Raw genomic sequence first — 57,671 nt, forward strand, 5'->3', positions numbered from 1 at the left:
CGAGTCCGGCCCCGGCCATCGCGGTGAACCGGGTGGCGGGCAGGCCGTCGCCCTCGACGGCGGCGAGGTCGAGCGGGTGCGGACCGCCGGTCAGCGCGGCTTCGAGCGCGTCCACGGGGGAGAGCGGCAGACCGAGGTTGCGGGCCAGCAGATTGCCGGTGCCGCAGGGGACGACGGCCAGGGGGACGCCGCTGTCGGCCAGGGCGTCGGCGACCGCGCGGACCGTTCCGTCACCGCCGCAGACCACCACGAGGGTCGCGCCCTCGCGGACCGCGCGGGCCGTCTGTCCCGCCCCGGGATCGTCCGCGGTGGTCTCCAGGAACACGGGGTCGCGGTGGCCGTGCCGTTCGAGGGTTTGCCGCAGTTCGTCGCGCTGGGCCTCGTCGGTCACCGTGGGATTGAGGATCACGGCGGTCGTGCCGGGCGCACGCTCCTCGACGGCCGGTGCGGCCGGAGTGCCGCCGGTGGAGGGCGCCGCGGTCACGGACGGGTCGACCAGCAGGGCGCGCCCCACGATCAGCAGGGACAGCCCGCCGTTGGTGAGGCCGCCCAGGACGTCGGTGGGGTGGTGCATGCCCCGGTAGAGCCGGGCGGCAGCCACGAGCAGCGGCAGGAGCAGCAGCAGAGCGGCCACGATCCTGCGCCACGGCCCGCGGACGCGGGAGAGCACGAGAACCGCCAGACCCGCGTAGAGCGCGGTCGCCGCGCCGGTGTGCCCGGAGGTGTAACTCGACGTGGGCGGCGACGCGTCGAGGCGGTCCACCTCCGGCCGGTGGCGGTCCACCGACTCGGTGATGGCCAGGAACACCAGCGACTGCAGCGAGACGGCGACGGCGAGGAAGACCGCCTGGCGCCACATCGGGAGGCGGGGTATCAGGAGCAGCCCCAGACAGACCGCGAGCGTGATGGTCACGACCGTGAGGGTGTTGCCGGCCTCGGAGGCGATGGACGACAGCGTGGTGAGGGTGCCGGTGCGGGCCTGTTCGAGCCGCTCGTTCACGGTGTCCTCGGCCGTCAGCGGCCACAGCCCGTGGGCGGGTCCGGTGATCAGCAGTCCGAGGCCCACCATCGTGGCCGCCTGGCACGCCGTCAGCGCGGCGATGCGGGCGGCGGTGCGGCCGGTGCCCCGGGGCAGTGCGAACGACCGGGGGGAGCCGGAGGCTTCGGTGCGGCTGCCGGCTGGTCCGGCGGCTCTGTCCGGTAGGGCGGTCGGCATCGGTTCTCCCAGGGGCAGCGCGGTGGGCCGTTGTCCGCCCGGGACGCGCTTCCTCCCGGGTCCACGGCCGTCTGCCCCGGATCGCCTCGGACAGACCTGCTACGACGTGCGCCCGGACGGAAACAGGTCCGCCCCGGGGACGCGACCTTGAGGTCGCGTCCCCGGGGCGGACGTGTGTCGGCTCTGTGTCGGCTCAGCCGTGGTAGGTGATGTAGCCGTTGCCGTCACGGTCGTTGGCGGACTTGGTGTACGAGTGGACGTCGGCACGGGCGCCGGACGACTTGTACAGGTAGATGCTGTCCTTGTCGTTGTTCCAGATGAAGTTGCAGTTCTGGCGGTAGACGACGTTGCCGGCGTCCGAGTCGGTGCCGTGGCCGCCGCGCAGCTTCACCGAGTCCCCGGGCTCCAGGTAGTGGTTCGCCGGGAAGGTGAACTTGTTGCCCGTCGCGTCCTTGACGACGTACCCCTTGAGGTTCACGGTCGTACCGGACGAGTAGTTCTTGATGACCAGGTACTCGCTCTTGGTGTTGCCGCTGGAGCAACTGTTGGAGTCACGGCCGGGCGCGTCGTACTGGACGCCCTTGATCTTCAGCGCGGACGAATACTCCGTGGCCTGGGCCGGAGCCGTGGCGATGGCGGCGAGCGTGCCGGCAGCGGCGGCGGTGACGGCCAGGGCAGTGCGGATACGCATGAGGAATCCCCCCTCAGTGGTGCGGATGAAGCCCCGTGAGCATACCGATGATGTGATCAATAAATGACGGAGTTGTGTGGGACTCGTAAGACTCTCCGGTCAGGGGCCCGCTGTGACTTCGCTTACCTTCTCTTGTCCGACAAGAAAGGCATACCTAAGTTCTCTCCCATGGCTCCACGAATTCCCCCGCTCCCCAGCGGCCCCGACCCCGAGCTGGTCGAGTTCTCCGTCGACCTCACCGCCCAGGAGGTCCAGCGACAGGCCCAGGTCCTGTCCGTCCTCGGCCCCGACTGGGACCCGATGGAGGTCATGCGCCAGGAGGAGGCCGCGTACGCCCTCCTGTACTCCGGGCTCGACGAGGAGCAGCGGCGCGTGTACGACGACCTCGTCGCGGCCGGCGTACTTCCCCGTCGCGGAGACGGCCGTGCTGCCGCTTGACCCGCAGGCGGACGTCGGCCGGCGGGCGTGGGTGACCTGCCCGAACTGCGCGGACAGTCACGGATGCGCCTCCTGCGCACAGCGGCGGTCGTGCTCCGACCACTGGCGCTACCTGCTCTCCACCACCGGAAGCCTGCTCCACCTGCAGTGCCCGTCGTGCACCCACGTCTGGGTCCACGAGACCGGATTCGGCGCCACCCGATCCGTGTGGAGCCGCATCACGGGCCGCCGCCCGGGACGCTGACCCGGTGGGTCGGCGGCGCGGGCACAGGATCCGCGCACCCCTGATGACCAGCAGGTCATGCCGGGGTTATCCTCAGGGCCCTAGGCGGGTCGAACTCGTCCGACGCGCCCCTGTGGGAAGATCACAGCCCCGCACGACAGCAGTCCGGGCCCGCGCACGCCATCGCTCGTAGATTCGAAGACGCTCGCGGCCCACCGGTGGATGACGGACCGGCCCGCGCGGGTAAAGAAACTGCATGCGCATCTGCGCGAACATCCCACTGCCGAAGGACTGCCGGTCTTGGACCTCCCACACTCAGAATCCCCTGCCGCGCGGCGTCCTGGGCGCACCTGGACCGTCCGCATCTCCGGCCACAGCGACCGCACCGCGTCGGTCACGTGCTCCTCTCCCTGCGCGATGCCGCCGCGGTCCCGTGACCTCGCCGCGCTGCGCCGCTTCGCCGAGGCCCACATCGGCGCGCACGCCCGCGCGGCCACCGTGCACGCGGACGCCGCCTGCGCCTGCCGGCAGGCGCAGTGCGCCGCGCACGAGGGCACCCAGGTGCACTGCATGGGCAGCGTGCTGCTGGTGCTGCGCCATGATCCGGCCATTGCCCAGGTGTGGAACCTGATGGAAGTGTGCGCCGCCTGCGCCCCGTTGATGACGCACACCCGCGTCCTGGGCCGCGCCCTGCCGCGCACCCGCACGCCGTCCGCGCCCTCCGCTCCGGCGGCCACCGCCGCCGCCCCCGCGGTCGCTCCCGCGGTTCCCGGCGGCTTCAGCGCCCCGAGCGGACCCGGCTTCAACAGCGCGGACGCGCCCCCGGCACCGTCGCGCCGCCGCTCCGGCGGACCCGGCCGCCCCCAGTCGCGGCAGGGCCGGCGCGACCAGGGCAGATCGCGCGGCTGACCGCGATCCCGCCCGCTCCCGGCCGGTCGCGGTCCGGCCCGCACCGGGCCGGCCCCGCGGACATGGCGCGCCGGAGGCGGGCGCGAGGCCCGGATCGGGGCATTTCGTGAACGGCACCTGTTCGGTTGAGGGTTCACCATCGACTGAAAGGTGTTGCATGACTTTGCGCAATTCTTGCAGGCGTTGCAAGGTGGCTCGCGCCGCGGCTCCACGGCCGCCGCATCCGCCGACCTGAAGGACGCCTCCATGCTCACCATCAGCCGCTTCGTACCTCCGCGCGGGCTCAGGGCGGCTCTGGGCCTGTCCGTCGCCGTGCTGGGCCTGCTGGGTGCCGCCGGCGCGCCCGCCATCGCGCGCGACGCCGGACCGGACGTCCTCATGGGAGAGGCCGTCGACACGACCCCCGTCCCGGACTGCGTCCACTACTACAGCGACTGGCGCTACACGACCGTCGTCAACGACTGCGACACCACCGTGGACGTCACCGTCCGGTACACCGAGTACCAGGACGCGCCGTGCCGCACCCTGCTGCCCCGGGCGATCGCCACCTTCGCCGGCTACGGCCCCCAGCTCAACTACGTCACCGGGCTGAGCGGCTGCACACCGCCCGGCGTGTGACGGCGCCGCGCGTCGCGCCGGCCCGGGCGGGGGTCTCCCCGCGCCCGGGCCTCCGGCCGGCGCCGGCCGTACGCCGTCGCGCCGTCACGCTGCCGGGCTGTCCAGGGGCCTCAGTTCGTCGGCGTACGAGACGGAGACACGGCGCATCAGACCGTCCTCGGTGATGTCGTACTGCCCGAGGCGCCACAGCGGCGGCGAGTAGGCGTGCAGGGAGACCGCGTCGTCGGTGGCGCCGGTGAGACGGTGGATGTGGTCGGGGCCGAAGCAGAACGAGTGGCCCGCACCGACACCGACGGACAGATGGCGGCCGCCGATACGGGGGTTGGACTCGGTCAGCACGCCCTGCACCACCCGCACCGCGCCCGAGGAGATGTCGTGGTCGTGCCAGCCGGTGTCGTTCCGCCGGGTCCAGCACAGCAGCCAGACGTCGACGTACGCGTCGCGGTGCAGCGAGACGTAGTGCCGTTCGTCGTGGGAGAAGGCGATCAGGTCCAGCCACAGCCCGGGTCGGGCGGCGAGGTCGTCGACGAGTTCCCGCAGCTCGTGCTTGTCGAGCGTGCGGTCCGGCAGGGACGAGTACGTCACGGCGGGACTCCCTTCCAGAGGTGGTCCGCGGGGCGGCTCAGGTGTGGCCGTGCAGCAGACGGGCGGGGTTGACGGTGCGCAGGGCGTGGACGGCGGCGTCCGCTCCCAGGTCGGGGACGACGGGCGACGCGTAGGGGCGGTCGCTTCCGCTGACGACGCCGTCGACACCGACGGCCCGGACGAGGGCGTCCACGGCTCGGGTGCCGTACGAGGACGTGTCGTAGAAGACGTCGAAGTCGACCTCGCCCCGGCCGCCGCCCCGCGCCGCGAGCCGTTCGCCGTGCAAGGGGGCCAGGCCGGCGAGTGCGGCGAAGCAGACGCGCAGTCCCGGATGGCGGGCGCGGCCGAAGGCCCGGAACGCGAACCACGCCGCGTGGAGCTGTGCTTGGTAGGGGACGAGGGCCGCCCACCAGGGCGGGGCCGCGGGAGCGGGTGGCGCCTTGCCGGGGTGGACGAACAAGGGCTTGCCCAGGCGGTTGAGGACGTCGAGCAACGGAGCGCAGGTGTGCCAGCCCGCCGCGTCCAGGAGCGCGGTGGCCGGGAGGTGGAGTCCCACGCAGCCCCGGCGCAGTTCGCGCTCCACCGCCTCGGGGTCCGGTTCGCTCAGACAGGCGGAGGCCCACACGCCGAACGGCGCGGGCAGGGCGAGCGCCCCGTCGTGGAAGGCGCTCAGCAGCGGCACGGCTTCCGCCGCGGGCAGATGCTCGATGCCCAGGGGTCCGGAGAGGGAGACCAGGGCGAGGTCCAGACCGTCGGCGAGGGCCAGACGTGTCCGGGTGCCGAGGTCGTGGTCGGCCGGGTCCACCTCGTAGGGCGGCTCGCCCTCCAGGCGCAGCGTCCAGCCGTCGAGGTGCGGCGGCGCGGTGCGCGCACGCAGCAGTTCGACGAGATCCGGCGGCCAGAGGTGCTGGTGGACGTCGACGGGCATCCTGAAGTCCTCGATGGGTCCGAAGTCCTTGATGAATCCGTGCCGTTGTCGCTGAGGAGCGAAGGTTAACCGCTTCAGTGATGCGCTTAACTTAAGCGGTTAACAACGCGCCCTGTCAATCACTCGCCCCTGCACTCGTTCCTGCTCTCGCCCGCGCCGAGGGCACGGCCCGGTAGGCTTTCCGGCATGGTCAGGCCTCAGAAGCGCACCACCCTCAGGGAGGTGGCCGAGGCCACCGGCCTCTCCACCGCCGCCGTCTCCTACGCCCTGCGCGGCAAGCATGTCTCCAAGGAGACCGAGGAACGGGTGCGCAAGGCCGCGGCCGAACTCGGCTACGAGGCCCACCCCATCGCCCGTGCCCTCGCGAGCGGCCGCACCAGCATGGTCGGCGTGCTCGCCGGCGACCTCCAGGACCTGTGGCAGCAGCAGCTCATGGCGGCGATCGGCCGGGAGCTCCTGGCGGGCGACCGCTACGCCCTGATCCTGGACGCGGGCGGCGACCCCGACCGCGAGCTCGTCCTCGCCAAGCAACTGCGCGACCAGCGGGTCGACGCCCTCGTGGTGTCCCCGGTGAACCCCGCGGCGAAGCAGTGGTCGGCGATCGCCGACGCGCTGCCGGTCGTCGCCGTCGGCGACTCGCTGAGCCGGGCGCGCACGGCCGGACAGGTCATCTTCGACAACCGGGCCGGCATCGACGCCGTCCTGGAGTATCTCCACGGTCTCGGCCACCGCCGGGTGACCGTCCTGACCCCGACCCGGCCGAGTACGCCCGACCGGCCCGCCGACGTCTATGTGCGCGAGGCGGCGGACCGCATCGGCCTGCGGGCCGAACTCGTGCCCTGCCCGCAGGAGTTGGGTGCGGCGACCGTCGTCGCGCGGCGGGTCCTGGACGGGGAGCGGCGCGCCACGGCCGTCTTCTGCTTCTCCGACTCCCTGGCCTACGGGGTGTACGCGGCCGCGGCCGAGGCGTCACTCGTCGTGGGGCGCGACGTCTCCGTGGTCGGCTTCGACGACCACCCCGTCTCCCGGGTCCTCGCGCCGCCGCTGACCACGGTCGGCTGGGGACTGACGCAGATCGCCGCGGAGGCCGCCCGGTTGACCGCGTCCGCGATCGAGGGGAAGCGGGCGCGCCGAAAGGCGATCCTGTGCGCCCCCTCCATGTGCGTGCGCGGCTCGGCCGTGGCCGTCTGACGGCCGCACCGGCACCGTCGGGCGGTGCCCGGCCCGGTCAGGGGCAGTGGTACGCGAGCTTCGTCGACACGGTGCGACGCACGGGGGAGAGCAGGTGCAGCTCGGCACGTGCCGCGTACCGGCCGTCGCCCTGGAAGGTCCACAACAGGTGCATGCGGGCCTGCTTCTGATCACGCGTCAGGTCCTCGCGCAGGACGCCCGAGGAGGTGCCGTCGCTGCGGACCCAGCGGTACGTCAGCTCACCGGCCCTGCCGTTGGTGCTCACCGTGGCCGTGATGTCGGTGGTCTCGCCGCAGCCGGGGGAGGGTGACGCGGCGGAGACCGTGACGTCGTGCACCCCGAGGGACGGGGTGGCGCGGTGCCACAGGAGGAAGGCGACGACGGCCAGCAGCACCACGCCGGGCAGCGCGTGCCGGCGCCAGGTCCGGCGTCGTACCGGCGCGGCCGGAGCGACGTGGCCCATCCGGCGCATGGTGTCGGCGGTCACGCCGGGGCCGAAGCGCAGCAGCGTGCCCTCGACCCGGTCGGGCCGGACCTCCCCGGCCCCGCCGCCGGACAGCTCGACCGTCGCCGGACTCCCGGTGAGGGCAAGGGTGTCGGAGGAGTCCGGCCGCTGGATCCAATGGCTGGCCAGTGCGGTCGCGCTGTAGTCGTCGTCGGGGGAGGAGGCGCCCGAGGCGCTCTGGTTCTGGTTCATCCGATCGAGCACCGCCGGGTGAGAAGCTGCTGCCATCCGCCGCCGTCGGCGGAGGCGGGCTGGGTCCTGCCCTGCACACCCCAGTAGCAGCCCGTTCCCTGGAACGTGTGGTCGAGGGCGATGGTGTACTGGGTCGAACCGCTGCGCCGGTACGTCTCCGCCGCCCCGTCCTGCGTTCCGGCCTGGCCGCTGACCTCACCGGTGAACCAGGCGACCGTGAGTGTGACCGGCCCGGTGCCGTCGGTCGTGACGGTGACCGTCGCCGCCGCCGTCGAGGTTCCCGTCTGCCGGAAACCGCTGAACACGACGGACTTGACGCCGACGCTGGGGGACGGCGACGGGGAGGCGGTGGTGGGCGAGGCCGTCGGCGTGGCGGGTGTCGTCGGCGGCGCGAGCGTGGCCGACGCGGAGGCGTCGGGGGTCGCGGACGCCGACGCGGTCGGCCCGGCGGTGGCGTCCGTGGCCGAGCCGGACGGAGTGGGCGAGGCCGACGTGGACGACGAGGACGACGGCGACGGGGAGCCGGAGTCCGCGGTCGCGGTGGGGCCGCCGTCACCGGTCGGCTGCGCGCTGGTGGTGGCCAGTGCCTCGGCGGCCCTGCGGGGTGTGCCGAAGTCCGGGGCGTGCCGGTCGATGCCGTACGTCAGCAGCAGGGCCGCGACGAGCGCGGCGACGGACACCAGCAGGGAGCGGAGGCTCGGCCGCCAGGCCCGGAGCCGGTCCGAAGTCCTGGCGAGGATCGTGCGCGCGGTGTCCGTGGCGTGACGCGGCACGGAGGGGGCGGAGGGAAGCAGCAGGAGGAACAGGGCCACGAGCGCCGCGAGTTGCCGGCGGCCGCGCTCCTCCCAGTCCGGGCCGTACGCTCCGCCAGCCGTCGCCTCCAGCTCCGCGACGAAGTCCTCGGCGTGGGCGGGCCGTTGCTCGGGTGCCTTGGCGAGCCCCCGCTGGACCAGCGAGCGGACCGGTTCGGGGACCTCGTCGGCGGGGATGGCCCCGTCCACGTGCTGAAGGGCGAGTTCGGCGAGGTTCTCGCCCGTGTAGGGCTTGCGGCCGGTCAGACACTCGAAGAACGTCGCGGTCGCCGCGTAGACGTCGGCGGCGGGCGAGGCGGGCGCGCCGGTCCACTGCTCGGGAGCCATGTACGACGGTGTGCCCGCGATGCCGGCCGTCGTGCCGTCGGTGGCGGCGATCCCGAAGTCGACGAGCTTCGACGTGCCGTCCGGGCGGACGAGCACGTTCTCCGGCTTGTAGTCACGGTGGACGACGCCGACGCGGTGGGCATCGGCGAGGCCGAGCAGCGAGCCCTTGAGGAGGACGAGGGCGGCCTCGGGATCGAGGGGCGCCTGCTGGGCGAGCAGGACCCGCAGGCACACGCCGTCCACCAGCTCCATGACGATGGCCGCGCCCTCGGGTCCCTCCACGTACTCGTAGAGGCCGGCCACGTGGTCGCTGCGCAGCCCGCCGAGCAGCCGCGCCTCCGCCCGGAACTCCTGGACGAAGCCCGGACGGGTGCGCAGCGACTCGCTGAGGTACTTCACCGCGACCGGATGACCGGTCTCCTCGTGCACGGCCAGCGCGACCCGACCGCTCGCCCCCGAACCGAGCTCGCGGGACTCGCTGTAGCCCGGTACCGCCCATGTGCTCATGACTCATGCCTCCCCGAGACGTGGGGCCCGTGCGGCAGTCCGGTCCCCACGCGCTCCAGTCCTGTGCTGAGACACGATCGGGGCCGCTTCGGTTGCAGGGCGGCGGTCACGGGATCGCCGGGTGTCCGTCAGCCCAGTTCGGCGAGGTCCTCGGCGGTCAGTTCGAGTGCTCCCGCGGCGATGTTCTCCTCCAGATGCGCCAGGGAGCCGGTGCCGGGGATGAGCAGGATGCTCGGAGATCGGGCCAGCAGCCAGGCCAGGGCCACCTGGGGCGTGGTCGCCCGGTGGCGTGCCGCCACGGCCTCCAGGTGCTCGGCGGTGACCGGCTGGAAGCCGCCGACCGGGAAGAAGGGCACGTAGGCGACACCGGCCTCGGCGCAGGCGTCGACGAGGGGATCGTCATCGCGCTGCGACAGGTTGTAGAGGTTCTGGACGCAGGCGATCGGTGCGATCTTGCGGGCCTCGGCGAACTGATCGGCGGAGACGTTGGAGATGCCCAGGTGCCGGATCAGCCCCTCGTCGCGCAGCGCCAGCAGCGCTTCCAGCGGCTCGGCCAGGGAGGTCGCGTCCGCCTCGCCGACATCACCCATCCGGAGGTTCACCACGTCCATCCGGTCCAGGCCGAGCGAGCGGAGGTTCGCCTCGACGCCCCGGCGCAGATTGTCGGCCGTCAGGCCCGTCTTCTGCTCCGCGGGCAGCGCGATGTCGGCCCCCTCGACCAGGGCGCCCACCTTGGTCACGATCACCAGGTCGTCCGGGTAGGGGTGCAGCGCCTCCCGGATCAGCTCGTTCGCCGACACCCCGTCCCGCGCGTAGTAGTACGAGGTGTCGATGTGGTTCACCCCGAGCTCCACGGCGCGCCGCAGAATGGCCAGCGAGGTTTCCCGGTCCGGCCGCTCGCCCCGGGGCCAGCCGGTCAGTTTCATCGCGCCGTAGCCGATGCGCGCGACACCCAAGTCGCCGCCGATTTGCCATCGTTCAGTGGTCACGGCCACCACCCTAGGTCCTGCCGAGCCGGGCCGGTATCGGAGACGAGGGACGGGTCCGGGGCGGAGGCGGCCCGGAAAGCGGCTGGGGTGTATCGCCGAGTCGTTCGAAGACAAACCGGGACACACGCGAGACGCTGCTCCCGGGCAACCAGTCGGACCCGGTCTCCGGGTCACCCCGTTCCCGGCCCTCGCCGCCGCGGCCCCGTACGAAGGAGTCATCCGTGACCGAGTCACCGTCCACCCCGGCGACCGACGACGCGTACCGCTTCGAAGACCTGCGCGCGCTGTTCATCAACTGCACCCTCAAGCCCGCACCCGCCCTGAGCCACACCGAGGGGCTGGTCGACAAGAGCAGCGCGATCATGGAGGCGCAGGGAGTCACGACCGAGGTCGTGCGCGCCGTCGACCACGACATCGCCCCGGGCGTCTACCCGGACATGACCGAACACGGCTTCGCCACGGACGACTGGCCCGCGATCCAGGAGCGGGTGATGGCCGCCGACATCCTCGTCCTCGCGGGGCCGATCTGGCTCGGGGACAACAGCTCGGTCACCAAGCAGGTGGTCGAGCGGCTCTACAGCTGCTCGGGGCTGCTCAACTCCGCGGGCCAGTACGCGTACTACGGCCGCGTCGGCGGCTGTCTGATCACCGGCAACGAGGACGGCGTGAAGCACTGCGCGATGAACCTCCTCTACAGCCTCCAGCACCTCGGCTACACCATCCCGCCACAGGCCGACGCCGGCTGGATCGGGCCGGCGGGACCCGGCCCGTCCTATCTCGACCCGGGGTCGGGCGGTCCCGAGAACGACTTCACCAATCGCAACACCACGTTCATGACCTGGAACCTGATGCACATGGCGGCCCTGCTGAAGCGGTCCGGCGGCATCCCCGCCCACGGCAACCAGCGTTCGCTGTGGGACGCGGGCTGCCGTGCGGACGCACCCAACCCCGACTACCGCTGAGTCACGGACCGCGTGCGGGCCGGTCGAGCAACCGGGCGCCGATGGCGGCGCCCGGTGACGGTCTATTGACGCTGTCCGGCACCCAGAGCGTGGGCAACACTGCCGGGAACCGGCAATGCGCATGTCACGCACCGCGTCACATGATGTCGGCACGGGGCACGGGGGCACGGGGGACGGTTCCGTGCCGGACATCGGCAGAGTCGACGGTGTCCGGCACAGGCCGACTAGGGGTGCGGTGGCCTGAGGGCGTGGCTGAGGCGGCCGACCTAGGGCGCGGGCCAGTTGCTCAGGAGGGCGTCGAGGGCGTCCAGGATGCGGGCCCAGCTCTCGGAGGAGTCGGGGGCGCTGTGGCTGAAGCCTCCACTCGACTCCAGGCTCACATAGCCGTGGAACACACTGCCCAGCAGACGGACCGCATGGGTCTCGTCCGGTTCCGTGAGGTCGTAGCCCCGCAGGATCGCCCGCATCATCCGCGCGTGCTTGACGCCCGCGCTCGCCGCCGCGGTCTCGGGGTCGAGCCTCAGCCGCGCGGCGTCGTAGCGTCCGGGGTGTTCTCGGGCGTAGTCGCGGTAGACGTTCGCGAAGGCGGTCAGGGCGTCCCGGCCGGCCCGTCCGGCCAGCGCGGCGGCGCCCCGCTCCGCGAGTTCGTCCAGGGCGAGCAGGGCGATACGGGTCTTGAGGTCCTGCGAGCTCTTCACGTGCGAGTACAGACTCGCGACCTTGACGTCGAACCGCCTGGCCAGGGCCGAGACGGTCACCTGATCGAAGCCGACCTCGTCGGCCAGCTCCGCTCCCGCCCGTGTCAGGCGCTCGGTGTTCAGTCCCGCTCGGCCCATGTCCTCCCTCTCCCTCGCGCTCGCCCTCGGCGTAACCGATTATGCATTTGCCTAAAGCTTTTAGGCAAATTACCGTGAGTCTTATGAAGCCGTTGACCGAGCAAGAGATCCGTACCGCGTTCGTGAACTGCACCAAGGGTGAGGCGAAGCGTCTGTCCGTCCCGCGCGACCTGGCCGAGCGGCCCTGGGACGACCTGGACTACCTCGGCTGGCGGGACCCTCAGGCGCCCGATCGCGCCTACGTCGTGGCCGAACTGGGCGACGGACTGAAGGGCCTCATGCTGCGCTGTCCCAGCGCGACGGTGGGGCAGCTACGGCGCAGCATGTGCTCGATGTGTGTGACCACCCACACCGGTGGCGTCTCCCTGATGGTCGCGCCCAAGGCGGGGAAGGCCGGGCAGCAGGGCAACTCGGTCGGCGCCTACATCTGCAGCGACCTCGCCTGTTCGCTGTATGTGCGGGGGAAGAGGGACGCGGGCGTCGGAGGGCGGCTGCACGAGTCGCTGACGCTGGAGGAGAAGATCCAGCGGACCGTGGCGAACCTCGCGGCGTTCATCGCCAAGGTGACGGCCTGACCGGTGCGGTGCGGTTCGGTGCGGTTCGGTGCGGTTCGGTGTGGCGTGGTGGGGTGAGGTACGGCTGGGTGGTGCGGCACGGTGCGGTGCGGCCGGGTTCCGCACAGCGCGGTAGGGGTGTGGCGCGGTCGGGTACAGCGCGGTGCGGCGGCGGGCCGCGGCGCGAACGCCGCGGCCGTGACACCGGACTTCACCGACGCCCCTGGGCCCCGCGAGGCCGCATGGCTGCGCAAGCCCCGTACGGCGAACGGGTCCGACCGCTTCAGTCGCTGTCCGTCTTCGCCTCCGCCTTGACCTTGGCCTCCGCCTTAACGGGCTGTTCCGAGACCGTCGCCGGCGCCGGGGCCTCTTCGCCCTCGACGGCCGTGTAGAACACGGACGTGCCCTGCTTGGCGCGGTGGGCATGGCTCTTGGCCACGAGGTTCTCGAGGGTGGTCCGGACGACGTTGGTCTGGATGCGACGCTCGGGATGCGTCTGGCCCAGTGCCGTCGACACCTCCGCGGCGGAGCGGGGTTCCCGCTGCTCCGTGAGGTACCGGCGGATGAGTTCGATGAGGGTGGGCTGCGTCGAGGCGTCCTTGGCCGCGGCCTTCTTGGCCGCCGCCGTCCGCACCGCCGTGGCCTTCCCGCTGTCGGCCTTCTTGACCTCGGCCTTCTTGCTCTCGGCCCTCTTGCTCTCGGTCTTCCTGACCCGGACGCGCTTGCCCTCGGCTGCCTTGGCCGGGGTCTTCTGGCGGGGGACCGAGGCGGCCGCCGTCGGCTCGGGGGCGGGCACGACGGGAGCGGGCGCGACGGGCGCGGCCGCGGCCTCCAGCGCCTGCTGAAGGTTGGTGAGCACGGTGTGGTCGTGCCGCAGGGCGTTCAACTGCTCCTGCAGCGCCTCCATTTCCGCACCGATGCGCTCCTGGTCCTTGGCGTTGCGCTCCAGGTCGGCGACCACCTGGGCCTTGTACTGCGATGTCAGTTCGGTGGGAGTCTTGGTGTCGGGCACGATGGGACCTCTCTTCGGAGCGCGGTCGCCACATGAGCACCCCGGGAAGATGCCGTGGGGCAAGGCATGTTGGTGTCGGACCGGGCTGCATGGCTGGGCGACCGCGCTTGGCGCGTATGCCCCGGCTTACAGATAGTACGGACAGTGTTGGCCCGTTGTTCCCTTCGCGTGCGGGTTCGCCCCAAAGGGGAGTTCGGGTCGTACCACGGAATTGACTCCCCCTCGGTCCCGCGCGGGCACCGGGGCGGGCACATGAACCCCGGCCCCAACTCGTCCGTGGGGCAGGTGCGGAGGGCGGTGACGCCGTGTCGGGGGCATCGGCCGTGTGCCGACTGTACCGGCGCCGCGCGGGTACACGAACCGTACGACGAGGCACGGACGGAACGAACGGAAGCGAGGTCGGGCCATGGCGGTCAAGGCGATGGGCTGGGCACACTCGTTCCCGGTCTCCGGAGGGGTGAGTGCCGGGCGACGCTGGACCCGTCGGCACCTGGAGTCCCTGCCGTGGACGGCCGAGGAACCCGACACGGTGGACGCCGTCGTGCTGTCGGTCTCCGAGTTGCTCACCAACGCCCACATCCACGCCCACAGCGACGCGCATCTCGTCCTCACGTGGGACGGCGACTGCCTGCACGTGAGTGTCCACGACGAGGACTCCACCCTGCCGCTCCAGCGTGACCCGGAGCCGGGAGCGGTGTCGGGCCGCGGGGTGGGCATCGTGCGGATGCTCGCCGACGAGTGGGGCATGAAGTGCCAGCGCCACGGAAAGACGGTCACGGCGTGCTTCCGCCCGGCCGGCGCCCGGCAGGGCGGAGACGGCACCGGGCACGGTGAGGATGGCACCTGACACGGCGAAGCCGGCACCTGACAGGGTTACGGCACTTGACACTGGGGTGACGGCACGCGCCTGACAAGGCGGTGTCGGAGCCCGGCAGGTCCGACACCGTGCGGGGAACGCCGAAGCCCCGTTTCATCTACGGACCGGCGCCCCCCGGTCCGGCACCCCCGGACGGCCCACCCGCCGGGCGTGGCCCTGCCCCGCCGCCTACCGTGAACGGGTGAGCGGCTCCAGCGTTCCGACCGAGGGCGAGGACGGCGCAGACCGGTCGGGCGGCCACCGAACCGACTACGCGGGCGCCATCTACGGCTCGATCCTGGCCGCCTCCGTCGTGGCCACGGCCGGAACGACGGGGGAGTTCCCGCGTCTCCAGGCCGTCGTGCTGCTGGTGGTCACCGGGCTGGTCTTCTGGGCGACCCATGTGTACGCGCAGATCGCCGGCGAACGCATCGTCGGCCAGCGGTGGTCCCTGCGCCAGGTCCGCCGGATCGGCACGCACGAGTGGTCCATCGTCGAGGCGGCCACCCTGCCCGCCGTCGCGGTGGCCGGCAGCGCGCTCCTCGACATGAGTGTGAACACCGGCCTGTGGATCGCTCTGGGCATCGCGGTGGGCCAGCAGGTCATGTGGGCGTGCCTCGGAGCCGTCCGCGCCGGCGCCTCCCGGGGGCTCGTCGTGGCCGAGGGCTTCGTGAACCTGGCCCTCGGACTGATCATCGTCGCCGCCAAGGTCGTCCTGAAGCACTGAGGACCCACGACCGCCCCGGACCTCGGACGACTGGTTAGCCTGGAGCGGAGGGGGAGGCTCGGGTGACGGCCCAGAGGAGGCCGGTATGGCCGGTACGGCAGACACGAATTCCGGGGTCGGCGCCGACGCCGAGACACGGGGCGAACCCACCGCCTCGTGCGGCACGGACGGCGCTGCAAGGAGCGCGTCCGGCGCCTCGCACAGCGGGGACGGGCCGCACGACGTAACCGGTGCCTCGGCGGGCGATGACAGCGGGCCCCACGGCGCGTCCGGTGCCTCGGCGGGCGATGACAGCGGGCCGCACGACGCATCCGGCGCCTCGCACGGCGATGACAGCGGCCCACACGACGCATCCGGCACCCCATACGGCGCGGACGGCGCGCCGGATGACGCGTCCGGCGCCGGGATCGGCACGGCTGGCGCTGCGCAGGGCGCGTCCGGCGCCTCGTACGGCGCGGGAAGCGCGGACGGGGGGAGACCTGGCGCCCCCGGTCCCGGGTACGGCGCGGGCACCCCCCGCTACCTGTCGATCGCCGACCACGGCCTGATCGGCGACCTGCGCAGCGCGGCCCTGGTCGGCACCGACGGCACCATCGACTGGTACTGCTGCCCCCGCTTCGACGCGCCCAGCGTCTTCGCCTCGATCCTGGACGCCGACAAGGGCGGCTGCTTCGAACTCGCCGCGGACGTCCCCGCGCGCACGAAGCAGTTCTACTTCCCCGACACGAACGTGCTGATCACCCGGTTCTTCGCGGACGACGGGGTCGGGGAGATCCAGGACTTCATGCCGGTCGTCGACGACTCGCGCGAGACCGACCGGCACCGCCTGATCCGCCGTGTGGTGTGCGTCCGGGGAACCCTGCCCTTCCGCGCGCGGGTCGCCCCCCGCTTCGACTACGGGACGACCCCGCACACCGTGCACATCGACTCCGGCCAGGCCGTCTTCACCACACCCGCGCTGAGGCTGGCCCTGACGGCCACGGTGCCCATCGAGGCGGCGGGGAACGACGTGTGGTCGCTGTTCAAACTGCGCGAAGGGGAGACCGCGGTCTTCGCGCTCGACCAGGTGACCGACGAGGTGGCTCCCCGGTTCTGCGCCGTGACGGAGGCCGAGCGGCAGTTCGAGGCCACCGTGCGCTACTGGCGGCGCTGGCTGTCGCAGTCGCGCTACCGGGGCCGCTGGCGGGAGATGGTGCACCGCTCCGCCCTCACCCTGAAGCTGCTCACGTACGCCCCGACCGGCGCCATCATCGCCGCGCCGACCACCAGCCTGCCCGAACGGATCGGCGGCGAGCGCAACTGGGACTACCGCTACGTGTGGGTCCGCGACGCCGCGTTCTGCCTGTACGCGCTGCTGCGTCTCGGCTTCAAGGACGAGGCCGAGGCGTTCATGTGCTTCGTGTGCGAGCACGTCCAGTGCGAGGTGCCCGCGGACGTCGGCCCGGACGGCCCCCTGCAGATCATGTACGGCATCGACGGGCGTCGTGACCTGCCCGAACGCGAGCTGACCCACCTGGAGGGCCATCGCGGGTCGTCCCCCGTACGCGTCGGCAACGGTGCCGTCGGCCAGCTCCAGCTCGACATCTACGGCGCCCTGATCGACTCGCTCTACCTCTACGACAAGTGGGGACAGCCCCTCTCCAGCGCGCACTGGGACAGCGTCAGCGGGATCGTCGACTGGGTGTGCGACAACTGGGACCAGCCGGACGAGGGGGTGTGGGAGACCCGCGGCGGCCGCAAGGACTTCCTGTACTCCCGCGTCATGTGCTGGGTGGCGATCGAACGTGCCATGCGACTGGCCCGGCACCGCGGCCTGCCGGCCGACCTGAACCGCTGGGGCGCGGCCCGCGACGCGATCTACCGGCGGATCATGAGCCGCGGCTGGTCCCCGGCACGCAACGCCTTCACCCAGACGGAGGACAGCGACATCCTCGACGCGTCGCTGCTGATGATGCCGCTGGGGAAGTTCATCTCCCCGACCGACCCGAAGTGGCTCGCCACCCTCGACGCCCTGGGCGAGGAACTGGTCTCCGACTCGCTGGTCTACCGCTACGACCCGCTGGCCAGTCCCGACGGCCTCAGCGGGGAGGAGGGCACCTTCTCGATCTGCTCGTTCTGGTACGTCGAGGCGCTCACCAGGGCGGGCCGCCTGGACGAGGCCCGGCTCGCCTTCGAGAAGATGCTCACCTACGCCAACCACCTCGGCCTCTACGCGGAGGAGATCGGCCACACCGGAGAACAGTGCGGCAACTTCCCCCAGGCCTTCACTCACCTCGCCCTGATCAGCGCCGCCTTCAACCTCGACCGCAGGCTCGGCTGACCCTCGCGGCCGGCCCCCGGCGGGGCCGCGTGCTCAGGGGGCGGTGAAGAGGCCCGGGAAGCGGGGCGCGAGCCAGGGCTTGCGGCCCCGGACGAGGATGCGGCCGCGCAGGATGGGGCTCACCTGTCCCAGTCGGCCGAGGCCCATCAGCAGGAAGGTGACCGGTTCGATGGAGATGGTGCAGTCCGGTCCGGCGGGCGGCTGCGCGTCGACGGTCAGCACACCGTCGGTCAGGGTCACCCCGAACTCGCCGCCGCCCCACAGGCGTATGGCGTAGCGGGCGTTCATCCCGGCGGTGCGCCGCGGGTCGGTGACCCGTGGCATGGCCGTGAGCATGAACGGCAGGGTCAGCCGGACCCGGGCCCGGTCGAGCATGTGCGGCCGTCCCAGCGCGCGGGCGAGGTCGTAGCCGTGGCCGAGCATGTGCGTGAGCAGATACGACCCCAGCTCCGGCGGGCTCATCGAGCCGAGCGGGCTGACCACGGGCCCCTCGAAGGTCTCGTCCTCCAGCGCCTTCACGCAGGCGTCGGCGTGCTCGACGATCATCGCGGCCAGGGGCTCGGCGTCCCGCTCCCCGAACTCCTCCAGCGACCGCTCGTTGGCTCCGGCGAGACTCTGCGGTGTGCCGTCCCCGTAGGGGCGCGCGTGTCCCGCCGCGAGCCCGGCCATCAGCTCGTTCGCCAGCGCCAGATGCGCGGCCGCCTCGCCGACGCTCCACTCGGCCCCGGGGATCCGGCGTGCCATGTCGGCGTCGGCCCGCAGCAGTGCGGCGATCTCCTCGGCGGTCTCGCGTATCGCCGTGGCCAGCCCTTCGGGCAGCCCCCTTCGCACGTCCTGCCCAGCCACTGCGTCCACGCCGTCGCCCATCCTGTCTCCTGCCGCTGCCGCCTCCTCCGGGCCGCGGGCGGACCGGGGGAGGCGACGGGATTACCGGTCACCGGGCGTACAGAAGACCAGGCAACCGGAGCGGCGACAAGACCCTGAGCAGCGAGAACGCGCCGCCGGGGCGGACTTCGGGGGCAATACGGGCATTCGCGTCAGGAATGCGCCGACGTCGGGTGACCGTTGTACGCCTCCACCTCCAGCGAGGGGCGGCCGGAGGGCAGCGCGGCGGCCGGCCAGGACAGCGTGACCTTCCGGGACTCGCCGGGCAGCAGCCACAGATAGTTGTCGCTGTACAGCGTCGGCAGGACGCGGTCCCCGGTGGCGCGGTCCACGAGGGAGAGCCTGGTCATCGCGGCGACGGCCTTGCCCCGGTTGCGTACGGTCGCCGTCATCTCGTGGCGCGCCCCGGTCCGGGTGAGGCGGGTGACCGAGGCGGACAGCCGGACCCGTTCGGCCTCCGTGAGCGCCTTCATGGCCGCCGGGGTGCGGTAGCGCCAGTAGGTGTTGTGCGACAGCGGGCGGCCCGCGGCGTCCTCCAGCGTCAGCCGGAGCAGGTGCAGGTCGGGCAGACCGTCGGTCCACGCGAGGGTGAACGCCCGGGTGGTGGCCGCGGCCGGGACGTCGACGTCGGTCGTCCGCGCGGCGCCGAGCTGCCGGCCGGAGAGGTCGTGGAGGCGGGCGGTGACCCTCGCCCCCTTCACCGCGGCGCGGGTGTGATTGACGGCGATGACCTGTCCCGTCCTCGGGTCCGCCTGCACATGCAGGGGCTCGCAGGCCGAACGGGCCCCGTAGTAGGTGCCGTTGACGTCAAAGTCGTAGTCGTAGGTCTGCCAGACCGTGCTGTGCCAGGCGGGGTGGGACATCCACAGCATGAGGCCACTGGCGTCGTCCCACAGGTTCGCGTTCCAGGCCTCGAACATGGCCCGGGTGTTCTCGTAGTTGACGAACTGGGCCTTGCGGGCGAAGTCGTCGAGGTCCGTCGCGGTGCCGAGGCGCGCCTCGATGGCCGCCTTGTAGTTCTGCGGCGCCTGATTGCCGCGCTCGCTCCAGTCGTGGTAGTACCACGCACCCCGGATCGGCCACTCGGGCTCGTCGCCGGTCATGTTCCGCAGGCTCGCCGCGGTGGAGACGACCGGCATACCGATTTCCGTGTGGAATCCGAAGCTGTCACTGCCGTACGTCGACGCCTCGTAGTACTTCTCCGGCTCCACCCAGCCGTAGGGGCCGCCGCCGGTGATGATCCCGCCCGCCGAGTTGTTCTGGTAGAGGATGCCGGGCGCCTGCTGTTTGACCGCCTCGCGCATGCCCTTGTCGATCGCCGCCGGTGGATTGCCCTCGTTGGCGCCGCACCAGACGACCACGCACGGGTGGATGCGGTAGCGCAGCACGGTGTCCCGCGCGGTGGAGTTGAACGCGTCGTGGTCCGGCGGGTCCATGCCCCAGGCATTGGGGAAGTCGTTCCACACCAGGATTCCGTGCTCGTCGCAACGGGCGTAGAACTCCTCCCGGTTGATGCTGCCGACCCAGTTGCGGATCATGGTGAAGTTCATGTCGCGGTGCATGCGTACCGCCGTGTCCATGCGGGCGGCGGGCATCCGGCGCAGCAGTTCGTCCCAGCCCCAGTTGCCGCCGCGGGCCAGCACCCGTACGCCGTTCACGCTGATCTTCAGCGGTTCGGGGGTGTTGGTCACCGACTTGACGTCGGTCCACGCGTCACCGTCGTCGGACACCTGGATCGTGTACGTCTTCGGGTAGGCCGCCTCCCAGACGATGGCGACCCGGTCGAAGCGTCGCGCGGCGCCGAGGTCGACCCGGAGCCACTGGTCGTCCGCGTACTGCGAGGACCAGCGAGTGCCGGCGTCGCCGTCGGTGGCGGCGGACGCCGGGTGGCCGTCGTCCTCGGTGGAGGCGGTGACCGACGTGCGTAGCGCGAGGTCGGTACCGGGCTCGGCGCTGTCGAGCACCGAGAGGGACCACAGCGAGTTGCCCCAACTGGTGTTCCGCTTGCCGCATTTGATGCGCACATAGCGAGCGGTGCGCGGCTCGAAGTCCTCCACCTGGAGGCTCGCGTCGCCGTCGTTGAAGGGCAGCGGGACCGCGGTGTTGTCGACGGCTCGCGCGTCCTGCCAGTCGGAACCGTCGGCGGAGACCTGCACGACGAAGGTCCGGGCGTACGCCTTCTCCCAGACCAGGTCGACCCGGTCGAACGACTGGGCGGAGCCCAGGTCCACCTGGATCCACTGGTCGTCCCGGTAGGCCGACGACCAACGGGTGGCCGGGTCGCCGTCCGTGACGTTGCCGGCTCCGTGGCCGTCCTCGTCCACCGACGAGGCGGTGGCGTCGGCGTGCAGGGCGAGGTCCGTGCCGGGCCGTGCACCGTCGAGGACCGAGAGGGTCCACAGCGAGCTGCCCCAATCGGTGGCCCGGGTCAGGCACTTGATCCTGACGTGCCGGGCCCGCTGGGCTCCGAGGTCCAGGGACTGCGTGCAGGCGTCGCCGGTGGCGACGAAGGGGAGCGGTACGTCGTACTCGTAGCCGAACTGGCGTATGCCGAAGCGGGTGGTGCGCCGGTCGCTCTCGGTGCCGTCCACCCGGGCGGACAGAGTGAGGTCGTGCAGTCGGGGCTCTCCGAGCCCGTTGGGCCACCAGAGTTCGGGATCGCGCAGCCGCAGCCGGCTGAAGGCGTCGGGGGCGAACACGACGTCGACGCTCCGGCCGGCGGGGACGGTGACGGTCTTCGAGACCCGCACGTCGCCGAACGCGGCGGTGACGGTGGCCTCGTGGTCGGTGCTGTCGGCGTTGCGCACCGGGACGAGGACGGTCAGTTCGGCGGTCGAGGTGTCGGGCAGGTCCGGCAGCACGGTGTCCACCCGCGGGTCGCCGATGACGACGTGCCCGGTCGATCTCAGGCGAACGTGGTTCCAGATCCCGGCCACCCGGTCACGTACGGCGGGCATCCAGTCCCAGCCCGAAGAGGCCAGGTACGTCGGGGAGTTGAGGTTCATCTGGCCTGCTCCGGCGTCGACCCAGGCCTCACCGGCCGGGCCCTTGTCCCCGGGGCTGCCGGGGACGGGCATCGGCGTGATCCGCACGGCCAGCGCGTTCTCGTCCTTCACCTTCAGGAGGTCCGTGACGTCGTGAGCCGAGCGGGCGAAGGGATACAGCAGGCCGCCCACGTCGTGCCCGTTGAGCCAGATGTCGGCCTTGTGGTTGATGCCGTCGAACTCGAGCCAGACCCGGCGACCGGCGCCGGTCCGCAGGCCGCGCGGCACCGTGAAGTCCCGCTTGTACCACCAGGCGTGTCGGGAGAGCGCCTCCGGGACGCGCAGATTGTTCAGGCCGGCGACAGGGTCGGGCAGCTTGCCCTGGTCGACGAGGGACGCGAGGACTGTTCCGGGCACGGTGGCGGGCAGCCAGCCCCGGGTGTCCACGTCGGTCCGCGACAGCGCGGCGCCGTCGCCCCCGACCCAGTCGTCCATGGTCAGGGTCCAGCCGGACTCCAGCGGTACGGTGCCGTCCTCGGCCACCTTCAGAGCGGGGGCGTGGCCGTCGTGCGTGCCCCAGTCGGTCCAGCCGGTGGCTGTGGGCCGGTGCCCCGGGGCCGTGCCGAAGACCTCGAACCCGTTCAGCCCGAGCGGGTTGGCACTGGAGCGCTTGCGGGAGGTCAGGCGTACCCAGCGGGCCGTGGTCGCCTTGGGGAGCTGGATCTCCACGACACCACCGGTTCCGGCGGTCGTTCGGTAGACGCTCGACCAGGACGTGTGGTCGCGCGAGGTCTCGACCACGAAGTCGACCGCGTAGCTCGACAGGATCTCCCTGCCCGTGGTGCCGTCGGCCCAGTTCCCGCTCGCCGGAGGGGTGAACACCGGGTCGCCCGCGTCGGCCTCGAAGGTGAGCCGGATCCAGGTGACCTGGCAGTCCGCCTGAAGATCCACCGAGATCCACTGCGGGTCGCCGCCCGCGGCACGCCATCCGGTGCCGCGCACGCCGGGGGAGTGGACGCGGTCCACCACGAACTCGCCCGGCGTGGGGGCGTAGTCGGTGGAGGAGACGGTCACCGGCCGGTACACGGCCAGTTCTTCGGCGGACGCCGGCGTGCCGTCAGGGCCCGGCCGCTCGGACGCCGAGGCGGTGCCCGGGAGTGTCGTACCCAGGCCGAATCCGGCCAGCAGGGTCGAGCCGGTGAAGACGACCGATCGTCGGGAAGGGGAGTGCGCAGGATTCGGCTGAGCCATCAGCGGGTTGTCCAATCACACGGTGGTGCTTGCCGAGCACGGGGTATGGCAACGTTGTCAGGGCGATTGACAACGTTGCCAAAGATCTGACGCGCGATCGATCCTGTCAAGGGTTCCGTCGTCGATCGCGCTCCGGCCGAAGAGCGGGAACCGGACGAAGTCGACTCCCGGCGACCGCTGTTCCGGATCCGTCGTGACACCGGTTCAGGGAGCTCGGCGGGGATCCGAGCAGGCGCGGGGCCCTTACCTCCTGGGTAATCGACTCCCCTGGGCGCGGCGGGCAGGGTGGTCCGTGTACGGAGCCCCGACGGCCGGAGGATGACATGACCGCGTACGCCATCGCCCACCTGCGGGAGGCCGCGCCGCACCCGGAGATCGCCGACTACATCGAGCGGATCGGCGCCACCTTCGCGCCCTACGGCGGCCGGTTCCTCGTGCACGCCGCGCAGCACGAGGTGGTGGAGGGCGACTGGCCGGGCCATGTCGTGGTGATCGGTTTCCCGGCGATCGCGGAGGCGCGGGCCTGGTGGGACTCGCCCGCCTACCGGGAGATCGCCCCGCTCCGCTCGCGGCACATCGAGGGGGACATCGTCCTGGTCCCGGGTGTCCCCGAGGCCTACGACCCGACGGCGACGGCGCGGCTGATGCGGGAGGCGCTCGCGGCCGACGCGCCCGTGCCGGGTGCGGGCGGCTGACGGGAGGGGCGGTCGTGGCTGAAGCTGTAGAACTTCGCCCATCCCTCGGGCGCGAACGGTCGGCTGACGTGCCGAGGGGGATCGTGGCACCCGGTGCCGGGTGCCGCGATCCCCCTCAGCGGTGCGGCTCGGCGGGGAGGCCTTGAGCCGAAGGCCCCGGACGGCACGCCTCTCGGGGGCGCGCCGTCCGGAGCCGAGCGGGCGTCAGCAGGCGCCCTCGTCCTGCCACGGACCCCAGTCGGCGCCGGTCGGCGTCTCGTTCTGGGTCCACCACTTGGCCTTCCAGTTGTGGTGGTTGTACGAGGCCTCGTTGCCGGCGGTGTAGACCGTCGCCGCGTTCCAGGCCGGCTTGCAGCCGCCTCCCGGCGTGGGAGTCGGCGTCGGGGTGGGGGTGCCGGTGGGCGGGGTGGCGCCGGCGAACTTCACCGAGTACTTCGCGAAGTCCCAGGAGTTCTGGGTCACGCTGGAGCAAGTGCCCGACGTACGGCCGCCGTTGTCGGCGGGGGAGCACTGGCGGTCGCGGTTCAGGGACCAGAAGGTGAAGCGGTCCATGTTGTGGCCGGTGGCGAAGTCCAGCACCGTCTGGAAGTCGGCCTGGGAGAAGTACTCGCCGGTGTCACTGCGGCCGTTCATGCCCGAGAAGCCCTCGTGGGCGTACGCGGTCGCCTGGTCCCAGCCGAAGGTCGACTGGAGGATCGTGTTGAAGTTGGCGAGCGCGCTGGTCTGGGACGCGGCGCCGTTGAAGCCGCCGTCGAAGGGCATGATGGAGAAGTTGTTCGGGGTGAACCCCTGCGACTTCGCCTCCAGTAGCATCTGCTTGCCGAACCAGCCGGTTCCGTCGGCCGTTCCGGCCGTGGTGACGGACACGTACAGGCCCGGGTTGTTCTGCTGGAGGATCTTGGCGGCGCCGATCTCGTTCCTGACGGCCGCCGTGTTCTCGTACTCCGGCTCCTCGAGGTCGAAGTCGATCGCGTGCAGTCCGTACTTGGTGACGACCTGCTGGTACGCGGCGGCGGTGGCGGCCGGGTCCGAGCAGGCCTGGCCGAGCTTGGTGCCGCCGTAACCGCCGATCGAGACGGAGACGTCGCCGCCCTTGGCGCGGATGGTGTTGATGACCGACTGCACGGCGGTGTCCGAGGAGACCGCCGCCGTTCCGTCCCACGTGGGCGTGCAGCCACCACCGTTGGGGGCGAGGATGAACGCGAGCTGGAAGGCCTTGAGGCCGGTCGCGTCCATGATGGCGCCCGCGTCCGGCGGGTCGTTGTCCAGCGGCATCAGATAGGGGGCGGCGGCGTACCACCGGTTGCTGAGCGCGGTGGTCGCGCCCGAGGCGCTGCCCGCGACGAGAGCGGTCGTGCCGACCGCGGCCAGGCTCACGGCGGCCGCCGCGCCCAGACATGCGCGAAGACGTCTCACTGTGCCTCCAGAGGGGTGGGGGAGGCTTCAGCTTCCGGGCTGTGTCGCGATCACGTCAATATGTTGGACTAGACCAAATGAGGCTTTGGACTAGACCAGGTGAATTCTTTACCCGGGCGCCGCACCCACGCCGCGCACCCTCGGCCTCCCTCTCCAACTGACCTGTCCCGAAGCGCCGTTGTCGGCGTCAGTACGGCAGGCCCTCCGAGGCCGCGTGGAGGGCGGCGTGCAGGCACGCGGCGAGGTCCTCCTCCGAGGCGTGCGCCGCGTCGGCGAAACGTACGGCGAAGTCCTCCGCGGCCGCGCGCAGGGCGCCGTTGACGGTGGCCGCGTGCACCTTCACCCGCAGATCGTCCGCGCTCCTGCCGGAACGCCGGGCGAGGGCTTCGGTGAGGACGGGCAGCGCGTCGTCGTGGGCCTGGAGCCAGACGGCGCGCAGTGCGGGCTCGGTGGGGGTCATCCGGATCAGGTCGAGCACCGCGGGGTCGGCGGACGGCAGCGTCCCGCGGCGGCAGGAGCGGGTGAGGAAGTCCAGCAGGCCCGTCTCGGGCGGCCAGTGCCGCAGTTGGTCCGTGGCGGCGTCGAGGCCCGCCGTGAGCAGCGGGCGTACGCAGCTCTCCTTGGTGGGGAAATGGCGCCACAGCGTGCGGGTCGAGACGCCCACCGCCTCCGCGATCTGGTCCCCCGTGGTGCTCGTGACGCCCTGTGAGACGAACAGGCGCACGGCCTCACGGGCTATGTCCAGCCGGAGAGCCTCCTTGCGTCGCTCGCCCAGTGACGGCCGCGCGGCCGTCGTGGTCCGGTCTGCGGGTGCCGCTTCGCGCACCGTCGCCCCACCACCCCTGTCTCATCGACCGGAGCAGCATAGCGAGCCGCGCAGAACTGACGCGCGCAGACATCTTGTCACTGAGTGACATCCGCTCCTACTCTCCTGATGTGACTCGGGAGTAACTAGCGGGCACCGAACGGGACTTCGGTGTCCGTCCCTTCCGTGAGCAGCGACAGGAGCGTTGCCGCACCACGCGCCGCCCGGCCGACGGCGCGCGGGCGGCCCGTTCGTCCTGTCCACCTCCGCGACGCGGCTGGGCGTGGTCCCGTCCTGCCCAAGTCCACGTCCGGGCGCCGCCTTTCCCCCCTCACCGACCCGTCACCGCCACCGCCGGTCCAGCGGTGGCGGCCGGTCGGCACCCCCAGCCCGAACCGGCGTCACGCCATTGACGCCGTCGGCCGCCCGCACGACCCCCACGTCTTGACGAAGCAGGGAGTGAGCCGCATGCAACGACCCCACAGCACCCCTCGGCCGCAACTGGTGGCCGGCCGACGCCCGCGCGCGGAGCGGGCCCTGCCCTCCGGCCGCCCCGGACCCGCCGCGCGCAACCGCGGACGCCTCCTCGCCACCGCCCTCGCGGTCCTCGCCTGCCTGAGCGTCCAGGCGCTCCCCGCGGCGGCCGCCGACGGGGACACGGTGGTGTCCCGGGGCGTGACCATCCCCGCGTTCTACACCCCGCCCGCGAACCTTCCCGCGGCCGACGGCGCGCTGATCCGCAGCGAACCCCTTCCCCTCGCGCTCAGCCTGCCCGGTCTCGACGGTCCGCTCCCCGGCACCGCGACCCGCCTGATGTACAAGTCGACCGACTCCAACGGGCAGCCCGTCGCCGTGACCGGCGCCTACATCGAGCCCTCGGCCGCCTGGAAGGGCGGCGGCGCCCGCCCCCTGGTGGCCGTGGCACCCGGCACCATGGGGCAGGGCGACCAGTGCGCGGCCTCCATGGGCCTCGAACACCCCATCACCTTCAACGGTGAGACGGTCTCGGTCGGTTACGAGGACCTCGCGATCTACCGGCTCCTGGCCAAGGGCGTCGCGGTGGTCGTCACCGACTACGTCGGGCTCGGCGCGACCGACCGGCTCCACACCTACGTCGACCGGCTCGACGGCGGACACGCCCTGCTCGACGCCGTCCGCGCCGCCCGCGGGCTCACCGGCGCCTCGGTCGCCGCCGCCTCGCCCGTCGGCCTCTTCGGCTACAGCCAGGGCGGCGGCGCCAGCGCGTCGGCGGCCGAACTCCAGCCCACCTACGCCCCGGACATCACCCTGGCCGGCACCTACTCCGGCGCACCGCCCGCCGACCTCACCGAGGTGATCAAGGGCATCGACGGCAGCGCCCTCGCCGGCGCACTGGGCTGGTCCCTCAACGGCTTCCTGCAGTCCGACCCCGCACTCAAGGACTTCGCCGACGCCCACATCAACGCCGCGGGGAAGGCCGCGCTCAAGGACCTCTCCACGATGTGCGTCGGAGACGCCATCCTCGGCTACGCGTTCAAGAAGAGCACCTCCTGGACGACCGACGGCAAGTCCGTCAGCCAACTCGTGGCGAGCACACCGGCCCTGCAGGCCACCCTCGCCGACCAGCGCATCGGCAACCTGAAGCCGACCAGTCCGGTACGCCTGGTCACCGGAGTCCAGGACGACATCGTGCCGCACGCCCAGGCACGTCAACTCGCCGTCGACTGGTGCCGCAAGGGCGCCGACGTCACCTACGACGCCATCGTCCTGCCGAACCTCGGCGACGGGCTGCTCCTCAACCACGTCGCACCCCTCATCACCGACCAGGGCGACGCCATCTCCTGGCTGACCGACCGTCTCTCCGGCAGGCGCGCCTCCTCCAACTGCTGGACGATGCCCCTCCAGCCCTGACCCCCGGCACGGGCTCCGACGTCCCCCCACGGCGCCGGAGCCCGCGCGTGTCCCATCCGAAAGACAAGCGGTCGTCATCGTTCAAGGAGTGCCTTTTCGCGGCAAAGCGTCCTGAAACCCTCCGAACGTTCCTAGGCTCGCCTCCTCTTGCCCAGCATCCGGGAGGACCCGCGTGCCGCAGCCCCATCGGACGAACGAGAACGATCTCGTCCTCCCCAGCGGTTTCGACGACATCGTCCGAGTGATCGACCGGTACGTGGTCGACCGCCGCAACGGTGTCCCGCACCGGCGGCAGAGTCCGGGACACCGGCTGCCCGCCCTGCTGTTCACCCGCGAGCCCGCGCACGACGCGAGCACCGAGGGCACCACCCCGGCCGGCGCCGCGACGGCGGACACGGGACAGGGCGAGCCCGATCCCGCGCTGTCGGCCCTGGTGCACGCCTACCACCACCGCCTCGTACGCCTGAGCACCGGCGAGACGGGCCACCTGGCCAGCCTCGCGCCCCACGCGCTCGTCGACGAGGAACTGCTGGCCTGCGAGCACCCCGGCGAGGACACCGACCGGCCCGAAGGCCCCCACGTACGACTCCTCGACCGGGTGGCCCGGCAGTTGCGCGTCACCATGCCGGACGGCTCCGGCACCTTGCGGCTGACCGAGTTCGACGCCTGTCTGTCGGTGCTGCGCGCCGACATCCCCGACGGGGACGTGAGGGACGAACGGCGGGCGGTGCGCGACCGGATCTACGACAAGTACGCCTGGAAGTTCGGCTTCGCGGCCGAGGTCGGCGCCCTCGGCGAGGAACTCGGCGCGCGGCACTGGTCGGCGATCACGAGACTGGTGACCACACCACTGGCCTGGCTGTGGCGCTGGTCGTACGGCGTACGGATCGACCGCGGCGCACGCTTCCGGTGGGTCGGCGGGATGCTGGACGAGCCCGGCCGCAGCTTCCTCAACGCCGCCCTGTCCCTGCGCGACGCCCATCTGCGGTCCCGGGCCCAGGACCGGGCCGACCGGGAGGCGCGGGCCGACGCCGGGGATCCCGCCGCCGCGGCCGCCAGGTCCGCCGCGTCCGCCGTGTCGGCCCGCGACGAGGCCGTGGTCCGGCAGATCCTGCTGACCGCGCTCCTCCACGACCTCGCCCGGGCGGCCCGTCCGCCGGTGTGGAGCGCGCGCAGACCACGGCGGCGATGGCCCTTCGTCCTGCTGCTGCCGACGGTCGGCGGCGACGGCTCCCCGAGCCGCAAACTCCTGAACTCCTTCTCCGCCGTGTCCGAGGAGACCGGGACCTGCCCGCTGCTCGTCCTGGGCGCCGCCACGGCGGACATCCCGCCCTACGCCGCCGCCCTGCCCCGGCCCGGCGTGCCGGGCCAGAACGCCCGGCCCGGCACCTACGGCGCGACGGCACGGGCCGTGGCCTCGGTGCTCGCCGCGGGCGCCGCCGGCCAGTCGGCCGAAGCGGTCCGTGCGGTGCCGCTGTCCCGCGTGCCCGACAACGGGACGAGCGCCGAACGGCCCGCGGTGCAGCGGACCGTGCGCTCCCGCGAGCGGCGTCGGAGCGACTGGCTGCGCCCCGCGGTGGCCGGCGTGGCCGTCCTCGCGGTCATGGCGGTGGTCGCCGCCGGACTCGCGCGGGTGCCGGGATTCGGCGGGACACGACACCGTGCAGAGACCCCGCCCGTGTCCCGTGCCACCGACACCTGGTGTCCTCGGGTGGGCACGGGCGAGCGCGTGGGGCTCACCGACGGCAGCGACGGATGCGAGCTCGCCCACGGCCTGTACGCGCCCGAACTGCGCTCCCTCGAAGACCGGTTGGGCCGCCAGAACGCGGAGGTCGACCGGTCGGAGCCCTATCGCACCCTGGTCTTCTTCGCTCCGCTGAGCGTCGGCTCCACATCACGCCGCACGGTGCCCACGGGCTTCCAGATGCTGCGGGGAGCACTGCTCGCCCAGGACCGGATGAACCACCTGAACCTCAAGTCCCAGATGCCGATCCGGCTACTCGTCGCCAACGCGGGGGAGTACTTCACCTTCGGCTCGCACGGCGGACTCAACACACGGAACGACAGCCGGGTCGATGTGGCCCACATGATCGTGCGGCGCATTCACCGGGATCACATCGCCGGTGTCATCGGCCTCACCCAGAGCCGTCCGGAGTCCCTCCAGGCCGCGATCGAACTCGACGCCCAGGGCGTCACGGTCCTCGGCACCGGAGTCTCGGGCCAGCCCATGGTCGAGGGCGACTCCCCGGTGTCGTACTTCCAGCTCTCGGCCCCGGACGAGCGGGTCGCGCGCGTCATGGCCTCCTTCGCCCGGCGCTCGCCCCGGCTTCAGGCCCTGACCCGGGCCGCGCCGGGCCACACCGCGCCCGCCGCCGTCCTGGTCTTCGACCCGCACGACGCCTACTTCAGCGTGGACCTCAAGAAGCGGTTCACCCGGGCCTACGGTTCGGCCGGGCCGGTCTACCCGGTGCCGTACGGCGAATCGAGCAAGGACAGCCGGACGGCCGCCGTGGCGGCCAGCGTGTGTGCGCTGATCCGCAGGACCAACGGCTTCGTCGTCTACGCGGGCCGGTCCAGCGTCATGTACGACCTCTTCTACTACCTGCAGAGCGACAAGCAGTGCCGTACGCGCCAGGGCCGCGTCGCCGTGCTGGCCGAGAGCCCCGCCCCCGGACTCGTGCAGCATCCGGAGACGATGCCCAGGGAGTTCGGCTCGCTGCGCCTCTTCTACAACCAGTTCAGCCTGCCCGACGCCAAGGGCCCCTTCGCCACGGGCTTCAAGGAGTCCTACGACGTCTCCGCCGACAGCGACGCCGCCGCGGGCTACGACGCGGTGCGTGTCTTCTTCCGCGTGATGAACGACATGCTGGACACCGACCCGCAGTTCACCCCCAGTGCCGTCGTCACGTATCTCCAGTCGACGGGGGTCACCGACTTCGTCGGCGAGTCGGGGATCATGACCTTCGGGAAGGGCCGCAAGTACCCGGTGGACAAAGAGGTCGACATCCGGGAGATCACCGCGGACGGCGCCGTCGTCGACGACCTGACGTGCGGTGCGGTGGACGTGAAGGCGGCTCCGGTGACGCGCTGGGGACCCTCCGGCACCTTCATCTGTCCCGAGGACGACTGAGCACCTTCCTCCGGCACGTGTCCGGGCACGGCTGCGGGGCCACCGGCCCCGCACCGGCCACCCTCCTCACCGGACCGCCCGACTCCGCTTTCCTGTGCCGGAGTTGAGGCCGCGAAAGGCCGACGGCACGAGGCAACCCTCCGCCTCCCTCCTCCGTCCTCGTGGGACGGGGGAGCGCTTCGGGACCAACGGGGCGACGGGGGCGAATGCCGACCAGGAGGAGAAGAACCTTGTTCCGTGTCCGGCGCACAGGGGTCGTGGCCGCGGTGTTACTCGCGGCGCTCGCGGGCTCGCCAGGATCGATCCAGGCACACCAGAACACAGCGGGTTCCGCACGGTCCGCGGGGCTCGCTGCCACCGCGGCCGACGACCCCGGCGGTCTTCCCGCCGGATGGCGTCTCACCGGTGAGGGAGCGGCACGGCAACTGGTCTGGCGCTCGGACGAGCCGGTGCCCATCAGTGACGCGGGGGTCACCTTCCACTCCGGGGACCGCTTCCTCGGCCGCCCCGTCGGCTCGCCCGACGGCCGCACCTTCCGGCTCGCACTGGGCCCGGCACCCCTCGGGAAACCCTCCGGCCTCCAGGCGCGGACCGGCCAACGGCGCCTGGACGCCACGGGCGCCGGAAGCGACCGGCCCGCCGCGCCGGACGGACCCGCGGCACCTCCCGGACTGTCGGCCCGGCCTTCGACCCGCCTTCCGGTGAACGCCGTCGACCCGGGGAAGCCGGGTCCCTACCGGACGGCCACCGGCGACTACGAGCTCCCCTCGGTCCGTCTGCCCGGCCTGCCCGCGCGCGTGGAGATGCGCGCCGTCGTGGTCGCGCCCGCGAACGCCCCGGGACACCGGCCGCTGGCCCTGTTCCTGCACGGCCGTCACGCCACTTGCTACACCGGCCACGGCGACGACACCGGCGGTGAATGGCCCTGCCCCGCGGGCAGCAGACCCATCCCGAGCCACCGGGGATACCTGGCCGACCAGAAGCTGCTGGCCTCGCAGGGATACGTGACCGTGTCCATCGCCGCCAACGGCATCAACGGTCAGGACTACGCGGCCGAGGACGGCGGCGCCCAGGCCCGGTCCTCCCTGGTGCGGCAGCACCTGGCCCGCTGGGCGGCCTGGTCCGCCCACCCGGACTCCGCGCCGCCGATCGTACGGCGGTCGGCCCCCGCAGACCTGTCGCGCGTCCTGCTCGTCGGCCACTCGCGCGGCGGCGAGGGCGTGAACCGGGCCGCCATGGACAGCCTCTACCCCGCCCCGGCCGACCAGGACGGCTACCGCGGTCCGGTGCGCTGGCACATCCGCGGCACCGTCCTCATAGGCCCCACCGTCTTCGGGCAGAACCCGGCGCCCGACGTGCCCTCCGCGACGATCCTGCCCGGCTGCGACGGCGATGTGTCCGACCTCCAGGGTCAGATGTACGTGGACGCCACCCGCGGGGTCAGCCGCGGCGCCGCCCTGCACAGCGCCGTCTACATGGTCGGAGCCGACCACAACTTCTTCAACAGCGAATGGACCCCGGGCCAGGCCCAGGCCCCCGCGGAGGACGACTTCTGGAGCGGCGACACCCCCGACCGGGTGTGCTCGCCGGGAACCGCCACGCGCTTGACGGCGCGTCAGCAGCAGACCGCGGGCGCGACCTACATAGCCGCCGCCGCACGGCTGTTCGTCGCCGGTGACGACCGTGTGCGGCCCCTGCTCGACGGTTCGGGGCGGCGCGCGCCCTCCGCCGGTCCCGCGCGGGTCCTCACCCACGCGGTCGGCGGACACCGCAGTCCGGCGTTCCTGCCCGACGGGCAGGTCTCGGTCGAGGGCGGAACCCTGTGCGACCAGGTCACCGAGGTCGTGTCCGCGGCCTGCCTCGGCTCCGGCAGGAGCGGTGTCTCGCCGCACTTCGCCCCGTGGGCGCCGTCGAAGGAACCGGGCCGGCGTGCCGTGGCCCTGCGATGGACGGCGGCCGGCTCCACGGTCCGGGTCCGCTCGGCGCGGCCCGTCTCGATCGTGGGCTCCCGGGCTCTGGCGATGCGACTGATCGTGCCGCCGAACACCGGAACCACCACGTTCGACATCCGGCTGGCCGACGCCGCCGGCCACCGGGCGACGCTGGGGAGCGCCCGCGTCGACGGCCTGCCCGGCACCGACCGCACCGCCTCCTACTGGGGACAGGAGGTCCGGCTGCCGCTGACCGCGGCGATCCGCGCGGGAGTCGACCTGCACCGGCTGACGTCCCTGGAGATCGTCCCGCGCACCCGCTCCGGGCGGGCATGGCTGCTCGACTCGTGGGGATGGCGCCCCGGCACCCCCGCGGTGCGGGCCGCGGACCTCGCCCGCGTCGACGTCGGCCGGCTGACCGTCGAGGAGGGCGACACGGGCGTGCGGACCTACCACGTGCCGGTGAGCGTCACCGGGCACGGGAACGGCACGGTCCGGCTGTTCGTCGCCGATCCGGGCACGGGCCGGACCACCTCGCGTGAGGTGACCGTACGGCCCGGTGCCCCGGCCCCCGACGTGGACGTCGAGGTCCGCGGCGACAAGCGCTACGGCTACGACGTGTCCCACGACGTCTACGTGAAGGCCGTCCACGGCGCGGTGATCGGCGCCTACCGGGGCGGCGTCACCGCGCGCAACGACGATCCGATGCCCACCCTCAAGGTGACCCCGCCCTCCGCCCGCGCGGCCGAGGGCCGGAAGCTGACCTGGCGGATCGACCTCTCCGCGCCGGCCGACGTGGACGTGCAGTCCGACATCTCCGTCCTCCGCGTCACCGGCGGACACGAACTGTCCACCACCGACGTGGATCCGCAGTGGCTGCGGAACATGTCCGGCAAGGAACCGCTGCCGTCACGGCCGCTCTCCCAGGTGAGCGGATTCTTCCTGTTCGCCGGCATACCCGCGGGCCGGACGAGCACCGAGTTCTCCGTCCCCACGGTCGGGGACCGGCTCGCCGAGCCGGAGGAGACGGTACGGCTGCGTCTGACCGTCCACGACGAGACGGGCCGGCCGCACGACGGACCGGAGTTCACCGGCACGGTGCACGACCCGGCGTAGTGCGCACCGGCCCGCGTGCCGGCCGGCCCCGGACCTCGGGACCGGGCTTCGGCCGGCACGCGGGGCCCGCGCACCGGCCGGAGCCCGTGGACGCCTACTTCTCGTCGAAGACGAGGTCCTCCGGAGGGAGGTCGAGCCGCACGGTGTCGCCGTTCGTGACGTCCACGATCGTGTCGAAGCCGGTCCACTGGCCGGTGGACAGGACGAGCAGCCGGTCCTCGCGCTGCTCCAGATACGGACGGAAGCCCTCCAGGGACGGGTCGCCGTCGTTGAGCTGCAGATAGTCCGCCAGCCGCCGGAAGAGCTTGGGCAGCAGCACCGCGGAATCGGTGAGCGACGCCGGGCCCTCCACCTTCGCCCCGCTCAGCGTCTGGTCGGACGGCCACAGTCCGAGCCCGTCCTCGCGGGCCCGCCGCGCCGCCCGGGACAGCTCCCGCCGCAGGTCCACGTAGAGGTTGCGGTAGAAGGTGGGGTAGGCCAGGCCCGCGGCGAGCTGATGGTGGTTGGCGGTCAGGCGAAGGTGTTCGGCGGTGACGGTGACGAGCGTCCCACTGGCACCCGGAGCCTCGGTTCCGCGGCCCGCGAGCGCCACACAGCGCCCGTGGACGTCCGCGCTGCGCGTCAGGATGTAGCCGGGGACGGACTCGGGCGTACTGCTCCTGACGATTCCGTTCGCACCCCGCTCCACCGCCTCGAAACCCAGCCAGTCGAGCAGGGCCTCCGCGGCCTGGCCGGCGTACGGCGCGGGCTGATGGAGTTCGGGCCCGTGCGGCGGCCGGTAGTGGGTCTCCAGGGTGTCGATGCCGTCCAGCCGGAGCTGGGCCCCGCCGGCCAGATTGCGGCGCACCTTCCGCCCGCGCAGCAGGTCCCACTCCGCGGGATCGTCCGGGACGAAACGAACCGAGTCGCCGTCGGGACTGGCCCCGACGATTCTGTACGACCCCTTGATCAGCAGCATCGGCATGCCGGTTCCCCCATCAGTCGCAAGACCCCTCCACGATGACCCGCACGGCGTCGCACGGCACCTCCGCGGAGCGCGATGGGTACCCGAAGTCATGCAATGAGCGGACGGCGGCACCGCGTCCGGCAGCACGCGGCGTACGCCGCACGCCGCCCTACCCGGCGCCGCCGGCCGCCCCGCTCGCCGGGACCGGCGGCGCCAGACCGGAGAGGTCGCGGACGGTGACGCTGTTGCGGTCGCGGACGGACCGCCCGAAGGCGTACTGGGGCCACAGCCCGGCCGCGAGCCGTCTGCCCCGCTCGCTCCACTCCCGGGCCGGTTCGCTGTTGCTCCTGTAGTAGTTGAGCGCGTAGCCGCCGGTGTGGACGCGTAGGAGGACGAAGCCGCCGGGGAAGTCCTTGGCCGCGCCCACCTCCTGCAGGGTGACATGCCCGGCCTGCGGAAGAACGGTGCGCTTGTTGCGGTGGGTGTGCCCCGAGTGATGCAGGAAGACGCCGGGGGCGGCGGCGTAGGCGTCGAGAATGCTCCGGGCCTGGCGACGGTCGAGCCGCTGCCCGCTCGTCACCGGGAACAGCGAGTGGCGCACGGTCAGCGGATGATGCCCGAAGACCACGGTGGGCCGCTCGCGATCCTCCCTCAACCGCGCGCGGAACCAGCGCAGTTGGTCGCGGGAGAGTTCTCCCGCGTCGCCGCCGTGGCCGCGCTTGTCGTAGGTGTCGAGGCCGATGATCCGCAGCCCGCCGAGCTGACGGGCGAAGTAGGAGGGACCGTCGCTCCCGAGGAAGCCGTCGCGGAAACCGTCGTCCGGCACCCCGGGGCCGTGGGACCGGGGCCGGTCGTGGTTTCCCCGTACGACGAAGTAGTCCCGTCCGTGCCTGCCGAAGCCGTCCAGGATCCGTCTGGCCGTCAGCAGATCCCGCGGCGCGCCCCCGGCGGAGATGTCGCCCGCGGCCAGCAGGCGGTCGGCGCCGCGCCGGCGCGCCTCGTCGACCAGGGCCCGGGCCATGATCTCCGGGTACGGGGCGAGGCCGCGCTCCTGCGAGACGCCGCGCAGCAGCGGGACGCCCGCCACCAGACCCGCGGTGGTCTCACCGAGGTGCAGGTCGTTGCACAGCGCGATCGACATCACATGACGGCCCGGTGGCGCCTCCGGTGTCGTGAAGCAGTACGGGCCGCCGGACGAGCCGAGCCCGTGCGGGGAGGTTCCGACCGCGTTGCCCCGCACGAGATGCAGCGGAGCGGGGACGGCGGCCGAACCCCGGGAGTGCGCCCGGTAGTAGTAGGTCTGGCCGGGTTCGAGATCGCTCAGCTCCACGGTGTGGTGGGCGGTGCGACGGCCTTCGGAGGCCGAGCGGTTGAGCCGCGCCGGGTGGGTCCCGTAGACGACCTCGCCCTCGGTGACGGCCGGGAGCAGCGGGCCTCGCCCGTTCCCGGTGGCGGGTGTTCCGGTGAACCAGGTGATGACGGCGCGGTCCTCGCGGAGGGTGACCAGTTCCAGACGCACGGCGGACACGGTGCCGGGTGCGCGCGGAGTGCGGGCGGGGGCCGTACGGCGTGGGGCGACGGCGGGAAAGCGTCGGCGTTCCATGCCGGTTGGGTGCCCGCGCGCGATGAACGGCGACGGTTCCGGCGGGGGCGGGAACCTGAAGTGAGGCCGTGGGAAGGATGTCGCGTCCCGGTGCCGGGCGACCGGGAGAGTCCGTCGCCGCGGAGCCCCGCCGTGCGGAACCGGCACGAGCGGGGCTCCGGGGCTCCGGCGCTCAGAACTCCTCGTGCGTCGTGGGATCCCCGCCGAGGCGCCGTCGCGGGTGGTCGCCGACGGCCGCCATCTCGGCGGGCGACAGCTCGAACCCGAAGAGGTCGAGGTTCTCCCGCTGGCGCCCGGCGTCGGCGGACTTGGGGATGGGCACCGCGCCGAGCTGCGTGTGCCAGCGCAGCACGACCTGACCGGGCGTCACTCCGTGGACCTCGGCGATCTTTCCGATCCCGGGGTCGTCGAGGAGCCGGGAGCCGCGGCCCAGGGGGCTCCAGCTCTCCGTGACGATGCCCTTGTCGGCGTGGAAGGCGCGCAACTCGTCCTGGGGGAGCAGGGGATGGAGTTCGATCTGGTTCACCGAGGGGAGCACTCCGGTCTCGGCCTCCAGGCGGCCGAGGTGTTCGGCAGTGAAGTTCGAGACGCCGATCGCACGGACCAGGCCCGCCTCGCGCAGCTCGATCATCGCCCTCCACGAGTCCACGTACTTGTCCACGCGGGGCAGGGGCCAGTGGATCAGGTAGAGATCGACGTACGAGAGTCCGAGACGGCCGCGCGACTCCTCGAACGAGGCGAGCGTCTCCTCGTAACCGTGGTGCCTGCCCGGCAGTTTGGTGGTGACGACGATCTCCTCGCGCGGGACGCCGGAGCGGGTGACGCCCCGTCCGGTGCCGGTCTCGTTGCGGTAGTTGGTCGCCGTGTCGACGAGCCGGTACCCCATGCCGAGCGCTCGGCTCACGGCCTCCTCTGCCTGTGCGTCGTCCATCGGCCAGGTGCCGAGGCCGACGGCCGGGATCTTCGTACCGTCATGGGCCGTGCGGTCCGGGATGCTGATCACGAGGAACCCTTCCGAAGCTGCGAGAGAGGTACCCGCCCATCGTGCACGGCGACCGCCTCGACGGCGACGCGGGCACGCCGACCCGCTCGGCGAGCGAGCGGGTCGGCGCGGTCGGTTCAGGCGGTGTGCAGGGTGAGCCCGTAGCGGTTGAGGATCTCGTTCACGGGCTGGTACCAGGTCTCGCCTCCGCTGGTGCAGTTGCCCCAGCCGCCGGAGGTGACGCCCTGTGCCTGGTCGCCGCTGATGAACGAGCCGCCCGAGTCGCCGGGTTCGGCGCAGACACTCGTCTTGGTCATCTGGTGCACGGCGCCCTGGCTGTAGTTGACGGTCTCGTTCTTGGCGAGGACGGTGCCGCAGTGCCAGTGGGAGGTCGAGCCGGAGCGGCAGATCGACGCTCCGACGGGTGCCTCGCCCGAGCCCCGGACGAGCTGGTCGGAGACGGTGCCCCAGCCGAGGACGACGGGGACGGTCCACCAGCCGCTGCCGACGTTGACCCAGGCGTAGTCGTTGTCCGGGAACGAGGAGCCCTGGAAGGTGCCGATGTAGCTGTGGTCCCAGCCGCTGACGCCCGCGCCCGGCTGGGCACAGTGCCCGGCGGTGACGAAGCCGCCGTACACCGAGAAGCCGATGGAGCAGCGGACGTTGCCGGTGTAGTACGGGTCTCCGCCCACCGTGCCGGCCGCGTACGTCCTCGGGGTCCGTCCGGTCTGCCGCACGACCACGGGACCGGACGCGCGGGCGCGGGCGACGAAGGCCCGGACATCGTTGTCATTCTTGTGTGCGGAGACCACGTCGACGACGACGGAGCCGGCCCGCGGGTCGACGTGCCAACCGCTCACGCCGGCCGGTGCGTCGAGCGCGTCGAGGCGTGCCATCGTGCTGTCGAGCCGGCGCTCGCTGTACTTGGCCAGGGTGACCCGCGCGCCGGTCGCCTCCACGGCACCGCGTGACGCGGCCTTGGTGACGGCGACGACGAGTCTGCCGCTCCCGGCGTCGAACCAGGAGCCCCCGTAGGAGGCGCCGGCCGCACGCCGGGCGTCCCGCTCGACGGCGCGTGCGGCGGTCTCCTGGGCGAGCCGGGTGGTCGCCTGCTGCCGGGTGAGGCCGAGGTCGTGCTGCATGGCCGAGAGGACGGCCGAGGAGGCCGGCGCCCGGGTCGCCGTGGCGGTGAGGGGGGCTTCACCGGCTGCGGCCTGGGTGAGTCCGAGGGTGGCGGTTGCGGCGAGTAAGCCGGTGGTCAGCGCGATGCGCAGAACTGTGGTGCGTCTCACGGTGGTTGCCTTTCGTCGATCCGAAGGTCGGTGAGTGGGGCGAAGGGCAGGAGAGAGCGCTCTCAGAGTTGCGTGGACGAGGATAGTGCGAGGTTCTTGTCAGGTCCATACCAATGCGTGGGCCTGTTCGCCCGCGCTGCCCGCGCGCACACCTCGTGCGGTCCGTTCGCACACGCCTCGTGCGGTCCGTTCCCTCGCGCGATTCCCCCGGTCCGTTCCCCTGATCCGTTCCCCGCGCCGTTCCCCCGGTCCGTTCGCTCGGGCCGCCCGGAGTGCGCCGGCTTCGGGTGTTCCAGGCCGCTGTGACCGCTACCTCGCGTTGTGGTCCATGTGGCCCTGAGGTGCTTTCGGAGTCACTTTCCGTCAGGGTCCGACGGCACATCGAACGGTTCTTCGCGATCTTGAGGCCGAGGGTGAACAGCGTCTGATCACCCTCGTGTTGGCAGTAGGCTCAACCTGCTGCGGCGCCCCGATGATCACTCATGCTCGGGAGGGAATCGACCCGTGGCGATCGACGAGATCCCAACGGCGTGAGGATGAAGCACAAGTGCTGATAGCGGGACGGTATCGGCTGCAGACGGCCCTCGGGCGGGGCGCGATGGGGGAGGTGTGGCGGGCCTACGACGAGATGATCGGCAGGTCCGTGGCCGTGAAGCTGCTCCTCTCCCAGGACGCCGACCCGACGGCCGCGGCCCGGTTCCGTCTGGAGGCCCAGACCGCGGGCCTGCTCAACCATCGTCACGTGGTGGGTGTGCTGGACTTCGGGGCCTACGAGAACCGGCTGTTCCTCGTGATGGAGCTGGTCGAGGGCGACAGTCTCGCCGGCGTCCTCACCGGCGCCGGGCGGCTGCCCGCCGACCGGGTCGCGCGGATCGCCGCCGAGGCCGCCGCGGGTCTGGCCGCCGCCCATCAACAGGGCATCGTGCACCGGGACATCAAACCGGGCAATCTGCTCCTGGACGCCGAGGGGAGCGTCAAGATCGGCGACTTCGGGATCGCCCGCTTCATGGACGATCCGGCGGGCGGTCTGACCGCGACCGGGCAGATCGTCGGCACCAGTCTGTACCTCGCTCCCGAGCGGGCCCTGGGCAAGACCGCCGGGCCGCCCTCCGACATGTACTCGCTGGGCTGCGTCCTGTACCAACTCCTCACCGGACGGCCGCCGTTCCAGGCGGGCAGCCCCGTCGCCGTCCTCCACCACCACCTCGACACCGCTCCCACTCCGCCGCGGGAGCTGGGCGCCGATCTGCCGCCCGCCTTCGAGAACCACCTGCTCGGCCTGCTCGCGAAGAAGCCCGAGGACAGGCCCACCGCGCTCCAGGCGGCCGCCTGGTACGGCTCGGGCTCCTGGCAGGGGCGCGCCGAGCCGCTCCCGGCCGCGCTGCCGGAGCCGGGGCGTCACCGGCAGCCCGTCAGAGCCGCGGGCCCCGCGACCACGTACGCCCTGCCCTCGGTCATGAGGGACACCGCGGGCGGCGGCCACCGGTCGCGCCGGCGCCAGCGTTCGGGGGTCGGCGACCTCCTCGCGGACCGGCGGCGAGTCGTCGGCGCGGCCGCCGGAGCCGTCGTCTTCCTGCTGGCCGTGCTCGTGGGCGTGGCGGCGTTCTCGCCCGACAGCAGCTCCGCCGACACCCCGGAGCCCGGCGCGACCACCGGGGTCGAGTCGTCCGCCCCCGCCGCCACGTCGCCCGGGGGCTCGTCCACCGGCTCGTAAGGGCCGGGAGGGCGAGGGGGCCCGGCCGGTGACCGGCGGGGTGGGTCCACGGGGCGCCGGGCGGCGGCAAGGGTGCGGTGAATGAGACAACTCCCCTGCGTTTGTGGGGAGTTCGCCGATCTGGCACATGTGAGACGTGGCGCTTTCGTGCCAGCGTCCGCTGTTCCCTCCGCCGGTCCGGGGCCGATAGAAAACGCGTCATGATCTCCCGCATACCTCCCCGTCCCAGCGGCCGAAGAGCGCTCGCGGCAGCGGTCGGCGCCCTCGCGGTCCTGACCTCCCTGGCCTCGCCGCCCGGTCTCGCCCTGGCCGACGCACCGACACGGACCGACGCGGCCCCACCCGTCGCGGACTCGGGCACGGGGCAGCACACCGTGACCCTCCTGACCGGCGACGTCGTGCGCGTCACCGGCAACGGCGACGGAAAGCAGACCGCGGACATCACGCGCGCGCCCGGCGCCACCGGCGGCGTGCGCACCGAGACCGTCGACGGCGACCTCTACGTCTACCCGGACGAGGTGCTGCCCTACCTGGCCGCGAACCGCCTCGACAAGCGGCTGTTCGACGTCACCTCCCTCATCGAGCAGGGCTACGACGACGCCCACAGCACCGGCATCCCGCTGATCCTGGGCTACGCCGCCGGCACCGCGCCCGCCGACCGGACCGCGCCGGCCGGCACCACCCGGGTGCGGTCCCTGCCCACGATCCGCGCCACCGCCGTCCGGGCCGCGAAAAAGCAGGCCCGGAAGACGTGGAAGTCCGTCGCCCCCGCCACGACCTCCGCCGCGCCCAGGCTCGGTGACGGACTGTCCAGGATCTGGCTGGACGGCAGGGCCGAGGCCACCCTCAAGGACAGCACCGCACAGATCGGCGCGGCCACCGCGTGGAGCAAGGGCCTCGACGGCAAGGGCGTCAAGGTCGCCGTCCTCGACACCGGCGCCGACCTCGGCCACCCCGACCTGAACGGCCGGATCGCCGCCTCGCGGAGCTTCGTGCCCGACGAGACCGTGCAGGACGGCCACGGCCACGGCACCCACACCGCCTCCACCGTCGGCGGCAGCGGAGCCGCCTCCGACGGCGCCGAGAAGGGCGTGGCGCCCGGCGCCGACCTGCTGATCGGCAAGGTCCTTGCCGACGGCGGCTACGGCCAGGACTCCTGGATCATCGCGGGCATGGAGTGGGCCGTCGACCAGGGCGCCCGCGTCATCAGCATGAGCCTCGGCTCGTCCGACCCGTCCGACGGCACCGACCCGATGAGCCGGACGGTCAACGAGCTGACCGAGAAGAGCGGCGCGCTCTTCGTGATCGCGGCCGGCAACTACAGCAGCGAAGCGAGCATGGGCACCCCCGGCGTCGCCGACGAGGCGCTGACGGTCGCCGCCGTGGACTCCGCCGACAAGCGGGCGTCGTTCTCCTCGCAGGGCCCGCGGCTGAACGACTACGCCCTCAAGCCCGACATCTCCGCGCCCGGCGTGAACGTCCTCGCGGCCAAGGCGGGCGGCAGCGCCGCGACCGGCTGGTACCAGACGATGAGCGGCACCTCCATGGCGACGCCGCACGTCGCCGGTGCCGCCGCGATCCTCGCCCAGGAGCACCCGGACTGGAAGGCGCGCCAGCTCAAGGACGCGCTGATGAGCACGTCCAAGGAGCTGCCGAACTACACCGCCTACCAGGTGGGCGCCGGCCGCGCCGACCTCGCCGCCGCGACCTCCGCCACCGTCACCGCGACCGGCTCGGCCTACTTCGGCATCGACTCCTGGCCGCACGACGACCCCACGCCGCGCCGCCGCACCGTGACGTACACCAACACCGGTGACGCCGACACCGAGCTGCACCTGGCGCTGAACGCCTCCGTCGGCGGTGGCCCGTACGACACCGACCCGACCGCGGGCAAGGGCACTCCGGCTCCCGAGGGGATGTTCACCCTCTCCGCCGACACGGTGACCGTGCCGGCGCACGGCACCGCGACGGTCACCGCGACCGCCGAGCCGGGCTTGGCCGCCGACGGCCGCCGCTACCTGGGCCGGATCACCGCGACGGACACCTCCGGCGCGACGGTCACCCGCACCCAGGTGGGCCTCTACCGGGAGGACGCCCGCCACACCCTGCACGTCACCCTGAAGGACCGTTCCGGCAAGCCGGCCGCGGGCTGGGTCGAGATCCAGCGCCTCGGCAGCACCGAGGACCCGTACAGCGCGACCATCGACGACGACGGCAAGCTCGACCTGCGCCTGCGCGAGGGCACCTACAGCCTCCTGACGTACCAGGACGTGGCCGGCAGCCACGGCCCCGACTCGCTCGGCATGGCGGTGATGGGCGACCCGGAGGTCGTCCTCGACCAGGACCGGACCGTCGATCTCGACGCGAGCCGCACCCGTGAGGTCACCGCCGAGGTCCCGCGCCGGACCGAGGACCGGGCGCTGTCCATGAACTGGTACCGGGCGGACGGCCAGGCGGCCAACTCCTACGGCGTGGGCGTCGTGGAGGTGCAGTACCTGCTCGCCTCCGCCTACGACAGCATGTTCGTGCTGCCCACCCGCAAGGTGACCCAGGGCAGCTTCGAGTACGAGACCCGCTGGCGCAAGGCCCTCCCGCTGCTCACCGTCACCGACGACGGCAGGCCGGTGCAGGTCATGGCCCAGGCCAACTCCTCGCGGTACGACGGGCACAAGCGCCTGCAAGCGGTGTACGCCGGCACCGGCACTCCCGCCGAGTACGCCGGGCTGAACGTCAAAGGCAAGGTCGTGCTGGTGACCCGTGCGGACGCGCTCACCGGCGCGCAGCGGGCGCAGGCCGCGGCCGACGCCGGGGCGGCCCTGCTGCTCGTCGTCGACGACCGGCCGGGCAAGCTGATCCAGTCCGTCGGCACCTCCGCCGACAGCGCCGTGCCCGTGTTCTCCGTGACCGCCCGGAACGGAGCCTCGCTGATCGCCGACGCCCGGCGCGGCCGGCTGCGGCTTGACGTCGAGGGCGTGCCCGACTCCCCTTACGTGTACGACCTGTCCGACCCGCACCCCGGCCAGATCCCGTCCAGCGGGCTGACCTACCGTCCCCGCGCGTCCGAACTGGCCACGGTGGAGATGCGGTTCCACGGCGCCACCACGACGCCGAGCGGCGAGTGGCGGTCCGGCTTCCGTCCGTACCGCAAGTACGGATCCGGGTACCTGCTGCGCCAGGACATGCCCGGCACCCGCACCGACCACGTCTCGGCTCAGGAGGGGACGCGGTGGGTGGAGAGCATGGGCACCGGGCCGGGGGTGCTCCTGTCGAGCCAGAGCACGCGCACCGCGTACGCGCCCGGCTCGTTCCAGGTCCACGAATGGTTCAAGCCGGTGACCCACCCCGCCAACGGCGGCACCTACTGGTGGTCGCAGCGGCAGAAGACCTCGCTCGCGTTCAACATCCAGCCCTGGTCCGACAGCGGTGACGGCCACGGCGGCGTCATCCAGAGCAATGGTCCGGCGAAGACTAGCCTGAAGGTCTACCAGGACGGCACCCTGATCAAGACCTCCAGCTCGTCGGCCACCACCATCACCAGGCCGCCGACCGTCCCCTCGGTCTACACCCTCGACCTGACCGCCGAACGCGACGCGGACACCTACCGGCTGTCCCCCCGCACCCACACGGTGTGGCAGGTCAGGTCCGACCCGGTCACCGACCCGGCGGTGATCGACCGGGTGGCGGTCCTGCAGATGGACTACGACGTCGACACCGACCTGGCGGGCGACGCCCGTGGCGGCCGCCAGACGCTCCGGCTCACCCCGCGTCACCTGGACGGCGCGGCGGGCGCCGGGAAGATCGAGGGCGCGACGCTGTCGGTCTCCTACGACGACGGCGCGACCTGGACCCCGGTCCGGACGAACGGCAAGTCCGGTACCTGGACCGCCTGTTACGACGCGCCGCGCCACGGCTACGTGTCACTGAAGGCCGAAGGCTGGGACGACGCCGGCAACCGCGTCACCCAGGAAGTGATCCGCGCCTACGGCCTGAAGTAGTCCCGCACGCGGAGGCCGTCGCCCCGAACCGTCCGGCCGCCCCCTCCGGCGGCCGACAGGGCGACGGCCTCCGTCCGCGGGGCGGAACCAGGACCGTTCCGTCACGGTGGGCGGCGACCCGATTTCGCGCGGTCCGGGCAACCAATCCGGGCGCCCGGCGGTCCTTTGGACGAGGATCCCCGACGGGAGGGCGCCGATGGGCCTGGTGCGTGCACTGCTGCCGTTGTCGCGGGCGGCGGCCCGGCTGAGCCCCGGTCCGGGGCGGCGGCTGCTCGGTGCCCTGCTGACACGCTGCGTGTCCCCGTACTGGGTACTGCTGCGGCCGCCCCCGTCGCTGCGCAGGCTGGCCTGGGCCGAAGAGGCCGTGGCCGTGTACCGCGCACTCGCCGGGGCGGAGGGCGCGCGCCCGCGGGACCGGGACCTCCTGGCCCGCAGTCTTGTCCAGCACGCCTACACGCTGGTGCTCGTCGGTCGCTGCGAAGAGGCGTACGCGACGCTGGACGCCTCCTCGGACGTGCCGGGCGCGCCATGGCCCGCGGCGCAGCGCGCCCTCCGGCTTCATCTCCGGGCGCAGGCGGAGTTCGGCCTGGCCCGGCTGGACGACGCGCTGGGCTCGGCGCGGGAGTGCGTGGCGGAGTACCGGAGTCTCGTCCCCTCCCGGCGGGACCGGTCGCTGGGGGCTCTCCCGGGTGCGTTGCGTACCCACGCGCTGGTGCTGGCGGCCCTGCGCCGCAGGGAGGAGTCGGTGGCTGCCTACGAGGAGTGCGTCGCCCTGTTGCGGAGCATGCCCTTGCGGGAGTTGAGCCACGCGCTCCTGGTCCGCGTGCGGGCACTGTGCGAACTCATCTCGGGACTGGTGGCGTTGGGCCGGTACGAACAGGCGCTGTCCGTCGGCCGGGAGGCCCGGGACGCCGCCGACCCGATCATGCTGCGGGCCGTGCCCGAGACCGTCGGGCCGTTGAGGGTGACGCTCTTCGCGGATCTGGCCCGCTGCCTTCAGGTGACGGGAGACCTGCCGGCGGCCCGGGCGACCGCCGCGGAGGCCGTGGCCGAGGCGCGTACCCTGGCGGCCCGGAATCCGGCGGCGGTCGAACCGCTGCTCATCATGGCGCTCGACCGCCTCGGCGACCAGCTCGATGAACCGGAGCACCGACCGGCTGAGTTGGCCGCTCGGCGGGAGGCGGCCGACCTGGCCGCCGCCCTCGCCTCCGAACAGCCGGAGGTCCACGACCCCCTCCTCGCCGTCTGTCTCGACCGGCTGGCCGCCTGTCACACGGACGCGGGCGACCACCGTGGCGCGGTCCGGGCCGGTGAACGCGCCGTCGCCGCGTACCGGCGTGCGGCAGACCGCGACCCCAGAGCACATGAGCCGCAACTCGCGCGTGTGCTCGCCGACTTGAGTGAGTCACGACTGGACGACGGAGACCCCGAGGGGGCGATCGGGGCGGCACGGGAGGCGGTCGCCCGCACCCGCCGTCTGGCCGAGTCCGACCGGTCCGCCGACCACGCGCTGACGGCCCGCCGGCTACGGGTTCTCGGTCGGGCCCTGCGCGGTGCCGGCGAGCACGGGGCGGCCGTCGCCTGCTACACGGAGTCCGAGTCCATCCTCGTCGACGCGTCGGCAGGTCCCGAGGCCGGCCCGTACGCGCTCTCCCTGGACGCCGCGCGGCGCGGTCTCGCCCGCACCCTCGACGCGGAGGCCCAAGCCCGCCTGGCCGACGGCCGGGCCGACGACGCCGTCGCCGCGCTGCGCTCGCTGCTCGCGCTCACCCGCCGCACCGACCAGCCGGACGTCCACGGCCGTTGTGTCGCCGCCTTCGCCGAGGCCCGCGAGCGGTACCCGGACACGGTCGTCCCCGCCTGGACGCGGGCGAGCGGGCAGGGCTTCCCCACGTTCGTGTACCGCCTGTCGGGGACCGTGAGCGAGGAGCGACCGCCCGGCGGGAGTTGAGCTCCGGAGGCCGATCGGGCGGATCCGCGACAGACCGGGCGGATCGCGCGCCGAAAGCGGAACGCTCCTTCTTAAGTGCGGGTTAAACGCGTCTTAAGCAACCGTGGGCGGAGCCTGACTCTTCAAGTAACCGCTGGTCAGGGCGATTTGGGGTCCGCCGGAGTCAGTTGGCCTCTCAACGACTCGTGCGTAGCATCGGGGCCCACCGGTGCCGTCCACCGTCGGACGGAGAGCGCTCTCAAGCAGTGCTCCGGCTCGGCGGAAGTGGACCGGGCACGGGTGCCAACTCCCCACAGACGCACAGACAAGGGGTGCTCAGCCATGGCTGTTCATCGCGCACGCCGATGGTCCCTCGGAGGCCTGGCGCTGCTGCTCGCCACCGGGGCCGCCGGCGGTGTCCTGTTCACCACCACGGGGCCCGCCGCGAACCCGGCCCACGCCGCCGCGGCCGCGCAGACCTGGTCCGACGAGTTCGACGGAGCCGCCAGGAGCGCGCCGGACCCGTCCAAGTGGACGCTGGAGACGGGTGGTTCGGGCAACGGCAACCACGAGCTGCAGTACTACACGAAGAGCACCGACAACGCCGCCCTCGACGGGAACGGCCATCTGGTCATCACCGCGCGCAAGAACGGCGACAGCGGGCTCCAGTGCTGGAACGGGACCTGCCAGTACACCTCGGCCCGGCTCAACACCGCGAAGTCCTTCACCCAGGCCTACGGCCACTTCGAGGCCCGGACCAAGGTGCCGCGCGGACAGGGTGTGTGGCCCGCCTTCTGGATGCTGGGCGACAACCTGGGCAGCGTGGGCTGGCCCGACAGCGGCGAGATCGACGCCATGGAGAACGTCGGCAACGAACCCGGCACGGTGCACGGGACGATCCACGGCCCGGGCTACTCCGGGGCCGGCGGCATCGGGGCCGCGTACACGCTGCCGGACGGCAAGGCCTTCGCGGACGACTTCCATGTCTTCGCCGTCGACTGGAGCCCGAACGCCATCACCTGGTCCGTGGACGGGCAGAAGTACGAGACCCGCACCCCGGCCGACGTGAACGGCAAGAAGTGGGTCTACGACCACCCGTTCTTCCTCATCCTGAACTTCGCGGTGGGCGGTGACTGGCCCGGCAGCCCCACCTCCGCCACCTCGTTCCCGCAGACCATGACCGTCGACTACGTGCGGGTCACCGCCGCGGACAACGCCCCGCCGGCCACCGGCACCGGGAGCGGCACCACCGGCGCCGTCAAGGGCATCGGCGGCATGTGCGTCGACGTGGCGGGCGCCTCCGCCGCGGACGAGACCCCGATCCAGCTCCACGACTGCAACGGGGCCGACGCCCAGAAGTGGACCGTGGGCACCGACGGCACCGTACGGGCCCTGGGCAAGTGTCTCGACGTACGCGCCGCCTCCACCGACAACGGCGCCGCCGTGCAGCTCTACACCTGCAACGGCACGAAGGCGCAGCAGTGGAACCTCGGCTCCGCCGGTGATCTGACGAACACCGGCTCGGGCAAGTGCCTCGACGCCAAGGACAACTCCTCGGCCGACGGCACCCGTCTGCAGATCTGGACCTGCGCCGGAACGGCCAACCAGAAGTGGACGCTCGCCTGACCGGCCCCCATCCGGCCCGGCACCAACGACTCGCCCCCACCGGTACGGGCTCGGCCGTCCCCCGGCGTCCCTGCCCCGTCCCCATCCCCCCACCGCCTCTCCGAGGCACCGAGCACCAAGGAGCACACCTGATATGACGCCTCGTCACCAGCGGAACCTGACCCGTCGCAAGGCCCTCTTCGCCCTCGGCGGCGCCGCCGTCGCCGCACCCGCCATCGCGGCGATCGCCCCGTACGCCATGGCCGGCCAGACGGACCCCTCCACCAAGGCGGCCGCGGGCTCGCTCCCGCTGACGATCGTCAACAACAGCGGCTCGTTCGGCAACGGGTCGGTGTACGTGTACATCGTCGGCAACCAGGACGGCAAGCAGGTCCGCGTCACCCAGGACGGCACACTGGCGCCGATCTCCCTCTCGGACAACGGCGCGGACGGGTTCACCGACTACGCGCTCACGCTGGCCGCGAGCGGCGAGACCCGGATCGGCCTCCCGTTCATGTCGGGCCGCATCTACGTGTCGCTGGGCGCGAAGCTGAAGTTCAAGGCGGTCCAGGACGGCAACGGCGACGCGGCCCTCCAGTTCCCGGCCGGCTGGGTGGAATCCGACCCCAGCTTCGGGGTGCTGCACGACTGCGCGGAGTTCACCTTCAACTCCGCGGGCATGTTCTGCAACACGACCATGGTCGACATGTTCAGCGTGCCCATGAACATCCGGCTGACCGGGGCCAAGGAGCAGACCACCGGCACCATCCGCGACGGCGGACGTGCCGCGGCCTTCGCCGCGATCAAGCAGAACGAGGACTTCGCCCCCCTGGTGGTGGACGACCTGCGCATCATCGCGCCCGGCCACGGCCTGGACTCCGGCGTGTTCGCCAAGGACTACCTCGCCCCGTACATCGACGAGGTGTGGAGCACGTACACCGGCAAGGACCTGACCGTCACCACCAACGCCGGCACGTTCACGGGCCGGGTGCGCGCGGACAGGTTCACCTTCGACGGACCCGCCTCCGTCTCGTTCGCCAAGCCCTCCACCCGTGACGTCCTCTTCTGCGACGGCAACCTCGCCGCGCCCAACGACGGCACGACCGGCCCCGTGGCCGCCGTGCTCGGCGCCGGGTTCAACCGCTCCACCCTGCTCTCCGCCCCGGCACAGCCGACCACGTCCGCCGCCGACTTCTACCGGACCGAGCTCACCAACCACTACTCCAAGGCCGTTCACGCGGCCACCGAGGACGGCAAGGCCTACGGTTTCGCCTTCGACGACGTCGCCGACTTCGCCTCCTTCATCCAGGACGGCGCCCCCACGGCCATCCGCCTGACCCTGTCGCCCTTCTAGACCCTCCCGGCGCCCTGCCGGCCGGGGCGGGGCGCCGCACACGGGCGGTGAGCGCCGGTGTGCGGACGCGGGACTCCGGTCGCGCGTCACGGGTGAGCGAATATGGTGGAACTCCGACGATCCGGAATGTCCAGGTGGTCAACGGTCTACGGAAGTGTCATGGATGCATTGACGGGCGGACATGGCGAACATCGCGGATCGGGGTGGGAGCTGGACAAGGCCGTTCTCGGAGCGCTCTTCTCCGAGTCGCCCATAGGCCTCCACGTCCTGGACACACAGCTCCGGCTGGTGCGTTTCAACACCGCGGCCCGCTTCGTCAAGGCGTTCGCCCTGGACGAGGCCGTCGGCCGGCACCCGCGGGAGTGGGCCGGTGACTTCTACACCGGGTCCTACGAGGCCACGGTGCTGGAGGTGCTGGAGACCGGTGTGCCGTCTCTCGACGTGGAGGTGCGGGGCCATCTGACCCCGGGGTCGCCCGAGATCGTGCTCTCGGTCTCCTGCTTCCGCCTGGAGGACGCGACCGGCGGCGTCCTGGGAGTGGCGACGGCCGTCCTGGACATCACGGAGCGGAAGCGGGCGGCGGCCCGGCTGGCCTTCCTGGAACGGTCGAGCGGGCGCATCGGCACGACCCTGGACATCTTCCGCACCGCACAGGAATTCGCCGACGAGATGGTGCCCGCCCTGGCCGACACCGTGGTCGTCGAGGTCCTGGACTCCGTCCTGCGGGGCGAGGCCTCCGCGCCCGGCACGTTCATGGAGTTCGGGGCCCTGCGGTGCGCGGGCCGGCGTTCCGCCGCCCCGGACGCCGAGCGGCACCTTCCCTCCATCGGGGAGGCGATCGGCCTGTCCTCGGGCACGCCCCTCGACCAGTGCCTGTCCGACCTCAGACCACGCATCTTCGAGCACCTGGACCCGGGTGCCCAGTGGCTCCAGCGGGAACGGGTCCGCGGGCGCCGCCTGACCGAGGCCGGGGCGCACTCGCTGCTCGTGCTGCCACTCGCCGCCCGCGGCTCCGTGGTGGGCGTGGCGCACTGCTACCGGCACCCCACACCGCAGCCCTTCGACGAGGGCGAACTCGCGCTCGCGGCCGAGCTCGCCGACCGCGTGGCCCTGTGCCTGGACAACGCCCGGCTGTACGCCAGGGAGCGATCGGCCGCTCGTGTCCTCCAGCTCAGCCTGCGGCCGGCCAGGGTCGTCGGTCACACCGCCGTGGAGACCGCGTACAGCTACCATCCGCTCGGCGCCGGCGGAGACTGGTTCGACGTCATTCCCCTGTCCGGGGCGCGGGTGGCCCTGGTGACGGGCGACACGGCGGGGCGGGGCCTCCGGGCGGCCGCCACCATGGGCGAGGTACGGGCCGCGATCAGCGCGCTGGCCGACCTCGACCTGACCCCCGACGAGGTCCTGGAGAGACTGCACGCCCTGGTGACCCGCCTGGGTGGAGAACGGCCCCGGCCGCCGGACATCGTGACCGAGGACGAGAACCAGGACACCACCTGCCTCTACATCGTCTACAGCCCCATCACCCGCCGCTGCGCCGTCGCGAGCGCGGGCCATCCGCCCCCGGTGGTGGCGCTGCCCGACGGGACGGTCGAGTACGCCATGGTGTCCGCGGGGTCCCCGCTCGGCCGTGGCCTGGCCAAGTACGGCACGGCCGAGTTCGAGCTCCCCGAGGGCAGCCTGCTCCTGCTGTCCAACACGGCCATGCTGCGCGCCGTCTCGGACGACCCGCAGCACCAGTTGGCCCGCATCGGCGACGCGCTGCTGCCGGCCGACCGGCCGTTGCAGAAGATCTGCGACGACGTGGTCTACCAGCTCACACCGGAACAGGTGGAGAACGACGCGGTCCTGCTCCTCGCCCGCACCCGTGCCCTGGGGCCGGACCAGGTCGCCTCGTGGACCCTGCCCAACGACCCCGCGGCCGTCGCCGAGGCGCGCGCGAAGGCGGAGCGCGCGCTGACGGACTGGGGACTTGAACCGCTCGCCTTCACCGTCACCCTGGTCGTCAGTGAACTCGTCACCAACGCGGTCCGCTACTCGGACGGTCCCATCGACGTGCGGCTCATCCTCGACAGCCCGGTCGTCGTCTGCGAGGTGACCGACGACAGCAGCAGCGTGCCCCACCTGCGGCACGCCGAAGAGGTCGACGAGGGCGGCCGGGGCCTCTACCTCACCTGGCAGGTCAGCCGCCGCTGGGGGACCCGGCCCGAATCCCGCGGCAAGACGATCTGGGCGGAGGTCGCCCTGTCCGAGGAGGAATGAGCGCCCCGGCCACCCGCCCCGCCGACCCCGTCCCGTCCGGCCGACGGCCGACCGGGTGGCCCCGCGCGGGCGGCCGGACCGGACCCTGACGGCGGGCCGTGTCGGCCGCCCCGACCCCGACGGCCGTCCGTTACGCTCGCAGCGCCATACCGGGCCCGAGGATACGGAGGACAGGACGGCGGGGATCAACCGCGAGCGCCTCGTCCGGACGCTGACGTTCTGGCTGCGTCCCGCGTTCGCGCTGCGCGTCGTCAACCGGTTCCAGAAGATCGTCGGCTTCGACCGCTCGATGGCCCTGGCGTCCAGCGCGCTCACCGCGCTCATCCCGCTCACGATCCTCATCGGCACCGTACTGAGCAGCTTCTCCGACTACGACGCCGCCGACCGGATCATCAAGCGCTACGGCCTCACCGGACAGGGCGCCGAGGCGGTCAAGTCGCTCCTCGCGCCCGCCGAGGGCGCCGGCGCGAGCGTGGGTGTCTTCGGCAGCCTCTTCCTGATCATCTCCATGCTGAGCTTCTCGCGCGCCTCGCAGCGACTGTTCGAACAGGCATGGCAATTGCCTCCGCTCAGTGTCCGCAACACGAAGAACGGTCTGTGGTGGATCCTCGGGCTCGGCGGCTACGCGGCGGTCACCGGGTGGCTCCACGCGATCCTCGGGGGCAGCAGGTTCGGGCTGGTGGCTTCGGTGTGCGAGATTCCGGTGAGTGCCGCCTTCCTCGTCTGGAGCGGCTGGGACCTGTCCGCGAAACGGATCCCCTGGCGCGACCTGCTGCCGTTCGGCATCACGGCGGCTGTCCTGACCGCGCTCTACTCGGTGGGCGCGACCGTGTATCTGCCGCGCCTGTTCAACTCCTACGCCGCACGCTACGGGGCGGTGGGCGCGGTCTTCGCGATGATCTCGGCGCTCTTCGCCGCGATGTTCGTCATCGTCGCGTCGGCGGCCCTCGGACACGAGATGCGGGACGAACTCGTCCGGATCCGCGCGGGCGACCGTCCCTCCGACGACGAGGTCCGCCGCGAGTGGGACAGCGTCGTCGAACAGGCCCGGTTGCGCTGGCGCACCACCCGGGAGCAGGTCTCCACGCGCAGGCGCTCGAAGGACGCCAAGGACGCCAAGGACAAGGAGCGGTAGGGCTACTGCGCGCGGGCGATGAGCAGGGCGACGTCGTCGTGGTCGTCGGAGTTGCGCAGTCCGTACAGGAGGAGGTCGCAGATCTCCTCGAGCGGCCTGCCCGGCTCGTCGAGGAAGGAGAGCAGCACGTTCAGACGGTCGTCGATGGGATGCAGCCGGGTCTCCACGAGACCGTCCGTGTACAGGACGAGCAGATCGCCCGCCTCGAACGCGACCGTCGTGGTCTCGAACGGGACGCCGCCCACCCCGAGGGGAGCGCCCGAGGGAAGGTCCAGCAGCGCGGGGGAGGTGCCAGGGCGGACCAGAGCGGGCGGCATGTGCCCGGCGTTGGCGATGCGCACGTGCCCGCTGTGGGGGTCGTACACCGCGTAGAGACACGTGACGATGTAGTGCTCCAGATCGCAGGTGATCTTGTCGAGGTGCTGGAGCACCTCGCCGGGGTCGAGGTCGAGGTCGGCGTAGGCGCAGGTGGCGGTACGCAGCCGGCCCATGGTGGCGGCCGCGTCGATGCCGTTGCCCATGACGTCGCCCACGACCAGCGCGGTGCGGTCGCCGGCCAGCGGAATCACGTCGTACCAGTCGCCGCCGACCTCGCTCGTGGACTGGGCCGGCTGGTAGCGGGAGGCGACCTCCAGACCGGAGAGATGCGGCGGATGCTCGGGCAGCAGGCTGCGCTGGAGCGTGACGGCGGTGTTGCGCACGCTCTGGAACCAGCGCGCGTTGTCGATGGCCACGGCGGCGCGGGTGGCCAGCTCACCGGCGAGCACCACGTCGTCGTCGTCGAAGGGGAGCGGATTGCGGGTGCGCTTGAGGTCGAGGGCGCCGAGCACCTCACCGTGCGCGATCAGCGGCACCGCGAGATACGAGTGGACACCTGCCTGCGCCAGGAGGGCGGTGCCCTCGGCGTCGCGGGCGATGCGCGGCAGATCGCGTTCGCCGACGTGCCGCACGAGGACCGGTCTGCCGGTGTGCACGCACAGGGTCACCAGCCGGTCGCCGTCGTACGTCGCGAGGTCGCCCGGAGGGTCGGCGGCGCGCAGGGCCACGGTGGGGTGGGACGCCTTGAGGGCGAGCGCGCGGAAGAACTCCGGGCCGTTGTCCGGCCTGCGCCTCGGGCGGCAGGCGAGCACGGAGTCGAGAACGTCCACGGCGACCACGTCGGCCAGTTCGGGCGCCGCGATGTCGGCCAGCTCGCGGGCCGTCTGCTCCACCTCCAGGGTGGTGCCGACGCGGGTGGAGGCGCTGGCGACGAGCGCGAGCCGGCGCCGCGCGCGGTCGGCCTCGGCGGCCGCGCGATGGCGTTCGGTGACGTCGACGACCGAGGCGGCCGCGCCCAGGACGCGTCCGCCGGGATCCTCCAGCCGGTAGAAGGACAGCGACCAGGCGTGTTCGTGGTCGGGATCGGCGGGCGGGCGGCCCACGTGGTACTGGTCGAGCAGCGGGGTGCCGGTGGTCAGGACCTGGCGCAGCGCCGACTCGACCGTGTCCACGTCGGGGAACGGCAGGGTCTCCCGCAGATGCCGTCCGACGTGGTCCTCGGCGGGGATGCCGTCGATCCGTTCCAGCGCCGGGTTGACCATGAGATAGCGCAGGTCCGGGTCCATCAGGGCCAGTCCGATGGGGGACTGGTTGATGAGCTGCTCGCTCAGCGCCAGATCGGTCTCGACGCGCTGGAGCAGCGTGTGGTCGGCCGCGATGCCCAGGGCGTAGACGTCCCCGAGATCGTCCAGGAGCCGCATGTTGCGGAACTCCATGACACGGGTGCTGCCGTCCTTGTGCCGGATGGGGAACGCGCCCGCCCAACTGCGTCCCGTCGCCAGGACGTCGGCGAACAGCTCGGTGACGGCCTGCATGTGCTCGGGGTGGATGATCAGACGCGCCGCGTACTTGCCGAGGGCCTCTTCCGCCGTGTACCCGATCAGCTCCTGGGCCTGCGGGGTCCAGAACACGATGCGCCCCTCGGCGTCCAGGACCAGCGCGCCCACGTTCAGGACGTCCAGCAGGCCGGTCGGGCGGGACGGTTCGGGATCGCGGCTGTCCGCACTGTCGGACTGCGTGGACTCGGCTGTCATCCCTGGCCCTCCTCCACCGGCCGGCGCGGTGTGCCGGGCTCCGTGGCCGCCGCGGGCACCTGAGTACCCGACCTCGGCCCTTCCATGCTGCGCCCTGCCCCGGGCCTTGCCCACTCCAGGGCCTGTTTTGGCATGCCCAGGCCCGGAGGTCGAGGTGCTCCGCGGTGCCGTTCCGCGCTGATCGCCCGCCGGTCCTGCACATCGGGCGGACAAGCAGGAACATGGTCGTGTAGAGGATGAGAGCTTCATGGATTCTGCGCGGGAAGGTTCCGACGCGCCCGTGTCCGAAGGGCCGGGCGGTTCTCTCGACGCGTCCACCGACGCGGCGGCGGTGGTGTCCGGCGACGGAGTGGTGGTGGGCTGGACCAGGGGGGCCGAAGCGCTCCTCGGCCATCGGGCGGCCGAGCTGGTCGGCTCCTCGGCCGCTCGTCTGCTCGCCCTGCGGGACCCCTCGCGGGTGGCCGCGGTCGCGGAGCGCTGCCGCGGCGGAATGGGCTGGAGCGGACACATCCCGCTGCTGCACCGCGACGGCCGGCGCGTCGACGTGGACCTGCGGGTCTCCGCGTCGTTCCGCATGGGCGAGGACGAGTGCTTCCTGATCTCGGCACGGGACCGCAAGCAGCCGTGGACGGTCGGCCCGGCCTTCCTCGACGGGTTCCTGACGCACTCCCCGGTCGGCATGGCGGTGCTCGATCTGCAACTGCGCTACGTCTGGATGAACGACACCCTGGAGCACCTGGGCGGCGTCCCCCGCGAGCAGCGGCTCGGACGCCGGCTGACCGAACTGCTGCCGGGGCTCCAGGCGGAGACCATCGAGGGACTGATGCGCAAGGTCCTGGCGACCGGCGAGCCGATGGTCGACTACGAGTACCTGGGATGGAGCTGGGCCGACCCGCACCGCCGGCACGCCTATTCCACCTCGTTCTTCCCGCTGCTCGGCGTCGACAACTCCTACACCGGCGTCTGCTACATGGTCCTGGACGTCACCGACCGGTGGAACGCCCGGCAGATCCTGTCGCTGGTCAACGAAGCCGGGACCACCATCGGCGGGACCCTCGACGTCATGCGCACGGCCCAGGAGATCGCCGACTTCGCCGTTCCGCGCTTCGCGGACTTCGTCATCGTCGACCTCCTCGAATCCGTCCTCAGCACCGAGGGACACGGAGCCTGGCTGTCCGACGCCGGACCCGCGCCCGCCAAGCCGATGATGCGGCGCGCCGGCATGGCCTCGGTGCGCGAGGGATGCCCGGAGGCCGTGGCCCGGATCGGCGACCGGGCGGACTTCCTGCCGCCGCCCCACGACGTCAACCTGCTCACCAACGGGGAGCCGGTCCTCATGCAGGTCCTCGACCCGGACGACGACCTGTGGATCGCCGAGGAGCCCGAGCGGGCGGCCAGCATCCGCCGGTACGGACTGCACTCCCTCATCTCCGTGCCCATGCGGGCACGGAACACCGCCCTCGGACTCACCACGTTCCTGCGCTCGCTCAACCCCGTCTCGTTCCAGCCCGACGACGTCCTGCTGGCACGCGAGGTGGTGGCGCGCGCGGCGCTGTGCGTCGACAACGCCCGCCGCTACACCCGTGAACACACGGCCGCGGTCACCCTCCAGCGCAGTCTGCTGCCGCACGCCCTGTCCGGCGGGACGGCCCTGGAGGTGGCCTCCAGCTACCTGCCGGCGGACCCGAGCGGTGGGGTCGGCGGCGACTGGTTCGACGTCATCCCGCTGTCCGGAGGACGGATCGGCCTCGTCGTCGGTGACGTGGTCGGCCACGGCATCACCGCGGCCGCCACCATGGGCCGGCTGCGCACCGCCGTGCAGACCCTCGCCGACATGGAGCTGCCCCCCGACGAACTGCTGGCCCACCTCGACGACCTCGTGCTGCGCCTCAGCGAGGAGCGCACCCAGGAACAGCGGGCCGACCGGAGTACCTCGGAAGAGGAGTCCGACCGCAACACCACCGCCTCCTTCCTCGGCGCGACCTGCCTCTACGCCGTCTACGATCCCGTCACCAGGCGCTGCACGATGGCCAGGGCCGGACATCCGCCGCCCGTGTTCGTCGCCCCCGACGGGCGCGTCTCCTACCCCGACCTGCCCGCCGGGCCCCCGCTCGGCCTCGGCGGGATGGCCTTCGAGAGCCAGGAGGCCGAACTGGCGGAGAACAGCCTGATCGGCCTCTTCACCGACGGCCTCGTGGCGGGAGCGCACTACGACATGGAGCTCGGCATGCAGCAGCTCGGAGAGCTGCTCGCCCGGCCCGACCCCGACCTGGACGCGCTGTGCGCGGACGCCGTACGGCAGCTCGTGCCCGTACCGCAGCCCGACGACATCGCCCTGCTCCTGGCCCGCACCCACACCCTGGGGGACGACCACGTCGTCTCCTGGGAGGTGCCGGTGGACCCGGCCGCCGTCTCCGAGATGCGGGCCCGCGCCACCCGCGTGATCGAGGGATGGGGGCTCGGGGAACTGACCATGACCACCGAGCTCGTCGTGAGCGAGCTCGTCACCAACGCGATCCGCTACGCCGTACCGCCCATCCGGCTGCGGCTGCTCTGCGACACCCGCCTGACCTGCGAGGTGTCCGACGCCAGCAGCACCGCCCCGCGGCTCCGGCACGCCCGCAGCACGGACGAGGGAGGCCGGGGGCTGTTCCTGGTGGCCCAGCTCTCCCATCGCTGGGGGGCCCGGTACACGGCGGAGGGAAAGATCATCTGGGCCGAGCAGGAGATCCCCTGAGGATCACGGACCCACCTCAGTCCAGGTCACCGCACCAGGCACGGTAGGCGGCCACCGCCGTGGGCAGGGTGGGGAAGATCCGGTCCTCGCCGACGGAGGCGCTCAGCCCGTACGCGTCCAGGTCGTCGCGCAGATCCTGCTTGACCCGGGCCATCGCGAACTCGATGCCCCGCCCCCCGAGTTCCCGGCGCAGCTCGTCCAGCGAGTCCAGGGCCGTGATGTCCACCTCGACATTGGCCTCCGCGTTCAGGACGAACCACCTGACCGGCAGCTCCTGTTCGGCCACCGCGTCCAGGGCGCTGCGCCGGAAGTCCTCCGCGTTGGCGAAGAACAGCGGGGAGTCGTAGCGGTAGACCAGCAGACCGGGGATCACCCGCGCGTCGGGGTAGTCGTCGACGTCGTGCATGCCCGCTAGTCCCGGCACGAGACCCTGGACCGCGTCGTGCGGGCGCGCCACCCTGCTCAGCAGTTCCACGACCGACAGACCCACGGCCACCAGCACCCCGTAGAGGATGTCGAGGGCGAGGACGCCCACGAGACAGC

41 protein-coding genes (2 of these 41 cut by a window edge) are annotated in these 57,671 nt (G+C 72.2%); 22 read left to right on the plus strand and 19 right to left on the minus strand.

Translation table 11 applies throughout. From position 1 onward, the window contains the following. Positions 1–1,216, minus strand: partial view of a diacylglycerol kinase family protein gene (locus ACFRIC_RS06270; protein ID WP_382780164.1) — the 5' portion only. The gene continues 527 nt to the left of window position 1, outside the view; the window shows 1,216 of its 1,743 coding nt (coding positions 1–1,216); the start codon lies at positions 1,214–1,216; the stop codon falls past the left edge of the window. A 193-nt stretch (positions 1,217–1,409) separates the two neighbouring features. Then, entirely contained in the window at positions 1,410–1,907 is a 498-nt protein-coding gene (locus tag ACFRIC_RS06275) for a lamin tail domain-containing protein (protein ID WP_382780167.1), read from the minus strand. Between the two features lie 168 nt (positions 1,908–2,075). Here ACFRIC_RS06275 and ACFRIC_RS06280 point away from each other — a divergent pair, with 168 nt between their 5' ends. The 4 genes from ACFRIC_RS06280 (at position 2,076) to ACFRIC_RS06295 (ending at position 4,095) form a co-directional block, all read left to right on the plus strand. Next, positions 2,076–2,345 (plus strand): DUF6400 family protein, encoded by a 270-nt coding sequence (locus ACFRIC_RS06280; protein WP_382780170.1) that lies wholly within the window; start codon positions 2,076–2,078, stop codon positions 2,343–2,345. Beyond that, positions 2,332–2,589, plus strand: coding sequence for a hypothetical protein (locus ACFRIC_RS06285; protein WP_382780174.1), 258 nt, complete (start codon positions 2,332–2,334; stop codon positions 2,587–2,589). Before ACFRIC_RS06280 ends, ACFRIC_RS06285 begins: the two co-directional genes overlap by 14 nt. Before the next feature lie 396 nt (positions 2,590–2,985). Then, positions 2,986–3,477: a hypothetical protein gene (locus ACFRIC_RS06290; RefSeq protein ID WP_382780176.1), complete on the plus strand. Its 492-nt coding sequence runs from the start codon at positions 2,986–2,988 to the stop codon at positions 3,475–3,477. A gap of 246 nt (positions 3,478–3,723) precedes the next feature. After that, a complete protein-coding gene (locus ACFRIC_RS06295) occupies positions 3,724–4,095 on the plus strand; it encodes an alpha-amylase (protein WP_382780179.1) in 372 nt (123 codons plus the stop codon). Between the two features lie 84 nt (positions 4,096–4,179). On the opposite strand, the gene ACFRIC_RS06300 is transcribed toward ACFRIC_RS06295, so the two are convergent. Continuing rightward, positions 4,180–4,680 (minus strand): cysteine dioxygenase, encoded by a 501-nt coding sequence (locus ACFRIC_RS06300; protein WP_382780182.1) that lies wholly within the window; start codon positions 4,678–4,680, stop codon positions 4,180–4,182. A 37-nt stretch (positions 4,681–4,717) separates the two neighbouring features. Then, entirely contained in the window at positions 4,718–5,608 is an 891-nt protein-coding gene (locus ACFRIC_RS06305) for an amidohydrolase (RefSeq protein WP_382780185.1), read from the minus strand. A gap of 186 nt (positions 5,609–5,794) precedes the next feature. On the opposite strand from ACFRIC_RS06305, the gene ACFRIC_RS06310 reads away from it, so the two are divergent. Then, complete coding sequence (locus tag ACFRIC_RS06310; protein ID WP_382780188.1) at positions 5,795–6,799, plus strand: LacI family DNA-binding transcriptional regulator; 1,005 nt, start codon at positions 5,795–5,797, stop codon at positions 6,797–6,799. A 37-nt stretch (positions 6,800–6,836) separates the two neighbouring features. Here the strand turns inward: ACFRIC_RS06310 and ACFRIC_RS06315 are convergent, their stop codons facing one another. From ACFRIC_RS06315 to ACFRIC_RS06325, 3 genes are all read right to left on the minus strand, one after another. Continuing rightward, entirely contained in the window at positions 6,837–7,496 is a 660-nt protein-coding gene (locus ACFRIC_RS06315) for a hypothetical protein (RefSeq protein WP_382780191.1), read from the minus strand. After that, positions 7,493–9,142, minus strand: coding sequence for a serine/threonine-protein kinase (locus ACFRIC_RS06320; protein ID WP_382780193.1), 1,650 nt, complete (start codon positions 9,140–9,142; stop codon positions 7,493–7,495). The genes ACFRIC_RS06315 and ACFRIC_RS06320 overlap by 4 nt, the downstream gene beginning before the upstream one ends. A gap of 128 nt (positions 9,143–9,270) precedes the next feature. Beyond that, positions 9,271–10,131: an oxidoreductase gene (locus tag ACFRIC_RS06325; protein ID WP_382780196.1), complete on the minus strand. Its 861-nt coding sequence runs from the start codon at positions 10,129–10,131 to the stop codon at positions 9,271–9,273. A 221-nt stretch (positions 10,132–10,352) separates the two neighbouring features. On the opposite strand from ACFRIC_RS06325, the gene ACFRIC_RS06330 reads away from it, so the two are divergent. Further along, positions 10,353–11,093 carry a flavodoxin family protein gene (locus ACFRIC_RS06330; RefSeq protein ID WP_382780199.1) on the plus strand — a complete coding sequence of 247 codons (741 nt, stop codon included), beginning with the start codon at positions 10,353–10,355 and terminating at the stop codon, positions 11,091–11,093. Positions 11,094–11,359: 266 nt separating this feature from the next. Here the strand turns inward: ACFRIC_RS06330 and ACFRIC_RS06335 are convergent, their stop codons facing one another. Further along, entirely contained in the window at positions 11,360–11,929 is a 570-nt protein-coding gene (locus tag ACFRIC_RS06335; RefSeq protein WP_382780203.1) for a TetR/AcrR family transcriptional regulator, read from the minus strand. A gap of 83 nt (positions 11,930–12,012) precedes the next feature. Here ACFRIC_RS06335 and ACFRIC_RS06340 point away from each other — a divergent pair, with 83 nt between their 5' ends. After that, positions 12,013–12,504 carry an FBP domain-containing protein gene (locus ACFRIC_RS06340; protein ID WP_382780206.1) on the plus strand — a complete coding sequence of 164 codons (492 nt, stop codon included), beginning with the start codon at positions 12,013–12,015 and terminating at the stop codon, positions 12,502–12,504. 262 nt (positions 12,505–12,766) lie between these two features. Here ACFRIC_RS06340 and ACFRIC_RS06345 read toward each other — a convergent pair whose 3' ends face one another. After that, positions 12,767–13,495 (minus strand): hypothetical protein, encoded by a 729-nt coding sequence (locus ACFRIC_RS06345; protein WP_382780209.1) that lies wholly within the window; start codon positions 13,493–13,495, stop codon positions 12,767–12,769. 406 nt (positions 13,496–13,901) lie between these two features. Between ACFRIC_RS06345 and ACFRIC_RS06350 the strand changes: the two genes are divergently transcribed. The 3 genes from ACFRIC_RS06350 (at position 13,902) to ACFRIC_RS06360 (ending at position 17,398) form a co-directional block, all read left to right on the plus strand. Then, positions 13,902–14,342 carry an ATP-binding protein gene (locus tag ACFRIC_RS06350; protein ID WP_382780212.1) on the plus strand — a complete coding sequence of 147 codons (441 nt, stop codon included), beginning with the start codon at positions 13,902–13,904 and terminating at the stop codon, positions 14,340–14,342. 211 nt (positions 14,343–14,553) lie between these two features. Next, positions 14,554–15,078, plus strand: coding sequence for a hypothetical protein (locus ACFRIC_RS06355; RefSeq protein WP_382780215.1), 525 nt, complete (start codon positions 14,554–14,556; stop codon positions 15,076–15,078). Positions 15,079–15,163: 85 nt separating this feature from the next. Continuing rightward, entirely contained in the window at positions 15,164–17,398 is a 2,235-nt protein-coding gene (locus ACFRIC_RS06360; protein WP_382780217.1) for a glycoside hydrolase family 15 protein, read from the plus strand. A 33-nt stretch (positions 17,399–17,431) separates the two neighbouring features. On the opposite strand, the gene ACFRIC_RS06365 is transcribed toward ACFRIC_RS06360, so the two are convergent. Then, positions 17,432–18,253, minus strand: coding sequence for a maleylpyruvate isomerase family mycothiol-dependent enzyme (locus ACFRIC_RS06365; RefSeq protein WP_382780219.1), 822 nt, complete (start codon positions 18,251–18,253; stop codon positions 17,432–17,434). A 182-nt stretch (positions 18,254–18,435) separates the two neighbouring features. Beyond that, positions 18,436–22,518 carry a discoidin domain-containing protein gene (locus tag ACFRIC_RS06370; RefSeq protein ID WP_382780222.1) on the minus strand — a complete coding sequence of 1,361 codons (4,083 nt, stop codon included), beginning with the start codon at positions 22,516–22,518 and terminating at the stop codon, positions 18,436–18,438. Positions 22,519–22,841: 323 nt separating this feature from the next. Between ACFRIC_RS06370 and ACFRIC_RS06375 the strand changes: the two genes are divergently transcribed. Next, on the plus strand, positions 22,842–23,213 hold the full coding sequence (locus tag ACFRIC_RS06375) for a DUF1330 domain-containing protein (RefSeq protein ID WP_382780225.1): 372 nt from the start codon (positions 22,842–22,844) through the stop codon (positions 23,211–23,213). 204 nt (positions 23,214–23,417) lie between these two features. Here the strand turns inward: ACFRIC_RS06375 and ACFRIC_RS06380 are convergent, their stop codons facing one another. After that, entirely contained in the window at positions 23,418–24,629 is a 1,212-nt protein-coding gene (locus tag ACFRIC_RS06380; protein WP_382780228.1) for a carbohydrate-binding protein, read from the minus strand. 187 nt (positions 24,630–24,816) lie between these two features. Beyond that, on the minus strand, positions 24,817–25,455 hold the full coding sequence (locus ACFRIC_RS06385) for a TetR/AcrR family transcriptional regulator (RefSeq protein ID WP_382780231.1): 639 nt from the start codon (positions 25,453–25,455) through the stop codon (positions 24,817–24,819). 447 nt (positions 25,456–25,902) lie between these two features. Between ACFRIC_RS06385 and ACFRIC_RS06390 the strand changes: the two genes are divergently transcribed. The 3 genes from ACFRIC_RS06390 (at position 25,903) to ACFRIC_RS06400 (ending at position 33,501) form a co-directional block, all read left to right on the plus strand. Continuing rightward, a complete protein-coding gene (locus ACFRIC_RS06390; RefSeq protein ID WP_382780234.1) occupies positions 25,903–27,324 on the plus strand; it encodes a lipase family protein in 1,422 nt (473 codons plus the stop codon). Between the two features lie 172 nt (positions 27,325–27,496). Beyond that, positions 27,497–30,454, plus strand: a complete 2,958-nt coding sequence (locus tag ACFRIC_RS06395; protein WP_382780236.1) for a hypothetical protein — start codon at positions 27,497–27,499, stop codon at positions 30,452–30,454. 230 nt (positions 30,455–30,684) lie between these two features. Beyond that, complete coding sequence (locus ACFRIC_RS06400) at positions 30,685–33,501, plus strand: hypothetical protein (RefSeq protein ID WP_382780238.1); 2,817 nt, start codon at positions 30,685–30,687, stop codon at positions 33,499–33,501. 94 nt (positions 33,502–33,595) lie between these two features. On the opposite strand, the gene ACFRIC_RS06405 is transcribed toward ACFRIC_RS06400, so the two are convergent. The 4 genes from ACFRIC_RS06405 to ACFRIC_RS06420 form a co-directional block, all read right to left on the minus strand. Continuing rightward, entirely contained in the window at positions 33,596–34,465 is an 870-nt protein-coding gene (locus ACFRIC_RS06405) for a nuclease (protein WP_382780241.1), read from the minus strand. 151 nt (positions 34,466–34,616) lie between these two features. Then, the gene (locus ACFRIC_RS06410) at positions 34,617–36,050 is read right to left on the minus strand and encodes a metallophosphoesterase (protein ID WP_382780244.1); all 1,434 of its coding nucleotides are present in this window, start codon (positions 36,048–36,050) and stop codon (positions 34,617–34,619) included. A 172-nt stretch (positions 36,051–36,222) separates the two neighbouring features. Next, positions 36,223–37,053 (minus strand): aldo/keto reductase, encoded by an 831-nt coding sequence (locus ACFRIC_RS06415; RefSeq protein ID WP_382780247.1) that lies wholly within the window; start codon positions 37,051–37,053, stop codon positions 36,223–36,225. A 116-nt stretch (positions 37,054–37,169) separates the two neighbouring features. After that, positions 37,170–38,324, minus strand: a complete 1,155-nt coding sequence (locus ACFRIC_RS06420; RefSeq protein ID WP_382780249.1) for a S1 family peptidase — start codon at positions 38,322–38,324, stop codon at positions 37,170–37,172. Between the two features lie 547 nt (positions 38,325–38,871). Here ACFRIC_RS06420 and ACFRIC_RS06425 point away from each other — a divergent pair. From ACFRIC_RS06425 to ACFRIC_RS06455, 7 genes are all read left to right on the plus strand, one after another. Then, the gene (locus tag ACFRIC_RS06425; RefSeq protein WP_382780252.1) at positions 38,872–40,038 is read left to right on the plus strand and encodes a serine/threonine-protein kinase; all 1,167 of its coding nucleotides are present in this window, start codon (positions 38,872–38,874) and stop codon (positions 40,036–40,038) included. A gap of 200 nt (positions 40,039–40,238) precedes the next feature. After that, positions 40,239–44,033, plus strand: coding sequence for a S8 family serine peptidase (locus ACFRIC_RS06430; protein ID WP_382780255.1), 3,795 nt, complete (start codon positions 40,239–40,241; stop codon positions 44,031–44,033). 196 nt (positions 44,034–44,229) lie between these two features. Further along, the gene (locus tag ACFRIC_RS06435; RefSeq protein ID WP_382780258.1) at positions 44,230–45,984 is read left to right on the plus strand and encodes a hypothetical protein; all 1,755 of its coding nucleotides are present in this window, start codon (positions 44,230–44,232) and stop codon (positions 45,982–45,984) included. A 321-nt stretch (positions 45,985–46,305) separates the two neighbouring features. Then, positions 46,306–47,589: a family 16 glycosylhydrolase gene (locus tag ACFRIC_RS06440; protein WP_382780261.1), complete on the plus strand. Its 1,284-nt coding sequence runs from the start codon at positions 46,306–46,308 to the stop codon at positions 47,587–47,589. A gap of 133 nt (positions 47,590–47,722) precedes the next feature. Beyond that, positions 47,723–48,922, plus strand: coding sequence for a glycoside hydrolase family 64 protein (locus ACFRIC_RS06445; protein WP_382780265.1), 1,200 nt, complete (start codon positions 47,723–47,725; stop codon positions 48,920–48,922). A gap of 159 nt (positions 48,923–49,081) precedes the next feature. Next, positions 49,082–51,184: a SpoIIE family protein phosphatase gene (locus tag ACFRIC_RS06450; RefSeq protein ID WP_382780267.1), complete on the plus strand. Its 2,103-nt coding sequence runs from the start codon at positions 49,082–49,084 to the stop codon at positions 51,182–51,184. Positions 51,185–51,239: 55 nt separating this feature from the next. Continuing rightward, the gene (locus ACFRIC_RS06455; protein ID WP_382780270.1) at positions 51,240–52,319 is read left to right on the plus strand and encodes a YihY/virulence factor BrkB family protein; all 1,080 of its coding nucleotides are present in this window, start codon (positions 51,240–51,242) and stop codon (positions 52,317–52,319) included. A 2-nt stretch (positions 52,320–52,321) separates the two neighbouring features. Here ACFRIC_RS06455 and ACFRIC_RS06460 read toward each other — a convergent pair whose 3' ends face one another. After that, the gene (locus ACFRIC_RS06460) at positions 52,322–54,391 is read right to left on the minus strand and encodes a SpoIIE family protein phosphatase (RefSeq protein WP_382780273.1); all 2,070 of its coding nucleotides are present in this window, start codon (positions 54,389–54,391) and stop codon (positions 52,322–52,324) included. A 247-nt stretch (positions 54,392–54,638) separates the two neighbouring features. Here ACFRIC_RS06460 and ACFRIC_RS06465 point away from each other — a divergent pair, with 247 nt between their 5' ends. Next, the gene (locus tag ACFRIC_RS06465) at positions 54,639–57,128 is read left to right on the plus strand and encodes a SpoIIE family protein phosphatase (RefSeq protein WP_382780276.1); all 2,490 of its coding nucleotides are present in this window, start codon (positions 54,639–54,641) and stop codon (positions 57,126–57,128) included. Positions 57,129–57,144: 16 nt separating this feature from the next. Here ACFRIC_RS06465 and ACFRIC_RS06470 read toward each other — a convergent pair whose 3' ends face one another. Continuing rightward, positions 57,145–57,671: the final stretch of a SulP family inorganic anion transporter gene (locus ACFRIC_RS06470; protein WP_382780279.1), read on the minus strand. The gene runs 1,192 nt beyond the window's last position; 527 of the gene's 1,719 nt are visible here — the last part of the coding sequence; its start codon lies off the right edge, out of view; the stop codon is at positions 57,145–57,147.

Source organism: Streptomyces sp. NPDC056738 (assembly GCF_042790435.1).
Taxonomy (GTDB): Bacteria; Actinomycetota; Actinomycetes; order Streptomycetales; family Streptomycetaceae; genus Streptomyces.

Bases quoted from the DNA above. Each gene is read 5' to 3' on its own strand.
- ACFRIC_RS06435 (WP_382780258.1), top strand. From the start codon at position 44,230: ATGGGCCTGGTGCGTGCACTGCTGCCGTTGTCGCGGGCGGCGGCCCGG.
- ACFRIC_RS06295 (WP_382780179.1), top strand. From the start codon at position 3,724: ATGCTCACCATCAGCCGCTTCGTACCTCCGCGCGGGCTCAGGGCGGCT.
- ACFRIC_RS06445 (WP_382780265.1), top strand. From the start codon at position 47,723: ATGACGCCTCGTCACCAGCGGAACCTGACCCGTCGCAAGGCCCTCTTC.
- ACFRIC_RS06460 (WP_382780273.1), bottom strand. From the start codon at position 54,391: ATGACAGCCGAGTCCACGCAGTCCGACAGTGCGGACAGCCGCGATCCC.
- ACFRIC_RS06360 (WP_382780217.1), top strand. From the start codon at position 15,164: ATGGCCGGTACGGCAGACACGAATTCCGGGGTCGGCGCCGACGCCGAG.
- ACFRIC_RS06275 (WP_382780167.1), bottom strand. From the start codon at position 1,907: ATGCGTATCCGCACTGCCCTGGCCGTCACCGCCGCCGCTGCCGGCACG.
- ACFRIC_RS06305 (WP_382780185.1), bottom strand. From the start codon at position 5,608: ATGCCCGTCGACGTCCACCAGCACCTCTGGCCGCCGGATCTCGTCGAA.
- ACFRIC_RS06310 (WP_382780188.1), top strand. From the start codon at position 5,795: ATGGTCAGGCCTCAGAAGCGCACCACCCTCAGGGAGGTGGCCGAGGCC.
- ACFRIC_RS06430 (WP_382780255.1), top strand. From the start codon at position 40,239: ATGATCTCCCGCATACCTCCCCGTCCCAGCGGCCGAAGAGCGCTCGCG.
- ACFRIC_RS06465 (WP_382780276.1), top strand. From the start codon at position 54,639: ATGGATTCTGCGCGGGAAGGTTCCGACGCGCCCGTGTCCGAAGGGCCG.
- ACFRIC_RS06280 (WP_382780170.1), top strand. From the start codon at position 2,076: ATGGCTCCACGAATTCCCCCGCTCCCCAGCGGCCCCGACCCCGAGCTG.
- ACFRIC_RS06375 (WP_382780225.1), top strand. From the start codon at position 22,842: ATGACCGCGTACGCCATCGCCCACCTGCGGGAGGCCGCGCCGCACCCG.
- ACFRIC_RS06315 (WP_382780191.1), bottom strand. From the start codon at position 7,496: ATGAACCAGAACCAGAGCGCCTCGGGCGCCTCCTCCCCCGACGACGAC.
- ACFRIC_RS06440 (WP_382780261.1), top strand. From the start codon at position 46,306: ATGGCTGTTCATCGCGCACGCCGATGGTCCCTCGGAGGCCTGGCGCTG.
- ACFRIC_RS06450 (WP_382780267.1), top strand. From the start codon at position 49,082: ATGGATGCATTGACGGGCGGACATGGCGAACATCGCGGATCGGGGTGG.
- ACFRIC_RS06410 (WP_382780244.1), bottom strand. From the start codon at position 36,050: ATGGAACGCCGACGCTTTCCCGCCGTCGCCCCACGCCGTACGGCCCCC.
- ACFRIC_RS06390 (WP_382780234.1), top strand. From the start codon at position 25,903: ATGCAACGACCCCACAGCACCCCTCGGCCGCAACTGGTGGCCGGCCGA.
- ACFRIC_RS06370 (WP_382780222.1), bottom strand. From the start codon at position 22,518: ATGGCTCAGCCGAATCCTGCGCACTCCCCTTCCCGACGATCGGTCGTC.
- ACFRIC_RS06290 (WP_382780176.1), top strand. From the start codon at position 2,986: ATGCCGCCGCGGTCCCGTGACCTCGCCGCGCTGCGCCGCTTCGCCGAG.
- ACFRIC_RS06335 (WP_382780203.1), bottom strand. From the start codon at position 11,929: ATGGGCCGAGCGGGACTGAACACCGAGCGCCTGACACGGGCGGGAGCG.
- ACFRIC_RS06320 (WP_382780193.1), bottom strand. From the start codon at position 9,142: ATGAGCACATGGGCGGTACCGGGCTACAGCGAGTCCCGCGAGCTCGGT.
- ACFRIC_RS06350 (WP_382780212.1), top strand. From the start codon at position 13,902: ATGGCGGTCAAGGCGATGGGCTGGGCACACTCGTTCCCGGTCTCCGGA.
- ACFRIC_RS06405 (WP_382780241.1), bottom strand. From the start codon at position 34,465: ATGCCGATGCTGCTGATCAAGGGGTCGTACAGAATCGTCGGGGCCAGT.
- ACFRIC_RS06340 (WP_382780206.1), top strand. From the start codon at position 12,013: ATGAAGCCGTTGACCGAGCAAGAGATCCGTACCGCGTTCGTGAACTGC.